The organism is Arthrobacter sp. AIWTK1 (assembly GCF_056680535.1).
In genome coordinates, this window is the sequence record NZ_CM155287.1 from 3,922,044 (window position 1) to 3,977,000 (window position 54,957).

At 65.8% G+C, this 54,957-nt stretch carries 56 protein-coding genes and 1 pseudogene (2 of these 57 running past the window's edge); 39 read left to right on the forward strand and 18 right to left on the reverse strand.

The annotated features are described in order from the left end of the window. The 3 genes in view from nagB to AC1MDG_RS18005 are tightly spaced (each overlapping or abutting the next) and all read right to left on the reverse strand, a layout consistent with a single transcriptional unit that may run on beyond the window. A protein-coding gene (gene nagB, locus AC1MDG_RS17995; RefSeq protein WP_479805703.1) for a glucosamine-6-phosphate deaminase crosses the window boundary here: on the reverse strand, window positions 1-568 show its 5' portion. The gene continues 260 nt to the left of window position 1, outside the view; the window shows 568 of its 828 coding nt (coding positions 1-568); its start codon is at window positions 566-568; its stop codon lies beyond the left edge, outside the window. After that, window positions 549-1,847, reverse strand: coding sequence for an N-acetylglucosamine-6-phosphate deacetylase (locus AC1MDG_RS18000; RefSeq protein WP_479805705.1), 1,299 nt, complete (start codon window positions 1,845-1,847; stop codon window positions 549-551). Before AC1MDG_RS18000 ends, nagB begins: the two co-directional genes overlap by 20 nt. After that, on the reverse strand, window positions 1,837-3,111 hold the full coding sequence (locus AC1MDG_RS18005; RefSeq protein ID WP_479805707.1) for a PTS transporter subunit EIIC: 1,275 nt from the start codon (window positions 3,109-3,111) through the stop codon (window positions 1,837-1,839). The genes AC1MDG_RS18000 and AC1MDG_RS18005 overlap by 11 nt, the downstream gene beginning before the upstream one ends. Before the next feature lie 112 nt (window positions 3,112-3,223). Here AC1MDG_RS18005 and AC1MDG_RS18010 point away from each other — a divergent pair, with 112 nt between their 5' ends. The 4 genes from AC1MDG_RS18010 (at window position 3,224) to AC1MDG_RS18025 (ending at window position 5,749) form a co-directional block, all read left to right on the forward strand. Beyond that, entirely contained in the window at window positions 3,224-3,526 is a 303-nt protein-coding gene (locus AC1MDG_RS18010) for a PTS sugar transporter subunit IIB (RefSeq protein WP_479805709.1), read from the forward strand. Then, the gene (locus tag AC1MDG_RS18015) at window positions 3,523-4,035 is read left to right on the forward strand and encodes a PTS sugar transporter subunit IIA (protein ID WP_479805711.1); all 513 of its coding nucleotides are present in this window, start codon (window positions 3,523-3,525) and stop codon (window positions 4,033-4,035) included. The genes AC1MDG_RS18010 and AC1MDG_RS18015 overlap by 4 nt, the downstream gene beginning before the upstream one ends. A gap of 4 nt (window positions 4,036-4,039) precedes the next feature. Beyond that, window positions 4,040-4,756 carry a GntR family transcriptional regulator gene (locus tag AC1MDG_RS18020; protein ID WP_479805713.1) on the forward strand — a complete coding sequence of 239 codons (717 nt, stop codon included), beginning with the start codon at window positions 4,040-4,042 and terminating at the stop codon, window positions 4,754-4,756. 123 nt (window positions 4,757-4,879) lie between these two features. Next, on the forward strand, window positions 4,880-5,749 hold the full coding sequence (locus AC1MDG_RS18025; RefSeq protein ID WP_479805715.1) for a prephenate dehydratase: 870 nt from the start codon (window positions 4,880-4,882) through the stop codon (window positions 5,747-5,749). Here the strand turns inward: AC1MDG_RS18025 and AC1MDG_RS18030 are convergent. Beyond that, window positions 5,746-7,662: an FAD-binding monooxygenase gene (locus AC1MDG_RS18030; protein WP_479805717.1), complete on the reverse strand. Its 1,917-nt coding sequence runs from the start codon at window positions 7,660-7,662 to the stop codon at window positions 5,746-5,748. The genes AC1MDG_RS18025 and AC1MDG_RS18030 overlap by 4 nt on opposite strands. Before the next feature lie 223 nt (window positions 7,663-7,885). Between AC1MDG_RS18030 and AC1MDG_RS18035 the strand changes: the two genes are divergently transcribed. From AC1MDG_RS18035 to AC1MDG_RS18065, 7 genes are all read left to right on the forward strand, one after another. Beyond that, the gene (locus tag AC1MDG_RS18035; protein ID WP_479805719.1) at window positions 7,886-9,397 is read left to right on the forward strand and encodes a fumarylacetoacetate hydrolase family protein; all 1,512 of its coding nucleotides are present in this window, start codon (window positions 7,886-7,888) and stop codon (window positions 9,395-9,397) included. After that, window positions 9,390-10,082: a GntR family transcriptional regulator gene (locus AC1MDG_RS18040; protein WP_479805721.1), complete on the forward strand. Its 693-nt coding sequence runs from the start codon at window positions 9,390-9,392 to the stop codon at window positions 10,080-10,082. The genes AC1MDG_RS18035 and AC1MDG_RS18040 overlap by 8 nt, the downstream gene beginning before the upstream one ends. A gap of 9 nt (window positions 10,083-10,091) precedes the next feature. After that, on the forward strand, window positions 10,092-11,603 hold the full coding sequence (gene hpaE, locus AC1MDG_RS18045) for a 5-carboxymethyl-2-hydroxymuconate semialdehyde dehydrogenase (protein WP_479805723.1): 1,512 nt from the start codon (window positions 10,092-10,094) through the stop codon (window positions 11,601-11,603). A gap of 51 nt (window positions 11,604-11,654) precedes the next feature. Beyond that, window positions 11,655-12,740, forward strand: a complete 1,086-nt coding sequence (gene hpaD / locus AC1MDG_RS18050) for a 3,4-dihydroxyphenylacetate 2,3-dioxygenase (RefSeq protein WP_479805725.1) — start codon at window positions 11,655-11,657, stop codon at window positions 12,738-12,740. 2 nt (window positions 12,741-12,742) lie between these two features. After that, window positions 12,743-13,528 carry a 2-oxo-hept-4-ene-1,7-dioate hydratase gene (gene hpaH / locus AC1MDG_RS18055; protein WP_479805726.1) on the forward strand — a complete coding sequence of 262 codons (786 nt, stop codon included), beginning with the start codon at window positions 12,743-12,745 and terminating at the stop codon, window positions 13,526-13,528. Next, window positions 13,513-14,334: an aldolase/citrate lyase family protein gene (locus AC1MDG_RS18060; RefSeq protein WP_479805728.1), complete on the forward strand. Its 822-nt coding sequence runs from the start codon at window positions 13,513-13,515 to the stop codon at window positions 14,332-14,334. The genes hpaH and AC1MDG_RS18060 overlap by 16 nt, the downstream gene beginning before the upstream one ends. Window positions 14,335-14,484: 150 nt before the next feature. After that, window positions 14,485-16,659 (forward strand): transglycosylase domain-containing protein, encoded by a 2,175-nt coding sequence (locus AC1MDG_RS18065; RefSeq protein ID WP_479805730.1) that lies wholly within the window; start codon window positions 14,485-14,487, stop codon window positions 16,657-16,659. A 59-nt stretch (window positions 16,660-16,718) separates the two neighbouring features. On the opposite strand, the gene AC1MDG_RS18070 is transcribed toward AC1MDG_RS18065, so the two are convergent. Continuing rightward, window positions 16,719-17,453: a FadR/GntR family transcriptional regulator gene (locus AC1MDG_RS18070; protein ID WP_479805732.1), complete on the reverse strand. Its 735-nt coding sequence runs from the start codon at window positions 17,451-17,453 to the stop codon at window positions 16,719-16,721. Window positions 17,454-17,644: 191 nt separating this feature from the next. Here AC1MDG_RS18070 and AC1MDG_RS18075 point away from each other — a divergent pair, with 191 nt between their 5' ends. From AC1MDG_RS18075 to AC1MDG_RS18090, 4 genes are all read left to right on the forward strand, one after another. Continuing rightward, window positions 17,645-18,190, forward strand: coding sequence for a gluconokinase (locus tag AC1MDG_RS18075; protein ID WP_479805734.1), 546 nt, complete (start codon window positions 17,645-17,647; stop codon window positions 18,188-18,190). 68 nt (window positions 18,191-18,258) lie between these two features. After that, window positions 18,259-19,662, forward strand: coding sequence for a GntP family permease (locus AC1MDG_RS18080; protein WP_479805736.1), 1,404 nt, complete (start codon window positions 18,259-18,261; stop codon window positions 19,660-19,662). A 362-nt stretch (window positions 19,663-20,024) separates the two neighbouring features. Beyond that, window positions 20,025-21,374: an ammonium transporter gene (locus AC1MDG_RS18085; protein WP_479805738.1), complete on the forward strand. Its 1,350-nt coding sequence runs from the start codon at window positions 20,025-20,027 to the stop codon at window positions 21,372-21,374. Between the two features lie 256 nt (window positions 21,375-21,630). After that, on the forward strand, window positions 21,631-21,915 hold the full coding sequence (locus tag AC1MDG_RS18090; RefSeq protein WP_043484181.1) for a DUF1540 domain-containing protein: 285 nt from the start codon (window positions 21,631-21,633) through the stop codon (window positions 21,913-21,915). Between the two features lie 81 nt (window positions 21,916-21,996). On the opposite strand, the gene AC1MDG_RS18095 is transcribed toward AC1MDG_RS18090, so the two are convergent. Next, window positions 21,997-22,374, reverse strand: a complete 378-nt coding sequence (locus AC1MDG_RS18095; protein WP_479805740.1) for a hypothetical protein — start codon at window positions 22,372-22,374, stop codon at window positions 21,997-21,999. Between the two features lie 165 nt (window positions 22,375-22,539). Here AC1MDG_RS18095 and AC1MDG_RS18100 point away from each other — a divergent pair, with 165 nt between their 5' ends. From AC1MDG_RS18100 to AC1MDG_RS18110, 3 genes are all read left to right on the forward strand, one after another. Next, entirely contained in the window at window positions 22,540-22,701 is a 162-nt protein-coding gene (locus tag AC1MDG_RS18100) for a hypothetical protein (protein ID WP_200891050.1), read from the forward strand. A gap of 6 nt (window positions 22,702-22,707) precedes the next feature. Further along, the gene (locus AC1MDG_RS18105) at window positions 22,708-23,022 is read left to right on the forward strand and encodes a DUF6221 family protein (RefSeq protein WP_043484186.1); all 315 of its coding nucleotides are present in this window, start codon (window positions 22,708-22,710) and stop codon (window positions 23,020-23,022) included. A gap of 69 nt (window positions 23,023-23,091) precedes the next feature. Continuing rightward, the gene (locus AC1MDG_RS18110) at window positions 23,092-23,733 is read left to right on the forward strand and encodes an NADPH-dependent F420 reductase (RefSeq protein ID WP_479805742.1); all 642 of its coding nucleotides are present in this window, start codon (window positions 23,092-23,094) and stop codon (window positions 23,731-23,733) included. A 20-nt stretch (window positions 23,734-23,753) separates the two neighbouring features. Here AC1MDG_RS18110 and AC1MDG_RS18115 read toward each other — a convergent pair whose 3' ends face one another. Then, a complete protein-coding gene (locus AC1MDG_RS18115) occupies window positions 23,754-24,368 on the reverse strand; it encodes a DnaJ family domain-containing protein (RefSeq protein WP_043484739.1) in 615 nt (204 codons plus the stop codon). A gap of 153 nt (window positions 24,369-24,521) precedes the next feature. Further along, a pseudogene (locus AC1MDG_RS18120) lies at window positions 24,522-24,677 on the reverse strand (ACP phosphodiesterase); the annotation flags it as partial. 304 nt (window positions 24,678-24,981) lie between these two features. Between AC1MDG_RS18120 and AC1MDG_RS18125 the strand changes: the two are divergent. Beyond that, the gene (locus AC1MDG_RS18125) at window positions 24,982-25,383 is read left to right on the forward strand and encodes a hypothetical protein (protein WP_479805745.1); all 402 of its coding nucleotides are present in this window, start codon (window positions 24,982-24,984) and stop codon (window positions 25,381-25,383) included. A 96-nt stretch (window positions 25,384-25,479) separates the two neighbouring features. On the opposite strand, the gene AC1MDG_RS18130 is transcribed toward AC1MDG_RS18125, so the two are convergent. Beyond that, window positions 25,480-26,166, reverse strand: a complete 687-nt coding sequence (locus AC1MDG_RS18130) for a DUF2848 domain-containing protein (RefSeq protein WP_479805747.1) — start codon at window positions 26,164-26,166, stop codon at window positions 25,480-25,482. A gap of 148 nt (window positions 26,167-26,314) precedes the next feature. On the opposite strand from AC1MDG_RS18130, the gene AC1MDG_RS18135 reads away from it, so the two are divergent. Beyond that, on the forward strand, window positions 26,315-27,706 hold the full coding sequence (locus AC1MDG_RS18135) for an MFS transporter (protein ID WP_479805749.1): 1,392 nt from the start codon (window positions 26,315-26,317) through the stop codon (window positions 27,704-27,706). Window positions 27,707-27,778: 72 nt separating this feature from the next. On the opposite strand, the gene AC1MDG_RS18140 is transcribed toward AC1MDG_RS18135, so the two are convergent. After that, window positions 27,779-28,435, reverse strand: coding sequence for a GntR family transcriptional regulator (locus AC1MDG_RS18140; RefSeq protein WP_479805751.1), 657 nt, complete (start codon window positions 28,433-28,435; stop codon window positions 27,779-27,781). A 32-nt stretch (window positions 28,436-28,467) separates the two neighbouring features. On the opposite strand from AC1MDG_RS18140, the gene AC1MDG_RS18145 reads away from it, so the two are divergent. From AC1MDG_RS18145 to AC1MDG_RS18190, 10 genes are all read left to right on the forward strand, one after another. Next, window positions 28,468-29,262: a carbon-nitrogen hydrolase family protein gene (locus AC1MDG_RS18145; protein ID WP_479805753.1), complete on the forward strand. Its 795-nt coding sequence runs from the start codon at window positions 28,468-28,470 to the stop codon at window positions 29,260-29,262. A 151-nt stretch (window positions 29,263-29,413) separates the two neighbouring features. Continuing rightward, window positions 29,414-29,665 carry a DUF2630 family protein gene (locus AC1MDG_RS18150; RefSeq protein ID WP_479805755.1) on the forward strand — a complete coding sequence of 84 codons (252 nt, stop codon included), beginning with the start codon at window positions 29,414-29,416 and terminating at the stop codon, window positions 29,663-29,665. 93 nt (window positions 29,666-29,758) lie between these two features. Next, a complete protein-coding gene (locus AC1MDG_RS18155) occupies window positions 29,759-30,487 on the forward strand; it encodes a FadR/GntR family transcriptional regulator (protein ID WP_043484202.1) in 729 nt (242 codons plus the stop codon). A 169-nt stretch (window positions 30,488-30,656) separates the two neighbouring features. Further along, a complete protein-coding gene (locus AC1MDG_RS18160; RefSeq protein ID WP_479805757.1) occupies window positions 30,657-32,072 on the forward strand; it encodes an aspartate ammonia-lyase in 1,416 nt (471 codons plus the stop codon). A gap of 129 nt (window positions 32,073-32,201) precedes the next feature. Then, entirely contained in the window at window positions 32,202-33,503 is a 1,302-nt protein-coding gene (locus tag AC1MDG_RS18165; RefSeq protein ID WP_479805759.1) for a dicarboxylate/amino acid:cation symporter, read from the forward strand. A 68-nt stretch (window positions 33,504-33,571) separates the two neighbouring features. Next, window positions 33,572-33,880 carry a helix-turn-helix domain-containing protein gene (locus tag AC1MDG_RS18170; protein WP_479805761.1) on the forward strand — a complete coding sequence of 103 codons (309 nt, stop codon included), beginning with the start codon at window positions 33,572-33,574 and terminating at the stop codon, window positions 33,878-33,880. A gap of 251 nt (window positions 33,881-34,131) precedes the next feature. Then, entirely contained in the window at window positions 34,132-35,730 is a 1,599-nt protein-coding gene (locus AC1MDG_RS18175) for a PucR family transcriptional regulator (RefSeq protein WP_479805763.1), read from the forward strand. Continuing rightward, window positions 35,727-36,671 carry a glutaminase gene (locus tag AC1MDG_RS18180; protein ID WP_479805765.1) on the forward strand — a complete coding sequence of 315 codons (945 nt, stop codon included), beginning with the start codon at window positions 35,727-35,729 and terminating at the stop codon, window positions 36,669-36,671. The genes AC1MDG_RS18175 and AC1MDG_RS18180 overlap by 4 nt, the downstream gene beginning before the upstream one ends. A 75-nt stretch (window positions 36,672-36,746) precedes the next feature. Beyond that, a complete protein-coding gene (locus AC1MDG_RS18185) occupies window positions 36,747-38,261 on the forward strand; it encodes an amino acid permease (RefSeq protein WP_479805767.1) in 1,515 nt (504 codons plus the stop codon). A 251-nt stretch (window positions 38,262-38,512) separates the two neighbouring features. Next, the gene (locus AC1MDG_RS18190) at window positions 38,513-40,288 is read left to right on the forward strand and encodes a thiamine pyrophosphate-dependent enzyme (RefSeq protein ID WP_479805769.1); all 1,776 of its coding nucleotides are present in this window, start codon (window positions 38,513-38,515) and stop codon (window positions 40,286-40,288) included. Here AC1MDG_RS18190 and AC1MDG_RS18195 read toward each other — a convergent pair. Then, window positions 40,257-40,964, reverse strand: coding sequence for a DUF2306 domain-containing protein (locus tag AC1MDG_RS18195; RefSeq protein ID WP_479805771.1), 708 nt, complete (start codon window positions 40,962-40,964; stop codon window positions 40,257-40,259). The two genes, AC1MDG_RS18190 and AC1MDG_RS18195, sit on opposite strands and share 32 nt — an antisense overlap. A gap of 404 nt (window positions 40,965-41,368) precedes the next feature. On the opposite strand from AC1MDG_RS18195, the gene AC1MDG_RS18200 reads away from it, so the two are divergent. Continuing rightward, a complete protein-coding gene (locus AC1MDG_RS18200) occupies window positions 41,369-41,566 on the forward strand; it encodes a hypothetical protein (RefSeq protein WP_011693996.1) in 198 nt (65 codons plus the stop codon). 118 nt (window positions 41,567-41,684) lie between these two features. On the opposite strand, the gene AC1MDG_RS18205 is transcribed toward AC1MDG_RS18200, so the two are convergent. From AC1MDG_RS18205 to AC1MDG_RS18215, 3 genes are read right to left on the reverse strand one after another with little or no spacing between them, the layout of a single operon-like run. After that, window positions 41,685-42,182, reverse strand: coding sequence for an SRPBCC family protein (locus tag AC1MDG_RS18205; RefSeq protein WP_479805773.1), 498 nt, complete (start codon window positions 42,180-42,182; stop codon window positions 41,685-41,687). Next, the gene (locus AC1MDG_RS18210) at window positions 42,179-42,529 is read right to left on the reverse strand and encodes an ArsR/SmtB family transcription factor (protein ID WP_479805774.1); all 351 of its coding nucleotides are present in this window, start codon (window positions 42,527-42,529) and stop codon (window positions 42,179-42,181) included. The genes AC1MDG_RS18205 and AC1MDG_RS18210 overlap by 4 nt, the downstream gene beginning before the upstream one ends. Window positions 42,530-42,570: 41 nt before the next feature. After that, complete coding sequence (locus tag AC1MDG_RS18215; RefSeq protein WP_479805776.1) at window positions 42,571-43,956, reverse strand: NtaA/DmoA family FMN-dependent monooxygenase; 1,386 nt, start codon at window positions 43,954-43,956, stop codon at window positions 42,571-42,573. Between the two features lie 153 nt (window positions 43,957-44,109). Between AC1MDG_RS18215 and AC1MDG_RS18220 the strand changes: the two genes are divergently transcribed. Genes AC1MDG_RS18220 through AC1MDG_RS18230 form a run of 3 tightly spaced genes read left to right on the forward strand, consistent with a single transcriptional unit; the run spans window position 44,110 to window position 46,095 of the window. After that, window positions 44,110-44,544, forward strand: a complete 435-nt coding sequence (locus tag AC1MDG_RS18220) for a hypothetical protein (protein ID WP_479805778.1) — start codon at window positions 44,110-44,112, stop codon at window positions 44,542-44,544. Beyond that, window positions 44,541-45,290, forward strand: coding sequence for a cyclase family protein (locus tag AC1MDG_RS18225; protein ID WP_479805780.1), 750 nt, complete (start codon window positions 44,541-44,543; stop codon window positions 45,288-45,290). The genes AC1MDG_RS18220 and AC1MDG_RS18225 overlap by 4 nt, the downstream gene beginning before the upstream one ends. 46 nt (window positions 45,291-45,336) lie before the next feature. After that, on the forward strand, window positions 45,337-46,095 hold the full coding sequence (locus tag AC1MDG_RS18230; protein WP_479805782.1) for an IclR family transcriptional regulator: 759 nt from the start codon (window positions 45,337-45,339) through the stop codon (window positions 46,093-46,095). On the opposite strand, the gene AC1MDG_RS18235 is transcribed toward AC1MDG_RS18230, so the two are convergent. Both AC1MDG_RS18235 and AC1MDG_RS18240 read right to left on the reverse strand, forming a co-directional pair. Continuing rightward, window positions 46,092-46,868 (reverse strand): IclR family transcriptional regulator, encoded by a 777-nt coding sequence (locus tag AC1MDG_RS18235; protein WP_479805784.1) that lies wholly within the window; start codon window positions 46,866-46,868, stop codon window positions 46,092-46,094. The two genes, AC1MDG_RS18230 and AC1MDG_RS18235, sit on opposite strands and share 4 nt — an antisense overlap. A 190-nt stretch (window positions 46,869-47,058) precedes the next feature. Continuing rightward, the gene (locus tag AC1MDG_RS18240; RefSeq protein ID WP_479805786.1) at window positions 47,059-48,516 is read right to left on the reverse strand and encodes an amino acid permease; all 1,458 of its coding nucleotides are present in this window, start codon (window positions 48,514-48,516) and stop codon (window positions 47,059-47,061) included. A 300-nt stretch (window positions 48,517-48,816) separates the two neighbouring features. Here AC1MDG_RS18240 and AC1MDG_RS18245 point away from each other — a divergent pair, with 300 nt between their 5' ends. Together AC1MDG_RS18245 and AC1MDG_RS18250 are read left to right on the forward strand one after the other, a co-directional pair. Continuing rightward, the gene (locus AC1MDG_RS18245) at window positions 48,817-49,866 is read left to right on the forward strand and encodes a homoserine dehydrogenase (RefSeq protein ID WP_479805788.1); all 1,050 of its coding nucleotides are present in this window, start codon (window positions 48,817-48,819) and stop codon (window positions 49,864-49,866) included. After that, on the forward strand, window positions 49,859-51,268 hold the full coding sequence (locus AC1MDG_RS18250; RefSeq protein ID WP_479805790.1) for an aldehyde dehydrogenase family protein: 1,410 nt from the start codon (window positions 49,859-49,861) through the stop codon (window positions 51,266-51,268). The genes AC1MDG_RS18245 and AC1MDG_RS18250 overlap by 8 nt, the downstream gene beginning before the upstream one ends. Window positions 51,269-51,281: 13 nt before the next feature. Here AC1MDG_RS18250 and AC1MDG_RS18255 read toward each other — a convergent pair whose 3' ends face one another. Then, window positions 51,282-51,755, reverse strand: a complete 474-nt coding sequence (locus tag AC1MDG_RS18255) for an Lrp/AsnC family transcriptional regulator (protein WP_479805791.1) — start codon at window positions 51,753-51,755, stop codon at window positions 51,282-51,284. 86 nt (window positions 51,756-51,841) lie between these two features. Here AC1MDG_RS18255 and AC1MDG_RS18260 point away from each other — a divergent pair, with 86 nt between their 5' ends. Together AC1MDG_RS18260 and AC1MDG_RS18265 are read left to right on the forward strand one after the other, a co-directional pair. Beyond that, window positions 51,842-52,540: an HAD hydrolase-like protein gene (locus tag AC1MDG_RS18260; protein ID WP_479805793.1), complete on the forward strand. Its 699-nt coding sequence runs from the start codon at window positions 51,842-51,844 to the stop codon at window positions 52,538-52,540. A 55-nt stretch (window positions 52,541-52,595) separates the two neighbouring features. After that, complete coding sequence (locus AC1MDG_RS18265; RefSeq protein ID WP_479805794.1) at window positions 52,596-53,843, forward strand: NYN domain-containing protein; 1,248 nt, start codon at window positions 52,596-52,598, stop codon at window positions 53,841-53,843. A gap of 97 nt (window positions 53,844-53,940) precedes the next feature. Here the strand turns inward: AC1MDG_RS18265 and AC1MDG_RS18270 are convergent, their stop codons facing one another. Next, on the reverse strand, window positions 53,941-54,204 hold the full coding sequence (locus AC1MDG_RS18270; RefSeq protein WP_479805795.1) for a GlsB/YeaQ/YmgE family stress response membrane protein: 264 nt from the start codon (window positions 54,202-54,204) through the stop codon (window positions 53,941-53,943). Between the two features lie 516 nt (window positions 54,205-54,720). Here AC1MDG_RS18270 and AC1MDG_RS18275 point away from each other — a divergent pair. Beyond that, window positions 54,721-54,957, forward strand: partial view of a hypothetical protein gene (locus tag AC1MDG_RS18275; protein WP_479805797.1) — the 5' portion only. The gene runs 81 nt beyond the window's last position; only the first 237 of its 318 coding nucleotides appear in the window; its start codon is at window positions 54,721-54,723; its stop codon lies beyond the right edge, outside the window.

Consider the following 54,957-nt stretch of genomic DNA (forward strand, 5'->3'; position numbering starts at 1 on the left):
GCCTGGCTTCGCGGATGGTTCCCAGCCCCTGCGTCAGGCACAGCCGCGGAACGTCGCCCGCCGGAAAAAACCGGGCGTTGTCGGCACGGGTGGCACCGGCCAGCGTCTTCACCCTGGTGCGCGAGGCAAGGGATGAGCTGGGCTCATTGAACCCGATGTGGCCGTTGGCTCCGATGCCGAGGATCTGGATGTCCACCCCGCCGGCGGCCGTGATGGCGGCGTCGTAGCGGTCGGCTTCGGCGATGAGGTCCGGCGCATTCCCCTGCGGGGTGATGAGATGCTCCGGTGGCAGGTCCACGTGGTCGGTGAATTCGCGCCGGATGGTGGAATGGTAGCTTTGTTCGTGCTCCGGCGGCAGCCCGGCGTATTCGTCCAGGGTGAACGCGGTGACCCGGCTGAAGCTGAGCTGTTCCTCGCGGTGCCGCCGGATGAGTTCCTGGTACGTCGATTTCGGCGAACCTCCGGTGGCAAGTCCCAGGACGGCGGGGCCCCGCCGGACCCGGGCGTCGATGATGTCGGCGGCCCGGGCCCCTACGTGTTCCGCGGACTCACACAGAATGATCTGCACTCGTTTTCCTTTCCTGCGTTAGTGGCGTGCCGGCCCGGTAGGCCTGCAACAGTTCAAGTTCGTCGGTGGTGACCAGCACGTCGGCGCGGTACCCGTTGGTGATGGATCCGACCTGCGCGGGTCCCGGCTGGTCCAGGCCCATGAGGCGGGCCGGCGTGGCGGAGGCCGCGGTGACGGAGTCGGCCAGGCCCACGCCCCATTCCACGCAGCGGCGGACGTTTTCCAGCAGCAGGCTGGTGGCCCCGGCGATCGCCCCGGGACGGGCATCATCCGCCGCGGGGACCAGCCTGGCCACCCTGTCCTGGACCAGCACGTCCAGGCTGCCCAGGGTGTAATGGCCGTCGGACATCCCGGCCGCCGCCATGGCATCCGTAATCAGCGCGATCGAGCCCGGTCCCACCAGGTTGAAGACCATGCGGACAATCTCCGGGTCCAGGTGGGTGCCGTCGGCCACCAGCTCCAGGACCATCCGGTCCGGAGACTGCCGGGCGGCCTGCAACAGGACCGGAATGGGCCCCGGCGCACGGTGGCCCAGCGCCGGCATCCGGTTGAACAGGTGGGTGGCGGACCAGGGGCCGGCGCCGGGCCCGCCGGCGCCCGCCCCTCTGCCCAGTGCTTCACGCGTCCGGGCCGCCGTGGCGCCGGTGTGCCCGAGTGACGGGACCACGCGGTACTCCCTGCACAGGGCCACCAGTTCGCCGAAGTGCGGCGTTTCCGGGGCAAGGGTCAGCGAACGCACCGTGCCCTGCCCCGCCTCGAGCCACTGTTTCAGGAGTGCCGGATCCCCGTCGATGATGGCCGTAGGGTCCTGCGCTCCGCACATGCTCCGGGCAATGAACGGTCCTTCCAGGTGCAGGCCGGCCAGCGTGCCGTCCCACACCAGCTCCCGCAGCACCGTGATCTGCTCAAGCAGTACACCGGACGGCGCCGAAACGAGCGAGGCGAGCACCGACGTCGTACCCTGCCCGGCGTGATAACCAGCGGCCCGGCGGGCGCCGTCCGCATCCGCGGAGAAGGTGTGCCCCACGGCGCCGTGGCAGTGCACGTCCACCAGCCCCGGCACGATGACCGGAACCTGTGTTGTTTCGACGTCGACGCCGGCGGGCAACTCCGCCGTCGGGCCGCACCACACGATGCGTCCCCCGGCGATCACCACCGTGCCGTCGTCGATCACTCCCTCCCCGGGCCGGCCGGTGACCAGGCGCCCCCGCAGCCCCAGGCGGCCCCCGGCGCCGGCTCCGGGTTGAGTTGGCCCCGGCACGCCGGGTTCAGCTCGCATCGGCTTTGGCCATCGAACCGTTCTCGTCGGTTTCATCTTCGCGGCCCATGGTGCGCAGGTTCCAGCGCCGGATCACGAAGCGGAACACCACGTAGTACACCGCTGCGTAGCCCAGCCCGATGGGCACCAGCCAGAGCGGATTCTGCGCGATACCGAAGTTGAGCAAGTAGTCGATGGCCCCTGCGGAGAACCCGAACCCGTGGTGGATGCCCAGGAAGTTGACCAGCATCATGGAGGTTCCGGTCAGGACGGCGTGGACAAGGTAGAGCGGCCAGGCCACGAACATGAAGGAGAATTCCAGCGGTTCGGTGATGCCGGTGAGGAACGCGGTGAGGCCGGTGGAGAGCATGACGCCGCCCACGATCTTCTTCTGCGAAGGCTTGGCTTCATGCCAGATGGCGAGGGCGGCCGCGGGCAGGGCGAACATCATGATGGGGAAGAACCCGGTCATGAACACACCCGCGGAGGGGTCGCCGGCGAAGAAGCGGTTCAGGTCGCCGTGGGCGCCGTTGTAGTCGCCGATGATGAACCAGACGATCGAGTTCAGGATGTGGTGCAGGCCCAGCGGGATGAGCAGCCGGTTGAGTGTGCCGTAGACGCCGCTGCCCACCACCGTATTGTCCGCGACGGCGTTGCCCACGGCGGTCAGGCCCGTGTTGAAGAAAGGGTAGAGCAGGGCCATGACCACGCCGATCACGATGGCCGCGAACGACGTCAGGATGGGCACCAGCCGCCGGCCGGCGAAGAATCCAAGCCAGTCCGGCAGGGTGGTCCGGTGGAACTTCTGCCACAGCCAGGCCGTGGTCAGGCCCATCACGATGCCGGCCAGCACCCCGTAATTGATGACGGGATCTTTGCCGCCCTCCGGGGCGGCGCCCAGCACCATGGGTGCCATGACCTTGAAGACATTGGTCAGGACCAGGAAGCCGACGACGGCGGCCAGCGCCGTGGAACCGTCGCCCTTCTTGGCAAAGCCGAAGGAAATGCCGACGGCGAAGAGCAGCGGAAGGTTCTCAAACAGGGCACCGCCGGCTGCGCCGATCACCTGGGCAACGGTGGTCAGGGATTCGAACCTGCCCAGCAGGTCGTCCTGGCCCAGGCGCAGGAGGAGTGCGGCTGCGGGAAGGGCGGCGATGGGGAGCATGAGGCTGCGGCCGAAGCGCTGCATGTTCTGCAACGCTTTTCCGCTGCCCTTGGCCTTGCCCGGGGCCGGTGCGGCCAGCGGGCCTGCCCCGGCGGAAGCGGACGGGTTTTCCGTGGACATGTGGTTCCTCGTTTCGAGAAGGGGTGCTTGTGCGGGGATGCGGGATTCAGTAGAGTTTTGCTAACTGGTTATAACCAGTGACAATCATCACTGTGAAGTGCACCGGGCTTAGTTGTCAACCTCAGGCAGGAAAAAAGCTTCAGGCCGGCCGGACTCACCGCGAAAACGACCAACAGGAGTGGACATGTCCAAAGCAGAAATCATCCTCGCCGCCCTGGGCGGCGCCGACAACGTTGAAGAGATCGAGGGGTGCATCACCCGCCTGCGCACCGAAGTGGTGGACGCCGGAAAGGTGGACGAGGCAGCCCTTAAGGCCGCGGGTGCCCATGGCGTCATGATGGCCGGCTCAGTGGTCCAGGTTGTGGTGGGCCCCGAAGCCGAGAGCTTGGCAGAAGACATCCAGGACCTGATGTGAGCACGGCTGACATCAGCACGGCGGGTGTGGAGACAGCGCCGGCTGGTGCCATCAGCGTGGCCTCCCCCCTGCCGGGCCGGCTCATCCCGCTGAGCGAAGTGCCGGACCCCGTATTCGCCAAAGGGCTCGTCGGCGGAGGCGCCGCGGTCATTCCGGACGACGACGCCGGTGTGCTCACCGCCGTCGCTCCCCTGGACGGCCGCGTCATCAAAGTCATGCCGCACGCCTACATCGTCCAGCACGCCTCAGGCCCCGCAGTGCTGGTCCACGTCGGCATCGACACAGTGGGCCTGAAAGGCGAGGGATTCAGCGTGCTGGCCCAGAAGGGAGACCAGGTCCGGGCCGGCGACCCCATGATCAGCGTTGATGTCACGTTTGTCCGCTCGAAAAACCTCAGCATGTGCAGCCCTGTGGTGATCCTGGACAGCAAACCGGACGCCGTTGCACTGCCGGCCTCCGGCGGCCGCGTGGAAGCGGGCGGACACCTGTTCAATCTGCCCGGACAATAGAGGTATGGATACGGCGGGGGAACTCAAACACGTCTGGGTGCGCAGGCAGCTCCAGGACCTCGTGGCCACCAGGCTGCGGCCGGGGGACGCACTGCTGGGCGAGCGCCAGCTGGAGGAGCAGTTCGGGGTTTCACGCATTACGGTGCGGCGGGCGATCTCGGACCTCGTCCAGGACGGGGCTCTGGTCCGGATCAAGGGCAAGGGGACCTTTGTGTCGCACGGGCTGGTTCGTTCAACCCTGCACCTGGCCTCGTTCAATGAGGACATGCGCGCTGCCGGTTTCGAACCCAGCACCCGGGTCATTACAGCCGCGACGGCGGAGCCGCCGGCAGCGGCGTCCGAGCACCTGGGGCTGCCCCCGGGGCAGGAGGCCTACCAGGTCCGCAGGCTGCGCCTGGCCAACGGGGCGCCCGTCAGCGTGGACGAGTCGTGGCTGCCGCCCGGGCTCCTGCCGGACCTGCTCTCCGAGGACCTGACGGGGTCGCTCTACCGGGTCCTCGCCGCCTCCGGGCATCCGGTGCAGCACGTGGAACAGACTGTCGAGGCCGCTGCCGCCCCGGAGGAGACCGCGGCCCTGCTGGACATCGAACCCGGCGCCCCCGTCCTACTCTTCAGGCGCCGCTCCTTCACCGGCCAGGAAGACCCGGGCACGCCCATCGAGTACTCCGTCTCGACGTACCGCTCGGACCGGTACCAGGTGTCCATGCGGCTTGCGCTCTGACGGAGGCCCGACTGTTCGAGCCTCACCCAACTGAGTAGCAGCAGGTGTCGTTTTGAGGGTCCAAAACGACACCTGCTGCTACTCAGTTGGGAGCGCGGCGCCCGGCGTGAAACCATACGGATCATGGCCCAGAAGATTGCGTACCAAGGTGAACCCGGCGCTAATTCCAATATTGCGTGCGCCCAGATGTTCCCGGAGCTGGAAAGCATCCCGTGCGCCAGCTTCGAGGACGCATTCGAGCTGGTGTCCGGCGGTGACGCCGACCTGGCCATGATTCCGATCGAAAACTCGATCGCCGGCCGGGTGGCGGACATCCACGTCCTGCTCCCCCAGTCCCGCCTCCAGATCGTGGGCGAGTTCTTCCTGCCGATTCATTTTGACCTGCTAGGCATCCCCGGCAGCACCATCGAAGGTGCCACCGAGGTCCACAGCCACATCCACGCCCTGGGCCAGTGCCGGCGCCTCATCCGCAGCGCCGGCCTGAAGCCCATTATTGCCGGGGACACCGCAGGCTCTGCCCGTGAAGTCCGGGAGTGGAACGATCCTGCCAAGCTGTCCCTCGCTCCCCCGCTCGCGGCCGAGATCTACGGCCTGGAGGTGCTCGCTTCGCGGGTGGAGGATGACCCCTCCAACACCACCCGGTTCGTGGTCCTGGCGCCGGAAAAGGAACTGCCCACCCGGGAGGCATTGCCGGGACCGGCCGTGACCAGCTTCCTGTTCCGGGTCCGCAACGTCCCCTCCGCGCTCTTCAAGGCTCTCGGCGGGTTCGCCACGAACGGCGTGAACATGACCCGGCTGGAAAGCTACATGGTGGGCAACGAGTTTGCTGCCACCATGTTCATGGCCGACGTCGAAGGACACCCCGAGGACCTGCCGGTCCGGCTCGCCCTTGAGGAACTGGACTTCTTCACCACCGAAGTGCGCATCCTCGGCGTCTATGCCGCCGCCGACTACCGAACCGGGCAGGCAGTCGGCGGCGAGGGCCGGGGCTAGACAGCTGCGGCCCGCCCGGTCGCGAGGAGGGGCGCGAAGAACGCGCCGAGTTCCGCCGTCGCGGCCAGGGGCAGGACGTTGGCCACGTACTGGTCCGGGCGAACCACCACGATCACGCCGCCGCGGTCCAGGCCGCGCACTTCGAAGATGTCCGCCTTCGGATCGGTGGCATACACCTTCTCGTAGTCCGTGAGCTGGAACGGGCCCACTTGCGGCTTGAACACTGCCGGGACGGCGTTGATGTCGATGTCCGTGTGGGGCTGCTGGTAGATCACCTTCACGTCGAACCATGCATCGAGGTCGGCGCCCGACGGCGTGGCGGCCAGCGGCGAGTCCGGCGCCTTCGCGATCCACTCGGCGAAGTCGGCCACCGCTGAGGGGGCACCCTCCTGTCCCGCTGCCGGCGCTGCCGCGTCGGCGAAGACGTAGATGCGCCACCGCCCATCCGCCGTGGCATGGTGTCCGAGCTGCAGGGGGTTGGTATCGCAGACCCGTACGACGGGCGCGGACTTGAAGCGCTTGCCGATGGGGAAGCCTGCTGCCAGGTCCTGGTGTTCGACGCCGCCGGTGAGCATCGACGGGGTGTACTGGGTCATGAACCCGGCAGGGAACTCTGCGGTGCTGACGTAGAAGTCCTCAAGCTCGGAGGGGCTCTCGAATTCCTCGGGCTTCTTGGCCATCATCGTGGACCACTCTTTGTCGAAGTCGATGAGGTTCTTGGCGATGACCTGCCGTTCGTCCGAGTAGGTGGTCAGCAGGCTTTCCGGGCTGCGGCCCTCCAGGACATGGCCGAGCTTCCACGCCAGGTTGAAACCGTCCTGCATGGAAACGTTCATGCCCTGGCCGGCCTTGGCGCTGTGCGTGTGGCAGGCGTCCCCGGTGATGAACACGCGGGGTGTCCGGGTGCCCCGCTGGTCCGGGAGGACGTCGTCGAACCGGTCGGTGAGGCGGTGGCCCACCTCATACACGCTGTGCCAGGCGACGTCCCGGACGTCGAGTGTGTAGGGGTGGAGGATCCCGTTCGCCTTGCGGATGATCTCCTCGATCGAGGTGTTGCGCACGGCGCCCTTATCGTTCGGGTCCACCTCACCGAGGTCAACATACATGCGGAAGAGGAAGCCGCCCTCGCGGGGAATGTGCAGGATGCTGCCGCCCGATCCGGACTGGATTGCGCATTTCGTGCGGATGTCGGGGAAGTCCGTCACGGCAAGAACGTCCATCACGCCCCAGGCGTGGTTGGCGGCGTCGCCGGCGAGGGTGCAGCCAATCGCATCCCGTACCTTGCTGCGCGCGCCGTCCGCGCCAATCACGTATTTGGCCCGGACAACCTTCTCCTGGCCTTCGTTGGGACCGGCGGTGTGCAGCAGGGTCACGGTGACCGGGTACTCCCCCTCGTCGGTGACTTCCAGGCTCCGGAACTCAAAGCCGTAGTCAGGCGTCATGCGGGTGGGCGCGTTCGCCATGAATTCGGCGAAGTAGTCCAGGACGCGGGCCTGGTTGACGATGAGGTGCGGGAACTCACTGATCCCCATCTCGTCGTCCACCGCGCGGGCTCCCCGAATGATGCGCGAGTGGTCGGCCGGGTCCGGTTTCCAGAACGCCATCTCGGTGATGTGGTACGCCTCGGCAATGATCCGCTCGGCGAAGCCGAAGGCCTGGAAGGTCTCGACGCTCCTCGCCTGGATGCCGTCCGCCTGGCCAATCGGCAGCCTGCCGGCACGGCGTTCAACGATGCGGGTGGTGATGTCCGGGAACTGGGACAGCTGGGCGGCGGCCAGCATGCCTGCAGGGCCTGTGCCGACAATCAGGACGTCCACCTCTTCAGGAAGCTCAGTGGGCCGATTGATGCCTACGCCTGCTGCCGGCTGGACTCGCGGGTCACCGGATACGTAACCGTGATGGTGGAATTGCACGGGGGTCCTCACTTCATTGTGTGGCGGCGTATCGCCGTCGAATGTATTCGATATCAGAACTAAGTGTTCGATAATAGAAATTTGATGCTCATTCAAAACTGTACGCAGATATGACCTGCGTTACAAGCAGCCCCGAAAACTCCCTAAAACATAAGGGTTGACGTTCCACGCTTCCTGGGCAATAGTTATCGTATACGATTTCGTACTCGATGAGGAGTAACTCTTGGAACAGGTCACCGACCACCTCCTGGCCGCGGCCCGCAAAGTCATCGCGGTGCATATCAACTACCCCAGCCGGGCAGCCCAGCGCGGCCGTACACCGGAGCAGCCCTCCTACTTCCTGAAGCCATCCTCTTCCCTGGCAACCGGCTCAGCGGAAGCCCCTTCAACGGTGGAACGCCCGGCCGGCTGCGAACTCCTCGGCTACGAGGGCGAGATCGCCCTGGTCATCGGCAAGGCTGCCCGCCGCGTGGGCATCGAGGACGCCTGGAGCCACATCGAGTGGCTTACCGCCAGCAACGACCTCGGCGTCTACGACCTCCGCTATGCGGACAAGGGCTCCAACCTCCGGTCCAAGGGCGGCGACGGCTTCACTCCCGTGGGCCCGGGACTGATCGCCGCGGACGCCGTGGACCCCGCCAAACTCCGCGTCCGCACCTGGCATAACGGCGAGCTTGTCCAGGACGACACCACTGAAGACCTCCTCTTCCCGTTCGCCCGGCTCGTGGCGGACCTCTCCCAGCTGCTCACCCTCGAAGAGGGCGACATCATCCTGACCGGCACGCCGGCCGGCGCTTCCGTTGCCAAACCGGGCGACGTCGTCGAGGTCGAAGTCAGCGCCGTCGAAAGTGGCGGCGAGGCGGTGAGCACCGGCCGCCTGGCCACCCGGGTGGCGGAAGGCACGACGCCGTTCGCGGACTTCGGTGCCCGGCCCCGGAGCGATGATCTCCAGCGGGAGGAAGCGTACGGCTCCCGCGAAGCCGCCGGGCTCCCGGCCCAGGCACCGGAGTCGCCGGCCCCGGTGCTGACCGCCGAGCTCAAGGCGAAGCTGGAAAGCGTCTGCACCGCCACCCTCTCCTCCCAACTGCGCAAGCGCGGCCTGAACAACGTCAGCATCGACGGCCTCACCTCCACCCACCCGCAAAAGCGGATTGTGGGCCTGGCCCGGACTCTGCGCTACGTGCCCAACCGCGAGGACCTCTTCAAGACCCACGGCGGCGGCTTCAACGCCCAGAAGAAGGCCATCGATTCCGTGAACGAGGGCGAGATCCTGGTGATGGAGGCGCGCGGCGAGAAGGGAACCGGCACCATCGGCGACATCCTGGCCCTCCGCGCCCAGGTGCGCGGCGCCGCGGCCGTGATCACCGACGGCGGGGTGCGTGACTTCTCCGCCGTGGCCGCCATGGACATGCCCACCTACTACTCCAACCCGCACCCGGCGGTGCTGGGCCGCCGGCACATCCCCTGGGACACGGACATCACCATCGCCTGCGGCGGTACCACCGTGCAGCCCGGGGACATCATCGTTGCCGACTCGGACGGCATCCTGGTGATCCCGCCGGCCCTCGCGGAAGAGCTTGCGGATGATTCCATCGCCCAGGAACGTGAGGAAGTCTTCATCGCCGAAATGGTCCAGCAGGGCCACAGCGTGGACGGCCTGTACCCGCTGAACGCGGAATGGCGCCTTAGGTATGAGGAATGGGAAGCAACGGGAAACGGACAAACCAATGACTGAGATGGCCACCGCCGCAGGCCCCCGAAGCAAGTCCGAGCAGGCCTATGCCGCCGTCAAGGCCCGGATCGTTGACGGCACCTACTCCCCCGGCTACCGGCTGGTGCTGGCGAAAATCGCCGAGGACCTGGGCGTCAGCGTGGTGCCGGTCCGCGAAGCCATCCGCCGGCTCGAAGCCGAAGGGCTGGTCAAGTTCGAGCGGAACGTCGGCGCCACCGTGTCCGGCATCGACCCCACCGAGTACCTCTACACCATGCAGACCCTGAGCATCGTCGAAGGTGCCGCCACGGCACTCTCGGCTCCGCTGATCGGTGCGGCGGACGTGGCCAGGGCCCGGGCGGTGAACGAGGAAATGCGGGAATGCCTGGAACACTTCGACCCCGTCCGCTTCACCCGGCTGAACCAGGACTTCCACAGCGTCCTGTTCGAGCACTGCCCCAATCCGCACATCCTGGACCTCGTCCACCGCGGCTGGAACCGGCTCGCATCGCTGCGGTCCTCCACGTTCCGCTTCGTCCCGGGCCGCGCCCGCGACTCCGTGGACGAACATGAGGCCCTGCTCCGGCTCATTGAAACCGGTGCCGCCGCCGACGAGATAGAAAGGGCGGCCCGCCTGCACCGCAGCGCCACCCTGGACGCCTACCTGGCGCAAGCCACCTCCACCGAACAACAGACCGCACAGCAGTAAGGAAAAACAATGACGTTCACTGCCGCAGAAGCCACCCACTATGTTCCGCAGGACCTTCCCTCCCACATCCAGCACTACATCAACGGCCAGTTCGTTGATTCAGTGGGCGGCAAGACCTTCGACGTCCTGGACCCGGTTTCCAACACCAACTACGCCACTGCCGCGGCCGGCCAGAAGGAAGACATCGACCTGGCCGTCGCCGCAGCCCGCGAAGCGTTCGTCAACGGCCCCTGGCCGAAGATGAAGCCCCGCGAACGCGCCCGCATCCTGAACAGGATCGCCGACGCCGTCGAAGCCCAGGAGGAGCGCCTCGCTGAACTCGAGACCTTCGACACCGGCCTGCCCATCACCCAGGCCAAAGGCCAGGCATTGCGTGCAGCCGAGAACTTCCGCTTCTTCGCGGACCTGATCGTGGCCCAGTTCGACGACGCCATGAAGGTCCCGGGCTCGCAGATCAACTACGTGAACCGCAAGCCGATCGGCGTCGCCGGCCTCATCACCCCGTGGAACACCCCGTTCATGCTGGAGTCCTGGAAGCTCGCCCCCGCTTTGGCCACCGGCAACACCGTGGTCCTCAAACCGGCCGAATTCACTCCGCTCTCGGCATCGCTGTGGGCCACGATCTTCAAGGACGCGGGCCTCCCCGACGGTGTCTTCAACCTGGTCAACGGCCTCGGCGAGGAAGCCGGCGACGCCCTCGTCAAACACCCGGACGTCCCGCTGATCTCCTTCACCGGCGAAACCACCACCGGGCAGACGATCTTCCGTAACGCCGCCGCCAACCTCAAGGGCCTCTCCATGGAGCTCGGCGGCAAGTCCCCCTGCGTCGTGTTCGCCGACGCAGACCTCGACGCCGCGATCGACTCCGCCCTGTTCGGCGTCTTCTCCCTCAACGGCGAGCGCTGCACCGCCGGCTCCCGCATCCTCGTGGAGCGGGCCATCTACGACGAGTTCTGCGAAAAGTATGCCGCCCGCGCGAAGAACATCGTGGTCGGCGACCCCCACGACCCCAAGACCCAGGTGGGCGCCCTGGTCCACCCGGAGCACTTCGCCAAGGTGGCCTCCTACGTGGAGATCGGCAAGTCAGAAGGCCGGCTGCTGGCCGGCGGCGGACGTCCCGAGGGCCTGCCGGAGGGCAACTACATCGCCCCCACGGTGTTCGCCGACGTCGCCCCCGACGCGCGGATCTTCCAGGAGGAGATCTTCGGCCCCGTCGTCGCGATCACCCCGTTCGAGAACGACGACGAAGCCCTCGCCCTGGCGAACAACACCAGGTACGGCCTGGCCGCCTACATCTGGACGCAGAACCTCACCCGCGCCCACAACTTCTCGCAGAACGTGGAGGCCGGCATGGTCTGGCTGAACAGCCACAACGTCCGCGACCTCCGCACCCCGTTCGGCGGCGTCAAGGCCTCCGGACTGGGCCACGAGGGCGGCTACCGCTCCATCGACTTCTACACCGACCAGCAGGCCGTCCACATCACCCTCGGAACGGTCCACACGCCCAAATTCGGCGCCTAGTTCCGGCGCTCCACAGACCCTCCAGACCCCTTTCAAAGAAGAGAGAACACCATGAACAACGTCATCCCGAAGCCCTCCGTCCCGGCCCCGGACATCGTGCGCTGCGCCTACATGGAGATCGTGGTCACGGACCTTGCCAAGTCCCGCGAGTTCTACGTTGACCTCCTGGGCCTCCACGTCACCGAGGAAGACGAGAACAACATCTACCTGCGCTCCCTCGAGGAGTTCATCCACCACAACCTGGTCCTCCGCAAGGGACCCATCGCCGCCGTCGCCGCTTTTGCCTACCGGGTGAAGTCCCCCGCCGAGGTGGACGCCGCCGAGGCCTACTATAAGGAGCTCGGCTGCCGCACCGAACGCCGCAAGGACGGTTTCACCAAGGGCATCGGCGATTCCGTCCGCGTGGAGGACCCGCTGGGCTTCCCGTACGAATTCTTCTACGACGTGGAGCACGTGGAGCGCCTCACCCAGCGCTACGACCTCTACTCCGCCGGCGAACTGGTCCGGCTGGACCACTTCAACCAGGTCACCCCGGACGTTCCCCGCGGCCGCAAGTACCTCGAGGACCTCGGCTTCCGCGTTTCCGAGGACATCCAGGATTCCGACGGTGTCTCCTACGCCGTCTGGATGCACCGCAAGCAGACCGTCCACGACACCGCGCTGACCGGCGGCAACGGCCCGCGCATGCACCATGTCGCGTTCGCCACACACGAGAAGCACAACATCATCCAGATCTGCGACAAGATGGGCGCCCTGCGCATCAGCGACCGGATCGAACGCGGCCCCGGCCGGCACGGCGTGTCCAACGCGTTCTACCTCTACATCCTGGACCCGGACGGCCACCGCATCGAGATCTACACCCAGGACTACTACACCGGCGACCCGGACAACCCCACCATCACCTGGGACGTCCACGACAACCAGCGCCGCGACTGGTGGGGCAACCCCGTTGTCCCGTCCTGGTACACCGAGGCCTCCCTGGTCCTGGACCTCGACGGCAACCCGCAGCCCGTCATCGAACGCAAGGACAAGAGCGAGATGGCCGTCACCGTCGGCGCCGACGGCTTCAGCTACACCCGCAAGGACGGATCCCCCGAAGGGGACCGGACGGGCTTCAAGCTCGGAGCGCAGCTGTAGCCATGCTGGATGCCAAGACGATCGAGGTAATCGCGGACGAGCTGCTCGAAGCCGGCCGCAACCGGAAGCCGGTGCCGCGCCTGACATCGCGCTACCCGGACATGACGGTGGAGGACTCCTACGCCGTCCAGCAGCTCTGGCGGAACCGCAACGAGGACGCCGGCCGGAAGCTCGTGGGCCGCAAGATCGGCCTCACCTCCAAGGCGATGCAGGCAGCCACGGGGATCACCGAACCGGATTACGGCGCCATCTTCGATGACATGGTCCTGGAAACCGGGTGCTCGGTGCAGTGGGACCGGTACACGCATCCGCGGGTGGAGGTGGAACTGGCGTTTGTGCTGAAAGACGCGCTCAAAGGCCCCGGCTGCACCATCTTCGACGTCCTCAACGCCACCGACTACGTGGTTCCGGCCCTCGAGATCCTGGACTCCAGGATCGAAATGGAGGGCCGGACCATCGTGGACACCATCGCGGACAACGCCGCGATGGGCGCCATGGTGGTGGGCGGCCGCCCGGTGAAGCCCGACGCCGTCGACCTCCGCTGGGTGTCGGCCATCCTCTACAAGAACCAGACCGTTGAAGAAACGGGCGTGGCTGCGGGGGTCCTGGACCACCCCGCCAACGGAGTGCATTGGCTGGCCAACAAAATCGCCGCCCACGGTGACGGGATGAAGGCCGGGGACATCATCCTGGCCGGCTCCTTCACCCGCCCGCTCTGGGTGTACAAGGGCGACACCGTCCATGCCGACTACGGACCCCTGGGGAGTGTCACATGCCGCTTCGAGTAGAACCGGACGCCACGTTCCGCGACGCCTTGGCCGGCTCGGACCGTCCCTTCACCGGCATGTGGGTCTGCTCCGGCAGCCCGCTGGTGGCAGAGCTCTGCGCGGGGGCAGGCCTGGACTGGCTGCTGATCGACGCCGAGCACAGCCCCAACGGGCTCGAATCCGTCCTCGCCCAGCTGCAGGCGGTCCGCGGCTACCCGGTCCAGGCCATGGTCCGGCCGCCGGTCAACGACACCGTGCTCATCAAGCAGTACCTGGACCTCGGCGTCCAGAACCTGCTGGTACCCATGGTGAACTCCGCCGCCGAAGCCGAAGCCGCGGTGGCTGCCACCCGGTACCCGCCGCACGGCGTCCGCGGCGTGGGCTCGGCCCTGGCCCGGGCCTCGCGCTGGAACCGGATTCCGGACTACCTCGCCCGCGCCAGCGACACCATCAGCCTCACCGTCCAGATTGAATCCGAGGCCGCCGTCGCAGCGGTGGAAAACATCCTGGCAGTCGACGGCGTGGACGGCATCTTCCTGGGGCCCTCGGACCTCGCCGCCTCCATGGGCGTGCTGGGGCAGCAGGAACACCCCGAGGTGCGTGCCGCCGTCGAACACTGCATCGCTGCCGCCAAAGCGGCCGGCAAACCGGCCGGTGTGAACGCTTTCAACCCCGCCACCGCGCGCAGCTACTTGGCGGCCGGCGCCGCGTTTGTGCTGGTGGGCGCCGACGTCGCCATCCTGGCTCGCGGCTCCGAGGCCCTCGCCGCCGAATACATCCCTGCGGCCCCGATGGCTGAGCCGCCCGAAACCCCCGCCAGCTACTGACCCCAAGCCGGTGGTTGGGTCCGGCGAAACCTTGGATCTCGACAAGCTCGATCACCGGGAAACACCCGGTGTGCGGGCATTAGGACTCTGGCCTGCGGGCGGCGGCCCGGCGTAGCCTTGAGGCACTGGCACGCGTGATAGCTGGAAGAAATGGCGCCGAAGAAGCGATGGGGTTCCCGTCTGGCCGCAGCCTTGGCAAGGCTGATCGGATTTATTGCCGTGAGCGCCGTCTGCGGGGTCCTGGCAGCCAGCCTTGTGGCCCCCAGCGTGGCAGCCGCCGGTGTGACAGTCAGCAGCTCGATCACGTTCTTCAACAACCTGCCGGGCGACCTCACGGTCAATCCTCCGTCGCAGGCCACCAAAATGGTGACCTCAGACGGCCAGCCCATCGCCACCTTCTACGCGGAGAACCGGGTCCGGGTCACCCTCGACCAGATGTCGCCGTTCATCAAGGACGCCATCGTCGCAATCGAGGACAGCCGCTTCTACGAACATGGCGGCGTGGACCCGCAGGGCATCCTCCGGGCGCTGACGTTCAACGTCACCCAGGGCGGCCGTCAGGGCGCATCCACGCTGACCCAGCAGTACGTCACCAACGTCATCAATGAGTCGCATCTTTCCGCTGATCAAGGCGAGCAGGTGATCCTCAGCGGCCAGAAGAGCGTGGGCGACAAGATTCGGGAAATGAAGCTGGCCATCGAGCTGGAGAAGAAATACACCAAGAACCAAATCCTCGAAGGCTACCTGAACATCGTGTTCTTCAACCGGGACGCCTACGGAATCGAGGCCGCCGCCCGGCACTTCTTCAGCGCTTCCGCCAAGGACCTCACCTTGCCGCAGGCGGCGCTGCTGGCCGGGCTGGTGAACAGCCCCAGCTTTTACGACCCTGCCGTGCATCCGGAGAACTCGCTGCAACGCCGCAACCAGGTCCTGGGCAACATGCTGGAGCAGAAGAAAATCACCCAGGCCGAGCACGACGCCGCTGCGGCCACCGGCGTGGAGCTGAAGGTCACCCCGGGCCGGCAGGGCTGCGCCGCCGCCGTGATCGCACCGTACTTCTGCGACTACGTGTCCCACCTGATCCTCAACAACCCGGCCTACGGAGCGGACCCCAACGACAGGGAGAGGCTGCTATACCGCGGCGGCCTGATCATCGTCACCACGCTGGACAGCCGGCTGCAGGCCGCTGCCCAGGCCCAGGTGGACGCCACCGCGGGCGCGAATCCGGACAAATGGGGCGCCGCCCTGGTCACCATCCAGCCAGGGTCCGGCCGGATCCTGGCCATGGCGCAGAACACCGTCTTCCTGCCGGCCGAAGGGAAATTCGACACCCAGCTGAACTTCAACGTCGACTCCAAGGACGCCAACGGCAATGACCTCAACGGCGCCGGCGGCTTCCAGCCCGGCTCCACCATGAAGCCGTTCACGTTTGCGGAATGGCTGAACGAGGGCAAGCCCATCAACGCCATGATCGACGCTTCCCGGCGCACCTATCCCCTCGACTTTCCGTGGCGGTCCAGCTGCGGGAAGGTGCTGGGCGCCTACAACACCGCCCAGAGGAACGAGGGCGCTGCGGATGATCTCCAGAACAACGATCCGGGCTACTACCGGCCCATGTCCGTCAACTACGGCCTGTACAACTCCATCAACACGGCCACCTTCGCTGAAGCCGCGCAGCTGGACTTCTGCGGTATCCAGAAGATGGTGGATGCCGTGGGCCTCCACAGCGGCCTGGACGGAGCCCAAGTCAACATGCACCAGCTCGGCAACCTGCTGGGCGCCATCGGCGTGGCCCCGCTGCACCTCGCCAACGCCTTTGCCACCTTCGCCAACGACGGGCGCTACTGCACCCCGGTCGCCGTCGCGGACGTGAGCGACCCGGCAGGCCGGCACCTGCCAGCCGAATCCTCCCAGTGCCGCCCTGCCGTCAAGCCCGAGGTGGCCCGCGGCGTCAACGCGGTGCTCCAGGACGTGCTGAAAATGGGCTCCGGTATCTACATCAACCCGAAGGTCCAGAGCAAGGTGCCGGTGGCGGCCAAGACGGGAACGTCCAACAACAACGGCGCCACCTGGGTGGCGGGCTACACCTCCGGCCTGGCCACGGCGTCGTTTTTTGGAGACACCCTGGAAGGCCAGCAACGGGCTGGCCAGAACGTCACCATCAACGGCAACTTCTACAAGTCGGTGGACGGCTACATGCTTGCCGGTCCGCAGTGGGCCAATTACATGATGCAGGTGGCGGGGTTGTACCCGGCTGAGCCGTTCCCGGCGCCGCCGCCGTCCATGTACACGCCCCAGGGCCCGACGCCGGCGCCCTCGCGGTAGGGCGGCGCCCTCCCGCGAGCCGGAACCTTCCCGCTAAGCCGGCGCCCTCCCGCGAATCCCTACGGCAGCCCCATCGCCGTGCGGACCTCGTCGAGGATCTGGTGCATGGCGACCTCCGCGGTACCTGCATCACCCCCGGCAACCGCCGCCGCCACGGCCTCGTGTGCCGCCAGAGCGTCAGGACGCGGCTTGAACGGCATCAGTCCCTGTTTGGTCCTGCTGGACAGAACTTCGGCCACCATGCCGTCCAGGGCCTTGAACATTTCGTTTCCGCTGCTGTGCAGGAGCAGGCTGTGGAAGGCGATGTCCGCCTGGAGGAATGCTTCCAGCTCGCCGGCTTCGCCGAGCCTCCTCAGTTCTGCAGCCAGCGCCGTGAGCTGACGGCGTTCCGCTGCACCCGCACGGCGCGCAGCACCCGCCGCGGCGATGGGTTCGACGGCGATCCGGAGTTCCGTGAGGCTGCTGTACTGCTCGGCCCGGCGGCTGGACGCAAGCCGCCACCGCACCAGCTTGGGATCAAAGACGTTCCAGAGTTCGGGGTCCTGCACCACGATGCCCACCCGGCGGCGGGAATACACCAGGTTCATCGATTCCAGGACGCGCATGGTGTCCCGGGCCAAGGTGCGGGACACGTTGTAGTGCTGCTGGAGATCGTCCAGGGTCAGCCGTCGGCCCGGGGCCAACTCGCCGGAAACGATGGCTTCGCCGAGGGCATCCAGTACCCGCAGATGCAGTGCCGGAACCGCCGCCTCACCGTCGGTTGCGTCCGCGTTGTCCTCTGTCGCCGTCGACATGTTTGAAGCCTCCCTCTGCGCCGTGGCGCCTGACCTCCAGTTTAGGCCACAAATAACTAAAGGTATGACCTGTGTTACAAAAAGATGCTACTAATGCATCCAAATGGTGCTATCTTATTTTCCTATCCAGCGTCCGCTGCTGGCCTGAGCTTCATTCCGAAGCCAACGATGTCTTCTACGGAGGTAGAACAATGAAGTTTCCTGCCATGCACTTGGTAGTCATGGGTGTCGCCGGAGCCGGCAAGTCCACTATCGCCGGGGCACTCTCCCGGGATCTCGGCTGGGACATGGCCGAGGCGGACCAGTTCCATCCCGAGTCCAACATCGCCAAGATGAATGCCGGCACCCCGCTCCAGGACGAGGACCGCTGGCCCTGGCTGCAGTCCATCCGGGACTGGATGACCGCCCAGGCCGCGGAAGGCAAAAGCACCGTCCTGACCTGCTCCGCCCTCAAGCACAGCTACCGGCAGCTGCTGTCCGAGGCGGAAGGCACGGTGGTTTTTATCCACCTCGACGGCGATCCTGCCCTGCTCGGCGAGCGCATGCGCGGACGCGAAGGCCATTTCATGCCGGTGACGCTCCTGCCCAGCCAGCTGGCCACCTTGGAACCGCTGACGCCGGAGGAACTCGCCGCCGGAAGCCTTCGCCTGGACATCACCCGCACGCCCGAGGACCTGGTTCAGGCCGTCAAGGCCGCCCTCCACCTGCCGGCGGGCCAGGCCCCCTGCACCTCCTGATCCCCCCATCCCCCTAGGCTCCACAGCCCCCCCCCCCCCCCCCAACACATCTGTTTCAAAGGAGAACCATGACCATCGAAGGATGGACTCAAACCCTCGGCGCAGGTCCCCTGCTGCTGATTGCCGGCGCCGCCATCTTGGTGCTGCTGTTCCTCATCATCAAGCTGCGCATGCATGCGTTGCTGGCCCTGATCCTCATCAGCCTGGCAACCGCCTTCGCCACCGGCATCCCGGCGGACAAGGTGGTTCCGGTGCTCGTCAACGGGTTCGGCAGCACGCTGGGTACCGTGGCCCTGCTGGTGGGCCTGGGCGCAATGCTCGGCCGCATCGTTGAAACCAGCGGCGGCGCCAAGGCCCTGGCCGATTACCTCATCAACCTCTTCGGTGAGAAGCGCGCCCCGTTCGCACTGGGCCTCGCCTCGCTGATCTTCGGCTTCCCCATCTTCTTCGACGCCGGCCTGGTAGTCATGCTGCCCGTGGTCTTCGCAGTGGCGCACCGCCTTGGCGGCGGTGTGCTGCGCTACGGCCTGCCGGCTGCAGGCGCATTCTCCGTGATGCACATCTTCCTGCCGCCGCACCCGGGCCCGGTCTCCGCGGCAACCTTCTTCGACGCCAACATCGGCCTCGTGCTGATCGCCGGCCTCATCACCGCCATCCCCACCTGGTACGTCACCGCCTACCTGTTCGGCCTGTGGACCGGCAAGAAGCTGGTCCTCCCCGTTCCGGAACTGCTGGGCCACGCCGACACCGCCGCCGAACAGAACCCGCCGCGCTTCCGCACGGTGGTGGGCGTCCTGCTCCTTCCGCTGGTCCTCATCTTCCTCAACACCGGCCTCAGCACCCTGGCGTCCGCCGGCGTCCTTCCTGCCTCGGCAAAGACCGAGGCCTGGTTCCAGATCCTGCGCACCCTCGGTGAAACGCCGGTGGCCCTGCTGATCGCCGTGCTGGTGGCCATGTTCGTCCTGGGCAGGCTCCGCGGCTCCCACGGCGCCACCCTGGAGAAGCTGCTCGAATCCTCCCTCGGCCCGGTCTGCTCGGTCATCCTGATCACCGGCGCCGGCGGCATGTTCGGCGGCGTGCTGCGCACCTCCGGCATCGGCACCGCCCTGGCCGGCGTCCTGGGCGACGTCGGTATTCCCCTGCTGCTGGCCGGCTTCCTGATCTCGGCCATCCTGCGCATCGCGCAGGGTTCCGCCACCGTGGCGCTGACCACCACTGCCGGGCTGATCGCCCCGGCCGTGGCCCTCGCGGGCATGAACGGCATGCAGGTGGCCTCTTTGGTCATCGCCGTGGCCGCCGGTTCCGTAGTGGTCTCGCACGTCAACGACTCCGGCTTCTGGCTGGTGGGCCGCTTCTTCGGCATGGACGTCAAGACCACCCTGAAGACCTGGACCGTGATGGAAACACTCATCGGCGTCATGGGCTTCGCGATCGCTGCGGCCATCTTCGGCGTAGCCGGCCTGGCCGGTTAGCGGGCCGATCCACCCGTCCGGGTCAACCGGGTAAGGCAACAGAGAACGACGGCGGGACATCCCGCCGTCGTTCTCTCGCTTTAACGCAAGCCCGTCCCGGCCTGTCCCGTTGATCTACCGCCGATCCGCGTCTGGTGAGCAGCCGGTCATCTCGCCGAAACGTGCACCGCCAAGAGCATCCCGACACCGCGTCCACGGGCCGTCGTTAACATGCCCGAAACACGGCGGTCATGTGATCTTCACGCAAGGGCCGTTCCTGTAACTTTCCTGCAACGTAGCGCCCGATTATCGGAAACACGCACCGTGAAACATTGAGCGGGGGCGTGGCCCGGAATCACTCGAGGTCCCGTACGGAAGACTTGATGAGAAGGGACACGCAGGTGCAAATCACTGCGGAAAACGTCTGGGTGCTGGTGTCAACAGCCCTGGTGCTGATCATGACCCCCGGCCTCGGCCTCTTTTACGGCGGCATGACCCGGGCCAAGGCTGCGCTCAACATGATCATGATGAGCTTCATCTCGGCCGGTATCGTCGGCGTCATCTGGGTGCTGTGGGGCTACTCCATGAGCAGCGGCGAAGGCGTGCTGGGAATCTTCGGCAACCCCTTCGCGAGCTTCGGGCTCACCAACCTCATCGGTTCCCCCGACCTCATCAAGGCAGCCTACGCGGGCACGTTCGCCATGGTCACGGTCGCCCTCATCAGCGGCGCCATCGCCGACCGCGCCAAGTTCAGCTCGTGGGCGCTCTTTGTTCCCATCTGGATCACCCTGGTGTACTGCCCGCTCGCCTACATGGTCTGGGGCGGCGGCCTGCTGGGCGCGAACGGAGCCATCACGTCAGTATTCGGGCAGGTCATCGACTTCGCCGGCGGCACGGTAGTGGAGATCAGCTCCGGCGTCGCAGCGCTGGTCCTCGCCGTCATCGTGGGCAAACGCCAGGGCTTCGGCAAAGACCCCAACCACCGCCCGCACAACATCCCCTTCATCATGCTGGGAGCAGCCATCCTCTGGTTCGGCTGGTTCGGTTTCAACGGCGGCGCCGCCACCACGGCGGAGCAGGCCGGCCTGATCTGGATCAACACCCTGGTGACTCCGGCTGCGGCCATGCTGAGCTGGCTGGTCACCGAAAAGATCCGCCACGGACACCCCACCTCCCTGGGGGCCGCCTCCGGCGTAGTGGCCGGCCTGGTGGCCATCACCCCGTCCTGCGCCAACATCAGCCCGGTGGCCGCCATCGGCCTGGGCCTCGCGGCGGGCGCCCTGTGCGCCATCTTCGTGGACCTGAAGTACCGGTTCGACCTTGATGATTCCCTCGATGTAGTGGGCGTCCACCTCGGCGGCGGCCTGATCGGCACACTGGCACTTGGCTTCATTGCGCTTCCGGTGGACGGCGAGGGCGGCGGACTCTTCTACGGCGGCGGACTCCACCAACTGGCGGCTCAGACCGTTGCCGTGCTGGTAACCGTCCTGCTCTCCGGACTGGTGACCACCGTCCTGGGCCTCGCCATCCACAAGACGCTCGGTTTCCGGGTCAGCGAGGAAGCCGAAAACGTGGGCGTGGACCTGTCCGAGCACGCCGAGACCGCCTACGCATTCGGCGAGCTGTCCCGCAGCCGGTTCAACCCCTTCCACCACTACGCCACCGTGCCGGCTCCGGCAACAGCCCCGGCAGAGGGAGCCCAGGCGCACGAAAAGGAAGACAGCCTGGTGTAGCTGCCTTCACATGGTGCGGGTTTAGGGGCCGGCGGCTGCTTTGGGAAGGCCCCCCGGACGTGCCGGGAGTCGTGCCGTCGGCCCTACCTCCATTGTAGGAGCCGCGGCGTTGCCCGGCCATAGGCCGTAATGCCCTAACCGCCCGCGGGCGCGGCAATTAGGTCATGCGTTTGGGTCTTTTTGATTGGGCAGGACAGGCCTACCGTGGACCCAGGGAGCGGCCCGCCCGGGCAGCCGAACCACGGAGGATCTTCCTATGACAACGCACGTCGCAGACTGCAGTGTTTCCAACTGTTCCTTCAACGACCATTCGCACTGCAACGCCGCCGCCATCACGGTGGGCGGGACCGAAGACCACGCATCCTGCGCCACGTTCATCGACACCGGCACCCATGGCGGCCTGCCCAAGGTCCTGGCCGACGTCGGAGCCTGCCAGCGCTCCGAATGCGCCCACAACGACCACCTGATGTGCAAGGCGCCCGAGGTCCATGTGGGTCCCGGCGCGGACAACGCCGACTGCCTCACCTACGCGCACGCATAGCGGCACGCCCGGCGGCCACTCAGCACCGAAAGCAGCGGACGACGGCGGGACTTCCCGCCGTCGTCCGCTTGCGTTGGCGCTTTAGTCGTCGCCGGCCGGCGTCTCAGGTTCGGGTTCTTCCAGCCAATCCACCACGCTGCTGCCGCCGTGGGCCCGGTTGAGGGTTTCCTGCAGCGCATCGGCTTCCTGCGCCGCGATGTCCAGTTCGGCCACCGCGGTCATCACGCCGCGGGCGCTTTCGTTGTGGGGGCGGGAATAGTGCGTGCCTGCCGCCGCCGCCCGGTGCCATGCGGCCAGTTCGCGGATGGCCTGCGCGATGGAGCCCTGGGTTTCGGTCAGGCTGCGGAGGATTTCGTGGCTATCCGAGGGAGCGTCCAGGTTCCTGGTAGCGCGGGCCAGGTACCGGGCCGCTTCCTGCATCTGCTGCGCTGCGCGCCGTGGTCCGTTCGTCTCTGACACTGTCCTGCTCCTTCGCTGGGCCGTCTTCCGATGGGACTTATTGTCCTCCACTGCAGTGGAAGGGGCAGGGTGGAAAGGTCCTTGACAGCCTTGTGGCTACGGGAGCTAGATGATCAGTAACGGGGATTCCTGAACCACAGCACAAAGCACAGCAAAGGAGCGGACATGAGCGAAAACCCACGCGCTTCGGAGCGTGTCCACAGTGAAGCTCCGGCCGAGGGCGACGAGAGCGCTGATCCCAGGGACATCCGGGTGCACTCCCAGGACCCTGCCGAAGGCGCCGACCTCACGGGCGTCGACCTCACTGACGGGGCTGCCGGCGGCTGAAAAGTTGTGGACATTGTCGAATTCCTGACCGAGCGCGTCAGGGAAGATGAAGCTGCGGCCCTCAAGATCCTCAGTGACCGCACAGTCTCCGAGTCGGCGAAATGGTACGAGCACCGGCTCCTGCTGGAGTGCGAGGCGAAGAAGAGGGTTATCCGGATCGTTGAGTCGGCGCGGCAGACGGCGCTGGCCACCATGGTCAGCGACCCCTTCGAGGAGGAATCCCGCTGGATTCCGGAAGCCATCGAATGGACCACGCGGTCGCTGAAGGCCTTGGCGCTGCCCTACGCAGATCACCCGGACTTCGAAGAGGACTGGCGGTGATTCCGTGCCGGGCGCTACACATCGTGGCGCGCCCGAAATATCCACGGCCCGGGCGGTGTTGGCCCGGACATGACAACAATCGGAATCATCGGTGCAGGACACATTGGCAGCCAGATCGCCCGCAAGGCCGTGGAGCTGGGCTACGACGTGGTCGTCAGCAATTCGCGCGGGCCGGAAACGCTGACGGAGCTCGTGGCGGAACTGGGACCGCGGGCCCGGGCCGCAACAGCGGCGGAGGCGGCAGCGGCGGGCGATTTCGCCGTTGTCACCGTGCCGCTCAAGAGCATCGGGGACGTTCCGGCGCAACCGCTGGAAGGAAAGATCGTGATCGACACGAACAACTACTACTGGGAGCGGGACGGCCGCTTCCCTGAACTGGATAGCGGCCAGGAAACGACGTCCGGGCTGTTGCAGAAGCACCTTCCCACCTCGAAGGTGGCCAAGGGCTTCAACCACATCATGGCGAAGGAGATCACCAGTGACGGGACGCCGGCCGGCACCGAAGGCCGCCGGGCACTTGCCACGGCCAGCAACTACCCCGAGGCTGCGGAACTCGTGACCCGGATCTACGACGAGTTTGGCTTCGACACCGTCAACGTCGGTCCCCTGTCCGAAAGCTGGCGGGTTGAACGCGACCGCCCGGCGTACGTGATTCGCCAGAATGCCGCCGAGCTCACCGAGAACCTGTCCCGGGCCCACCGCACCGTCTGACGTCCGGGAGCGGCGTGCCTTTACGTTCCGCCGTTCCAGATCCGCCGCCACCACGAGTGCTTACCTTCAGGCTCCGGTGGCGGCGCCGCTGCCGCAGCGGCGGCAGCGGCGGTGGCGCGCCGTTCGCGCCAGCGCTCCACTTCGGCATCAACCTCACGGGTCCTGGTGACGACGGGCGGCCCGCCCTGGAGCTGGCGGCGGGCATCGATCACGCGCTTATTGAAATCCTGCAGGATCTCGCGGACCTGCTTCTCCGAATACTGCGAGTCGAGCCTGGCGTCCAGCCCGGCGTCCTCGGTCCGCAGGAGAATGGCTTTCGGGCCCATGCCGGTGATGTTCTCGCGCTGGATGAGGCCCTTGACCCACCAGTCGGGATCGTAGCCCTCGCCCAGCCCCGGAATGGGTTTGCCGGCGTACTTCAGGTTGTCGAACTTCCCCTGGGCCATGGCGTCCCGGATCAGGTATTCGGCCCTCTTGGCGTCATCCACCTTCCGCCGCTTTTCCCGCTCCTTTTCCTCAGCGGCGGTGAGCTCGGCTTCCTCGTGGGCCGTCATGCCGGTGGCCCGGACGGCACGCAGTTCGGCAGCCCGTTCCACCCGCCGCCTGAACGCGCTGCCGGATCCCTCGCTGGTCATGTCCACACCGTCCCGGGCCGATCCTGAATAACCTGCCTTCCAGTATTCAGAGGCCCTGCGCGGGTTTCAATAACGTAGGTCACCGCGATGTCCCAAACCACAGCGGACGACGGCGGGAGGTTCCGCCGTCGTCCGCTTTCGCTTGCCTGGGACTCAGCGCGAGAGCTTGGCCTCGTCCGGTGTGGGGTCGCCGATGTGGCCGGGAGCGTTGGCGGCAAGCACCCGCTGCACGAACGCGCCGTATTCCTCCATGTAGTGGCGCAGGAAGTCCGCGGTGCCCTGGTTGGTGACCGTTCCGTCGTCGGCGAAGTCGGCGGGCCAGGCTTCCGACGAAGTAGCCGATCTGGAACGTTGCCATGCGACAGATCCCTTCTTTGGGCCAGTCTGAGCAGCTGGCCGACTGATGGGCGGTGCCCGTGGCGGGCGCAGCCAACCAGCCAGTCCAGCACAGAACCCGGGCGGCGGCCAGAGGCGCGAGGTACCCGGGGACATAGGATTCAGAGAGCACCACGACTATGCCGGACACGGCATTTCACTAAGACTTATGTATCCGGGAGGCCAGATGGAACCGCCGAGGCTCGCGATGAGTGCCAGGCGGCGAGGCGCCAGATCCGTGCGCACCGCGCCGCTGCCCGTGTCGAAGGGCATGCTGCGTGGCCGCTTGATTCTTCGGCTTCTCCTTGCGTTTCCGGCAGGACTGATCTTCGCAGCCATGGTTATCGCCGCGTTCGGGCTGGAGTTCTCTGCCGCACGGACGGCCACTTACTTGGGACTGGCGCTCTCGTATGCCTTGGTCCTCTGGACCACCTGGCGCACCGGCGTGAAACGGAGGGCCGTCTTTGCGGCCTCCGGGGGCGACCCCCAGGCGGGCGGCGTGCTGCTGTTCGGGGTCATAAAGCCACGCAGCCGTGCCACTGGTTCCCGATCAGGCGGTTCCGGCTTCAACGGCTATTTCGGCGATGGCGACAGCTCCGACGGCGGCGGTGGTGACGGCGGTGGGGGCGGCGGCGACTGACGAGGCGCGAACCGGCTGCTAGCCATAACAGCCGGAAGCGGACGACGGCGGGATCTCCCGCCGTCGTCCGCTTCTGTTTGTTCCGGGCAAGCCGGATCAGCCGATCGGTGCGGCCATCTGCTCCACCACATACTGGGCGTCCACGGAGGCCCCGGTCACCGGATCGGCCATCTCCACCCTCCAGCTGCGGGCGAACTGGTCCACCCCGTGGGTCATGGCCACCGTGCCCGAAATGAGGACGGTGCCGGGTTCGTTGAGGCCGCGCTCGGAGAGGACGTCCAGCCAGTAGTCGGGGCTCAGCAACGCGCCCAGTGAGCTGTCCTGGATGAGGGTATCCGGCGTATCGCCTTCCCCCACCCAGCCCTTAAGCGTGATCTGGTCCAGGTGCTCCCGCACGTCGTCGAGCCGCCAGGCCTTGCGCCCCAGGACATCAGGGCTGGCATTCTTGCTCCACGCAACACCGTGGACTTCAAGCTCGCGGTCCGTGTGGTCGCAGGCCACCGTCAGCAGCACGCCGTCCTCGGTGATCACGAGCGCCCATTCTGCCTCTCCTGAGGTCCGGCCGTGCTGCACGCGAACTTCAGAAACCTGCTGGGCCAAATACGGCGAGACCGGATACAGCGCCGGCGTGGTTGTGGGTCCGGGGACGCCCAGCTCGGCCAGCTCGGCGATGTGGGCCTGCACCTCCTCCTGTTCCCGCCCGGCGTAGCCGGCGTTCAGGAGGTGCTTGACCTGGACTTTCGTGGTGGTGCCGTCGGGAAGTTCGAAGCTCAGGGCCGTCATGTTCTGTCCATCCTTTGCGTGTCCTGCTGGAGAAATTTACAAACCGGAAACCGGAAACGGTCGCCAATGTACATCCAGTATGCGTAATGTATACATTTAACGCCAGCGTGACAGGCGTCACCGTAAACATCTCGTGGAGGACAACACCATGGCCAACGTCCCAGTCCCGGCTTCCGGCGCAGCGCCGCGTCCGGACAAGCCGATGCACCCGAAGGGCCTGTACAAGGCCTTTGCCGCAAGCCTCACCGGCACCGCACTCGAGTGGTACGACTTCGCCGTCTACTCGGCCGCAGCCGCCGTCGTATTCCCCATCGTCTTCTTCCCGTCATCCGATCCCCTGACCGGCACCATCCTGGCGTTTTCCACCTACGCTGTGGGCTACGTTTCCCGTCCCGTGGGCGGCATCATCTTCGGCCGGCTCGGCGACCGGATCGGCCGCAAGAAGGTCCTGGTCACCACCCTGATGATCATCGGCGTGGCCACCGTGCTGATCGGCGTGCTCCCCGGGTACGGCAGCATCGGCATCACCGCCCCGATCATCCTGGTGCTGCTGCGCTTCGCCCAGGGTGTGGGCGTGGGCGGCGAATGGGGCGGCGCCGTGCTCCTCTCCAGCGAATACGGGGATCCCCACCGGCGCGGTTTCTGGGCCTCAGCAGCCCAGGTGGGCCCGCCCGCAGGCAACCTCATGGCGAACGGCGCGCTCGCCGTCCTCACGCTCACCCTGACCGAAGAACAGTTCATCAGCTTTGGCTGGCGCATCGCCTTCCTGGTCTCGGCCCTGCTGGTCGGATTCGGCCTCTGGATCCGGCTCAAGCTGGAAGACACCCCGATCTTCAAGGCCATCGAGGCCCACGGTGAACAGCCCAACGCCCCGGTCCGGGAGGTCTTCAGCAAGGAACTCCGCCCGCTCATCGCCGCCACCCTGTGCCGGGTTGGTCCTGACGTGCTCTACGCCCTGTTCACTGTTTTCACCCTGACCTACGGCATCCAGGCCCTCGGCTACGAACGCAGCCAGGTCCTCACCGCGGTGCTGATCGGCTCCGCGTTCCAGCTGTTCATGATCCCGCTGGCCGGCGCTGTGTCCGACCGTTTCAACCGCCGCCTTGTCTACGGAACGGCCGCAGTGCTGGGCGCCGTCTGGACGTTCGTCTTCTTCGGTGTCCTCGGCGGAGACAACGAGCCGATGCTGATCGCGGGAATCGTCCTGGGCCTCATGGCCCACTCCTTCATGTACGGCCCGCAGGCCGCCTTCATTGTGGAGCAGTTCTCCCCCAGGCTCCGGTCCACCGGAAGTTCACTGGCCTACACCTTCGCCGGCGTGATCGGCGGCGCCATTGCACCGCTGATGTTCACGCTGCTGCTGTCCCAGTTCGGCACCTGGATTCCGGTAGCCATCTACGTTGCCGTTGCCGCCGCCGTCACTGCAGTGGGCCTGGCGCTCGGCCGGGATTCCAACACCGTGGAGGACGAGGACTACCGCCTGCTGCTCGAAGGATCCGCAGCGGCGCGCAGGGAGTCCGCCGTCGCAGAATCCCGCTGACGGTCCGGAGTTTTTGTCCACATCATGGGTTCAAATAGCCTTGCAAGTCGCGTTATGTGGACAAAAACTCCCTCAGGTGCGGAGCAGGATGTCCCGGGTCACGGCCAGGTGATGGTCAATTGCCTGCTGCGCTTTCGCCGAGTCGCCGGACACCAGGGCATCGAGGATGTCCTGGTGTTCGGCGCACACCTGCTCGCGCCGGCCTCCGGTACGGAACAGCGCGGAGACGCCCACCAGAATCTGCCGGACGTGGAGCTTGCTGTACGTCCGGGAGATGAGCTCGTTTCCGGCGGCGTCAATGAGCTGCTGGTGGAACAGGGTGTCCAAACGGATGAACTCCCGGGCAGCCTCCGGGTTCAGGTCCTCGGGAAGGCGGGCCTGCTGGTCCAGGGTGTCCTGCATCGTCCGGGCGGGCACCCGCTTCTGTTCGATGACCAGGCGGGCGGCGTGGCTTTCCAGGACTCCGCGCAATTCCATCAATTCGGACATTTCCCGGCCGGTCACCGGCGGAACGTACGCTCCGCGCTGCGGGATCAGTTCCACCAGGCCGTCCGAGACGAGCAGCAGGAGCGCCTCCCGCACCGGAGTGCGCGAGACCCCGATCTCGGCCGCAAGCTCCTGCTCATTCAGGAACTTCCCCTGCACTTCGGGATCGATGAGGATATTTTCACGCAGGTACGCGTACGCCTTCTCGCGGCCGGATGCCGCTGTCCCCGAACTTTTTCGCATACATCATGTATACAACAGACTGGAGTAATTTCATGCGTTTAGCAGTGGCCCAAATCATCACAGGAGCCGATCCGGCCGCCAACCTGGAGTTGATTCGAGAATACGCCACCCGGGCCAGGGCTGCCGGAGCCGAGCTGGTGGTGTTTCCCGAAGCGGCGATGCGCGCCTTCGGCAACAGCCTGGCTGACACCGCCGAACCGCTGGACGGACCGTGGGCCAATGCCGTCCGGGCCATTGCGAGGGACCTGGATATCACCGTCGTGGCGGGCATGTTTACGCCCGGCGACGGCGGCCGGGTCCGGAACACCCTGATCGTCACCGGACCGGGGACCGATACGTCCTACGACAAGATCCACCTCTTCGACGCGTTTGGTTTCGCGGAGTCCGATTCGGTGGACGCCGGCACCTCACCGGTGACGTTCGAACTCAACGGCACGGTGATCGGCCTCGCGACCTGTTACGACGTGCGCTTCCCCGCGCTCTTTGCGGCCAACGCGCGGGCCGGCGCCCAGGTCAACATCGTCTGCGCCTCGTGGGGTGCCGGCGAAGGCAAGGCGGAGCAGTGGGACCTGCTGGTGCGGGCCCGCGCCGTTGACAGCACCACGTTCGTGGTGGCCTGCGGCCAGGGCAATCCCGCCAGCATCGGGCTGCCCGCCGCGGGCACAGCGCCCACCGGGATCGGACACAGTGCCGTGGTTTCGCCGCTCGGCTCTCCCCTGGTCACCCTGGGCGAGGAGCCTGAGCTGGCCGTGGTGGACATCGACCCCGCCGTCATCACCGACGTCCGCGCAAAACTGCCGGTCCTCGCCAACGCCCGCAGCCTTTAGCCACCGGTACTCGAGCGGACGACGGCGGGACCTCCCGCCGTCGTCCGCTTCTGTTGTTCCGCCTGCCGGGCCGGCACGGCCCCCGAAGATCTGGTCAGGCACCGCGGGCGACACTACGCTGGCTGGTACCCCCTCCAGGAAGAAGGACACCGTGGACGAACAGGACATCCTGCACCGCATCCAAAGCCTCGTTGACGAGGAACGCGAGCTTCGTGACAAAGCGGAGTCCGCCGCGCCCGGCGCCGATCACGCCCCGGACCGCACACGGCTGCAGCGCATCGAAGAGGACCTGGACCAGTGCTGGGATCTGCTGCGCCAGCGGCGGGCCAAGATGCAGTACGGCGAGAATCCGGACGAGGCCGAGGTGCGGCCGGTCAAGCAGGTGGAGGACTATCGCGGCTGATTCGGCGTTCTTTGTGGGCGGCGAAAGCACCCCGGGCCACGCAATATTCAGGACCCCTTTGACAGGTTCTGTGACAAGTGCCATAGTCGTCGTATGAACCTGTTGGACAGCTGGACAGCTGCGCAAGACCGAGTGGTGCGCGTTGGGGCGGCCGAGGCGGTGTTCGCATCCCTTCGCAGCGCCATCGAGGGCGGCAGGATTCCGGTCGGCACCCGTCTCGACTCGGAGGCCTCGCTCGCCAAGCAATACGGTGTGAGCCGGACGATGGTCAGGGAAGCACTGCGTTCGTGCACCGCATTGGGACTGACCGCCACCCATACAGGCAAGGGCACCTTCGTCATCGCTGACAAGGTGGCCCAGGACCTCAAGCTCGGCAAGTATTCCGCCAGCGCCCTCGTGGAAGCCCGCCCCCACGTCGAAGTGCCTGCCGCTGGCCTGGCAGCCCAGCGCCGCAGCGCCGAAGATGTGGAGGCCCTTCGGGAAATCCTTCGGGAAATGTCCGAAGAGGACGATCTGCAGCAGTGGGTGCTGTTGAACACCGAGTTCCACGTGACCATCGCCCGGTGCAGCGGGAACGGCGTGTTCGAATCATTCCTGTCGGACATCTGCGACGCCATGGCCAACCAGTCCAACACCCTCAACCTCGTGGCTGACCGGCGCAAGGAATCCGGCGAAGAGCACGCGCGCATTTTCGCTGCCATTGAGAGCGGATCAGCCGAGGAAGCATCCCAGGCCATGAGGATGCATCTGCACGGGGTGGAATGCGCCCTGGGCACCATCGTCCCCGGAAGCGAGAACTCCACGTCCGGCCATACGCGCTAAACCCTAAGCCCCGAATTTCACCCACCGTGCCCTGACCCGCCCAACCGCCGCATGCCCGCGCGGCCTCCCTGCCGCGGCACACCCATGCCTCCGTGCTGCCTGCGGCGTCCCTGAAGCGCGCCCAAATTTCACCGTCCAAACCCGTCAACGAAGCCCTGCGAGGACCCAAATGACCATTTCCCTTACCGCCCCGGACACACGTTCCGAGCATGATCTCCTGGGTGACCGGGACGTTCCCGCCGCCGCGTACTGGGGCGTGCACACGCTCCGGGCCGTGGAGAACTTCCCCATCACCGGCCAGCCGCTCTCCACCAACATGTACCTGGTCCGCGGGCTCGCCGCCGTGAAACTCGCAGCCGCCCGCACCAACCACGAACTCGGCCTCCTCGACGCCGAACGCGCCCACGCCATCGAAGCCGCCTGCACCGACGTCATGAACGGCAAACTCAACGACCAGTTCGTCGTCGACGTCATCCAGGGCGGCGCCGGGACCTCCTCGAACATGAACGCCAACGAGGTCATCGCCAACCGCGCCCTGGAAATCCTCGGACACCCCAAAGGCCACTACACCCGCCTGCACCCCAACGACCACGTCAACCTCTCCCAGTCCACCAACGACGTCTACCCCACCGCGGTGAAACTCGGCACCATCTTCGCCGCCCGCGAACTCCTCGCCGCCCTGGCCGAACTCCAGGACGCGTTCGCCGCCAAAGCCACCGAATTCCGCACGATCGTCAAAATGGGCCGCACCCAGCTCCAGGACGCCGTGCCCATGACCCTCGGCCAGGAATTCGGCTCCTACGCCGTCACCATCGGCGAGGACCGGCTCCGCCTGGCCGAAGCGGACCTGCTGATCCACGAAATCAACCTCGGCGCCACCGCCATCGGCACCGGCCTGAACGCCCCGGCCGGCTACACCGAAGCAGCCTGCCGGCACCTGGCCGAGATCACCGGCCTGCCCCTGGTCACCGCGCCGGACCTCATCGAAGCCACCGCGGACGTCGGCGCCTTCGTCCACCTCTCCGGCGTCCTCAAACGCGTCGCCGTGAAACTCTCCAAAATCTGCAACGACCTCCGGCTGCTCTCCTCCGGCCCCCGCGCCGGCCTCGGCGAGATCAACCTCCCCGCCGTGCAGTCCGGATCCTCCATCATGCCCGGCAAAATCAACCCGGTCATCCCCGAAGTCGTCTCCCAGGTCGCCTACGAAGTCATCGGCAACGACGTCACCATCACCATGGCCGCCGAAGCCGGGCAACTCCAGCTCAACGCCTTCGAACCCGTCATCGTCCACAGCCTCCACAAGAGCATCTCCCACCTCGAAGCCGCCTGCCGCACCCTCACCGCACGCTGCATCCGGGGCATCACCGCCAACACCGAACACCTCCGCCTCACCGTGGAACAATCCATCGGCCTCGTCACCGCCCTGAACCCCCACCTCGGCTACACCACCGCAACCGCCATCGCCCAGGAAGCCCTCGCCACCGGCAAAGGCGTCGCCGAACTCGTCCTCGAACACAACCTGCTCACCGCCGAGCAACTCGAAGACCTCCTCAGCCCCCAACGCCTGGCCAACCTGAGCAAATAGCGCCGCCGGTTGAGCCCGTCGAAACCAGGTCTCGACAAGCTCGACCAGCGACAACCACCCCGCCCGACCACGGGAGCAGGGGCACACCGCCGTGCCCAAATATCCCCGGTCTCTACCCAAGGACTGACTATGAAAAACAAATCAACAATGTGGATTCTGGCCGCACTCGTCTTCGGAATCCTCAGCGGGCTGCTGTTCCACTGGCTGCTGCCGCTGGAAACGCGCGAATCCGTCGTGGCGGTCCTCGACACCGTGACGCACATGTTCCTGAACCTCATCAAAATGATCATCGCCCCGCTGATCTTTGCCACCCTCGTCTCCGGCATCGCTGGAGCGGCGAAGTCCGCCGGCGTGGGCAAGCTTTTTGGGCGCTCCATGGTCTGGTTCCTGTCCGCCTCCGTCCTGGTAGGGGCCTTCGGATTCATCACCGCCCATGTGCTCAACGTCGGTGACGGGCTCAACCTGATGCCAGGCGGCGACGCGGGGATGGAAACGAAGCCCCTCGATTACCAGGAGTTCATCACCCACATCATCCCCACGAGCGTCTTCGCTGCCCTGACTGCCAACAACCCCCTTCAGATCCTTGTTTTCGGCGCCTTGTTCGGCATTGCCTTGCTGAATCTGCGAAAGAAGGGCCGCTCCTCCATCGCGGATGCCATCGATGAACTGATGGGCGTCATGCTGAAGGTCACCGGATATGTGATGAAGGCGGCCCCGGTGGGCGTTTTCGCCGGCATCGCGGCAGCCTTCACCTCCAAGGGCCTGGATGCGTTTGCCACTTATGCATCGTTCATCGGCGGCTTCTACGTCTCCCTCTCCGCACTCTGGGCGATCATGATCGCCGTCGCGGTCGCTTTCCTCGGACGGGCGGCCTTCCGGCTGGTCCGGATTGTGCGTGAACCCATGGTTATCGCATTCGCCACCTCCAGCAGTGAAGCCGCCCTGCCCAAGCTCATCGAAGGCCTGACCAAATTCGGCATCGAGAAGCGCACCACCGGCTTCGTGCTGCCCCTGGGTTACTCGTTCAACGTGGACGGTTCCATGATGTACATGACCTTTGCGTCGGTCTTCCTGATCAACGCCTACGGCATCGACATGGACCTCGGCCAGCAGATCGCGATGACCGCAATGCTCCTGCTCAGCAGCAAAGGCATGGCCGGCGTGCCCCGCGGGTCACTCGTCGTCGTGGCTGCCGTGGTTCCCGGTTTCGGTATCCCCGCCGCCGGCATTGGCGTCCTGCTGGTGATCGACCAGCTCCTGGACATGGGACGCACCGCCACCAACATCCTGGGAAATGCCATCGCCACCGCCGTCATCGGCCAGAAGCACGACAGGTCCGCCTCCCGCCTCGAAGCGGAGCCTTCCGGAGCGCCCCACTGCGCGCAGGACGCTGAATTCAGCAGGGAGCTTGAGCCCGCTTCGATGCGCTGACCAGGCCCCGCCCGGCCACCCTCGTTTCAACCAAAATCCCCCACACACCGAATGAAAGGACATGGACAATGACCGCTGATTCTGAACTCCAGAGCCCGACGGACGTGCAAACCCTTGAGCGGACGGCAAGGACGCGGAGAACACCGATCAGGGCCCAAATCATCGACTACCTGGCAAGCAACGGTGCAAGCAAGGTAGCCGACATCAGCAACGGCATCGCCTCCTGCCGGGATTCGGTCAGGCACCATCTGGCCGCCCTTGAGAGCGCTTCGATCGTCCGTTCCAACATTGCTCCCGGAGAAAGGGGCCGGTTCACGCCCTTCTACGCGCTCACTCCTGGAAGATTCGCCCCTGGAAAAACAGAGACGGACTCCTGACCGGGCGGCGCCGGCCACCAGGGAAACGGACGACGGCGGGACCGCCCGCCGTCGTCCGTTGCGCCTTAAGCCGCGTGCCGCAAAAGCCGGCGCCCCGTGCCCGCCTTCCCCGGCCGGCCGCGCCTTGGTTCAGGGACCTAAAACGCAGCACTGGATTTAGTCCGGCACCCATATTTTCCGGGAAATGCTCTGGATAGCATGGTGTGACCGGACAGAGCCGTCCGGACGGGTATCAATGCAGAAGGAAGCCCATGGCCGCAGCGACAATGGATGACATCCTGTCGGATCTCCCCCTTGGTTTCGCCAGCCTCATCCTCCGGCCGTCCAACGCGGATTCCCCGATTGAACGCTTCCTGATCGTTGACTCCGACGACGAAACGTCCGACGGCGGCGCCGCGTTCGTCCTGCTGATCGGGGTTCGCGGGCGGTCCGCTTTGCCGGCGCTGCGGCGCCTCCTGAAGAATCCTCCCCTGGTGCTTGCCGTCAAGGGCAGGACCGGCGAACTCGAGGAAGCCGAAGAGCTGCTCCGCGCAGCAGGAACGGGCCTTCTCCTGGTGGACCCGGCCGCCGACTGGGACCGGCTCCTGTCCATCGCCAAGGACAGGATCATGCCCCGCAGCTACCAGAGCGAAGTGCTGACGCTGCTGGAAGAAGACCTGTTCGCCATCGCGCAGACCACTGCACGCCTGACGTCGAGCCACGTGGTCATCGAGGACGCCGCGAACAAAGTCCTCGCGTACTCCACAGTGACCAATGACATCGATGAGCTCCGCAAGGCATCAATCCTTGCCCGCCGGGGTCCGCGAAAATACGAACTCCTCCTGAAGGACCTCGGCGCCTACCGCGAACTGCACCGGACCCGACTGCCTGTCAGGGTTCCGGCCCGGCCGCAGGACGGACTCCGGGAGCGCATCGCCATCACCCTGTTCGCCGGGGACCGCATCATGGGGTACATCTGGCTGCAGGAAACCGGAGACGGCTTCGGGGCCGACGTCGACTATGTCCTCACCGGATCCGCGGCGCGCGCGTCTGCCGAACTGATCCGCTACCGGAACCAGCAGTCGGTGCACATGCGGCAGGACCGGATCGCGCGGATCCTCTCCGGTCCGGCAGAAGCCGCGGCGAGCGCCCACAGCGAGAAGATCCCGGCGGACCGCCCCGCAGCGCTCATCCTGTTGGGAATGTCGGCAACTGACGCGCAGGCAGACGATGCAGCACTCAAACACGGGGAACTCGCCAACCTCGCGTCCATCCACGCGGCTGCGTACAAACAGTCGGCAGTCGTGGGGCAGTTCAACGGCGACACCGCGGTGATCATCCCGGCACTCCAGTCCGCCAATGCCGAAGCCGGGCTTCGGAGCCTCGCCGAAGCCATCGTGCGGGACGCCGGAAAGCACCTGGGCATCAGTCCCTTTGCCGCAGTAGGACCCGTCGCCCCCGATCTGCTGTCGATTCACTCGGTGACCGCCAAGACGGAGGCACTGCTCGGGTCCATGCGGCGGGACGGGACCGCTGCTGTGGCCACCGTGGATGACTTCGAAGTGGACATCCTCTTCCACGAAACCCTTGAGAATTTCGCAGCCTCGGCTTTCCGCCATCGCAGCCTCTGGTCCCTCCTCCGTGACGACGGGGAACTGGCGGAGACCCTTCGGGTGTATTTCGAGTCGTCACTGGACGTCAGCGAATGCTCAAAGCGAATGAAGCTGCACAAGAACACCGTCTATTACCGGATCAGCAAGGCCAGCCGCGTGACCGGCCTGAACTTCACCGATCCCCGCCATTCATTGGTCGCCCTGCTCCACATCCAGGAGTGGGCCGGCAAGCACAAGGAGCACCCGGGCAACCCATGAAGACAGTACTCGACTCGCCCCCTCTCGACCTGGTCCTGGACGACATCGTTCGGAACCACCGGCCCCGGGCTGAAGCAGGATCAGTTCCCGCAGGCATCCCCCACCTCTCATCCCCGCCGTTCAGCCGCTTCGGCATTGCGGTGGCCACATCGTCCGGGAAAGTGTTCAGCGCCGGAGACGCCGACGTTCCCTTTTCCATCCAGAGCATCTCCAAGGTCTTCACGCTGGCCCTGGCCCTCAGCTCAGGCGACCCCGGCGGGCTCTGGTCCAGGGTCCTTCGCGAACCATCCGGCACGTCCTTCAACTCCCTGGTGCAGCTCGAAGTGGAGCACGGGATTCCCCGGAATCCGTTTATCAACTCGGGCGCCCTGGTGGTCACCGACCACCTCATGGAACGATTTCCCGACGCCGCCGAACAACTCCTGCGCTTCCTCTCCCGGGAGGCGGGCCACCGCATCGGCGGGCAGGGCCCGTTCATCGACGAGGACGCCGCGAAGAGCGAGCTCGCCAACAGCAGCCGCAATCTTGCCCTGGCCCACTTCCTGAGGGACTTCGGCAACCTGCGCTACCCCGCGCAGGCGGTAGTGGAGAACTATGTCAGGCAGTGCTCCATCATGATGACCTGCGTGGAAACGGCGAAGGCCGCGCTCTTCCTGGCCCAGGACGGCCGGGGCGCACAGGGCACCGTGGTCTCCCGGAGTGAGGCCAAACGCATCAGTTCCATCATGCTCACGTGCGGCATGTATGACGCGGCCGGCGAATTTGCCTACCGCGTGGGGCTCCCGGGGAAGAGCGGCGTGGGCGGCGGAATCCTGGCGATCGTGCCCGGCGAAGGGGCCATCTGCGTCTGGAGCCCCCGCCTCGACTCCAAAGGCAATTCCCTGGCCGGGACTGCGGCTCTCGCCGATCTGGCCGAGCGCACCGGCTGGTCCGTCTTCTAACTTTCCCCTCAGCTGCTTCAAATAATTTCCGCTAGAACCCCCATTTAGATCTTTGACAGGTCGAAAGGAACACCCATGTCCAACAACCCCAATGGCGAGGTTGCTTTGTACGAGGCCGACGGCGGCCACGCCCACGCACCGGATTCACTGATCCACGCCGAAGACGCCGGCTATCACAAGGGCCTCAAGGCGCGGCAGATCCAGATGATCGCGATCGGCGGAGCAATCGGCACCGGCCTGTTCCTCGGCGCCGGCGGCCGCCTCAACGCGGCCGGCCCCTCCCTGGTGATCGCCTACGCCGTCTGCGGCTTCTTCGCGTTCCTGATCCTCCGGGCGCTGGGCGAACTGGTGCTGCACCGGCCATCATCAGGCTCGTTCGTTTCCTACGCCCGGGAGTTCTTCGGTGAGAAGGCTGCCTTCATCTCGGGGTGGTTCTACTGGATCAACTGGGCCACCACCACCATCGTGGACATCACTGCCGTGGCGCTCTACATGAACTTCTTCGGCAAGTACGTCCCGTGGATGGGCGCGGTGCCGCAGTGGATGTGGGCGCTGATCGCACTGGTAGTGGTTCTCTGCCTCAACCTCGTTTCGGTGAAGGTCTTCGGTGAGCTGGAGTTCTGGTTCGCCCTGGTCAAGGTGGCGGCCTTGGGCGCCTTCCTCATCATCGGCACGTACTTTGTCATCTTCGGCACCCCGGTGGACGGGCAGGACGTCGGGCTGAGCCTGATCTCGGACAACGGCGGCATCTTCCCCAACGGCCTGCTGCCGATGATCATCCTGATGCAGGGCGTCCTGTTTGCCTACGCCTCCATCGAACTCGTGGGCACCGCTGCCGGTGAAACCGAGAACCCGGAGAAGATCATGCCCAAGGCCATCAACTCCGTGGTGTTCCGCATCGCGGTGTTCTACGTCGGTTCCGTCCTGCTGCTGGCGCTCCTGCTGCCCTACACGTCCTACGAGAAGGGCGTCAGCCCGTTCGTGACATTCTTCGGTTCGCTGGGCATCGAGGGCGTGGACGTCATCATGAACCTGGTGGTCCTCACGGCCGCCCTGTCCTCCCTGAACGCCGGCCTCTACTCCACCGGCCGGATCCTGCGCTCCATGTCCATGGCGGGTTCCGCCCCCAGGTTCGCCGCCCGCATGAACAGGGCGGGCGTTCCGTATGGCGGCATCGCCCTCACGGCGGTGGTTTCGCTCCTGGGCGTGCCGCTGAACTACCTCGTCCCCGCGCAGGCCTTCGAAATCGTGCTGAACGTGGCCTCGGTGGGCATCGTCGTCACGTGGGCCACCATCGTGGTGTGCCAGATCCAGCTCAAACGCTGGGCGGACAAGGGCTGGGTGGAGCGCCCCTCCTTCCGGATGTTGGGTGCTCCCTACACCGGCTACCTGAGCCTGCTGTTCCTGCTGGGCGTGCTGGTCATGGTGTTCATCGATTCCCCGCTCACCTTGTTGGTGACGCTCGTGGCCTGTGCGCTGATGGTGGCAGGCTGGTACTCCTGCCGCAAGCGGATCCATGAGATCGCCGAGGTCCGGAGCGGATACACGGGCGCCGCGCCCGTGGTGGCCAACCGGACTCCCATCCGGTAGCCGACACACCCGCCCGCCGCATTCCCTCCGGCCCCGCAGCCCCGGATCCCACCAACAACCGAAGAAAGCCCGCCATGAACCGACACGACGTGCTAAGCACCCAGCCCCGCGGGGCGTCCACGGAAAACCAGACGACAGACAGTTGCGAGGACGGCTGCTTCTTCTGTACCGGACCGGAAACCGACTAGGCACCACCGGCGCCTCCACCCAACACACGTAAACCAACACCCAACACAAGAAGACAAGCAGAGATGACAACGGAATCCGCATCCACCATGACAGCAACCGACATCAGGCCCATCCACGGCGGCACAATCAATCACCTCGCCGTACAGCCGGCCTCCGCGGCTGACCCCGGAACACTGAACTCCGGCGGCATTAAGGAAGGCTCCGGGACCCTGAAATCCGCCGGGCACGTGATTGTGGATTCCCTCGTGGCCCACGGAGTGGAGCGCACCTACGTTGTTCCCGGCGAAAGCTTCCTGGACGTACTGGACGGGCTGCACGGTTCCGACATCGACACCGTGGTCTGCCGGCATGAAGGAGGCGCCGCGTACATGGCCGAAGCCGACGGCAAGATGAACCAGCGCCCGGGGGTGGCCATGGTCACCCGCGGGCCCGGCGCGGCCAACGCCCACGTGGGCCTGCACACGGCCTGGCAGGACTCCACGCCCATGCTGCTCTTCGTGGGGCTCATTCCGTTTGCGCACCGTGACCGCGAAGCGTTCCAGGAATTCGACATCAAGGCGTGGTTCGACACCGGGGCGAAGCGTGTCATGGTGCTGGACCACGCCGAGCGGGCCTCCGAGATCGTTGCGGAAGCCATGTTCGCGGCCATGAGCGGACGCCCGGGCCCCGTCGTGGTGGGCCTGCCGGAAGACATCATCCGGCAGCAGGTCGATCCGGCGCTGCACCCGGCCATTCCGGTGGCCGCGGGCGGCATGAGCACCACGGACGCTGAAGCACTCGCCAGCGCCCTTGCACTTTCCAAGAAGCCGCTGTTTGTCACCGGCGGCAATGACTGGACCCAGGAAGCGGCCGGCCAGCTCACCGGCTGGCTCGAAAAACACCACATCCCGGCCGCCGCGGAATGGCGCACGCAGGGTACGGTCTCCTGTGATTCGCCGTCCTACGTGGGCCCGATCGGCTACGGCCGCCCCCGCCCCACGTATGACCTCCTGGAGGAAACCGACCTGCTCGTGTTCGTGGGAACGGTCCCCGGCGACGTGATCACTGACGGCTTTGTCTGCCGGCAGGACTGGAACAAGCAGAATTTCCTGGTGACCATCGACCCCTCGCTGCGCGGCCGGTCGGGCCCCGTCTCTCGGCAGATCGTCGCGAAGCCGGATGCCTTTGTCCGCGACCTGCTGGGCATCGACCTGCCCGTCAAAGACGAGTGGAAAGCGTGGACGGCCAGGATGCGCGCCGAACAGGCGTCCTTTGCGGCCCTGCCGCCGGCAGCGCCGGGTGACGGGCCCGCCAGGATGGACACGCTGATGGCCAACCTCGTGCCGCGGCTGCCTGAGGATGCCATGGTGACGTTCGGGGCGGGCGAGCACACCAACTGGGCGCACCGGTACTTCCCCACCCGCCGTTACGCATCCATGATCAGCGCCAGGAACGGCTCCATGGGCTACTCCGTCCCGTCGGCCATCGCCGCTTCGCTGGCCAGTCCGGAGCGCCGGGTGGTAACCATCGCGGGCGACGGCGAGTTCTTGATGAACGGACAGGAGCTGGCCACCGCTGCCCAGTACGGGGCCACGCCGCTCATCATCGTGATGGACAACCAGGAGTACGGCACCATCCGCACCCACCAGGAACGGCACTACCCGTCCCGGGTCTCGGGGACGCAGCTGAAGAACCCCGACTTCGGCCTCATGGCCACAGCATTTGGCGGGTTCGGCGTCACGGTCACCCGCGATGAGGACATGCCGGCCGCCCTCGACGCCGCATTCCGGGCCATCGACCGGGACGGGACGTTTGCGCTCATTCACCTCATCGTGGAACAGCGTGTGAAGGCGTACTGATCGGACGGCGGACCCCACCCGCCGCCCGCCGGGCGCGGCGGCGGATGACGTACTCGGCAACCGCCACGTTGATCATCCACCCCGCTCCCAGCAGCGCTGCGCGCGTGGGCACATCCGTGGGGCCGACCAGAAGGAGCCACGGGATGCTCACCAGGGCTTGGGTTCCCGCGCCCATGGCGATAGCGTAAGCGCGCGTCATCCAGGCACTGTGCCCGGCGAAGTCCCGTCGCCGGATCGCTGCGAGGCCCAGGACGATGCTCGCCACCATGGCCGAGCCGAAGAAGAGCCGGAGCGGGACGTCTGTGTAGCCGTCCGGGAGCGGGTAGAAGACGGACATCCACAGCCCGGAGAGCGCTGCGAGCAGCCCGGCCGGGATGAGAATACGGCCGGCGATGCGGTGCCAGCCGCGCCTGCCGCGAAGCGAGGGAACGAACTGGAACGCTCCGAGCAGGGAGTAAACGGTAACGCTGACAATGTGCGTTACCACCGGGACGGGAGAGGCGAAGAACCGCGCGTTCTGCGGCGTGACCGTTGCACCGGACGTCAGTTCGGTCAGCCGGAGCGCGCCGAAAACTACCGGAATCAGGCTCAGTAGGATCAAGGCTGCGGGCACGGGCCACTCGGGCCCGGAACGCCGGACAGGTAAGGCTGCGGGGCTGGTGGTTTTGATTGACATGGCCGGTCCTTTGCAAGGCTGGTGTACGGCGTACACCTCTTCCCGTTGACGATAGGTGTACGCCGTACACTTGTCAAGGGATGGGTGGTCCGGCCGCCCCGCGGCGAGGGCTGTGATGATTCTCACGCGCAATCAACGGATCCTGGCTTGAGCCGCCGCCGCCCCTCCATGCATCATGGAAAGGACGGTTGAGAATGCGATTTCACAGCCTCACCAGCCCTTGTTCCGCGCTGAGGCGCAGTGAACGCAGAGGCTTAGAACGACCCAACCTGGTGGACGCAACGAGGCCAAACCAGTGAGCTCGCCGAGCTGCGCAAGGCCTCTGAGCGTTCATGAATAGACCCGTCCCGGGCTCCGCGCCGATGCGAAGCCCATGACCAAATTTATGAATGAGGCACCGAATAATGACGTTCGAAACGAATCACTCCGTGACCCTTAAGATCTGGGACCGCTCCGCGATCGACCACACGCTGGACGCCCTGGTGCACGACATTTCCACGAAGGCCAACGCCCACCGGAACGATGTTGCCGTCACCCTCAGCGGGCCGAACACCTTCACGGTGAGCCTGAACCGCAGCGCCGCCCAGGGCGCCGCTGTCTAGTAAAGCCGCAGTCTAGTAAGTCAGACTCAACACAACGCAAGCGGACGACGGCGGGAATTCCCGCCATCGTCCGCTTGCGTTGTCAGCTCTAACAGTTAGCCACGGTCCGGCCCACCCGTCAGGCGTGGGAGTGCTCGGCGAGGAGGGCATCGATCTGCCCGACCGCCTCCTTCATGCCTTCCTCCATGCCCATCTCCACCATCTGCTGCATCTGTTCTTCGGACTCGAAGGTGGAGTGGACGGTCATCCGGGTGCGGTCGCCAATGTCCTCGAGGAGCACCACCATACGGGTGATGCCCATGGCCTCAACGTGCTCGCCGTTTTCGTCGGCAAAACCGTCGTCGAGCTCCAGGCGGTTCGGAGCCTGGATCGAGGCGATGCGCCACCAGCCACGGGCCTTGGTGCCGTCCGGTCCGGTCATGTAATACGCGGCGTTACCTCCGGACTGAAAGTCAAGCTGTTCGAACGTGGCCGGCCAGGTGGGCGGACCCCACCAGCGCTCGAGCTGCCGAGGGTCTTCCCAGAGCTGCCAGACGCGCTTGACGTCTGCATCAAACTCGGTGACAAGGGTGAAGCTCAGTGCTTCAAGATTCTTGGTGGAACTGATAACAGTCATTGCGGAACCCCTTTTTGTTCTTCAGCGAGAATGTCTGCGATCCGCTCGGCACGCTGCCGCCAGATCGCCTCGTACTCATCGAGCAGCCGGCGGGCTTTCTGCAGGCCTTCATGGTTGCCCCGCACGATCTGCTCCCTTCCGCGCTTCTGCTTCGCGACCAGGGAAGCGCGCTCCAACACCGCTACATGCTTCTGAACGGCGGCGAAACTCATGGCGTAGAGCGAGGCCAGGCCGGAGACCGAATACTCCCCCACCGTCACCCGCCGCACTATGTCGCGGCGGGTGGCGTCGGCGAGCGCCTGGAAGAGGCGGTCGAGTTCGGCTTCACCCATCTGATCTACAACCATTTGGTTGTAGAATACGACCGACGGGTCCGCGTGTCAATGGGTTAGCGCTGGCGGAATCCGGCCCCGTAAGCCGTGGCGGCCATCAGGTCCGCACCGTCGGCACGAAGCCTGGAGCGCAAGGTGCCCTTCTTCGGTTCCGTGTCGTAGAGCCCTCTCTTGGCGAGCTCCGGCACCACCATTTCGGCGAAATCGTTGAGCGAGCCCGGGCTGACCAGCGGGTTGATCATGTAGCCATCCAGCCCCGATACCGCCGCGTGTTCCTCGATCTGCGACGCGACGTCCTCCGGCGTGCCGATGAACAACAGGTCCGTTCCGCGCGTGACCTCGGAGAATTTGCGCCGCACGTCGCCGGCCGTGAGCGGCCGGTCCTGCGGGGCCCCCTTGACCACATAGGAGGTCAATCCGTTGGATGCCGTGGCCAGCGGTTCGTCGTCGGCGTACTGGCTGAGGTCGATCCCGGTGTCGCCGGCATAGCTGACCAGCTGTGCCTCCAGATGGTAGTTGCGCTGCAGTTCCTGGTACTTTTCCTGTGCTTCGATCGCGGTCGGAGCGGTGATGATCCGGGCGAGCGCCATGGAGCGGACCTCGCCGGCGGGACGGCCGCCCTCCTGCGCCCGGCGGTCGATGTCCGCCAGGCCTTCGGCAATTTCCTGCGGATCCTTCTTGGGCAGCAGGATCACTTCAGCATGCTTGGCGGCAAATTCGCGGCCCCGCGGAGACCACCCCGCCTGGAACAAGGTGGGCGTCCGCTGCGGCGACGGGGACGTCAGCGACGGTCCGTCCACCCGGAAATGCTCGCCGTCGTGGTTGATCGACCTGACAGAACCGGGACGCGCGTACACCTTTTCGCTCTTGCTGCCGACGACGGCGTCGCCCGCCCAGCTGCCTTCCAGCAGTTTGTAGAACACATCCATGAACTCATCCGCGCGGCCGTACCGGTCCGCATGCTTGAGCATCTCGTCCATACCGAAGTTCCTGGCCGCACTGGAAAGGTATGACGTGACGATGTTCCAGCCGATCCGGCCGTTGCTGAGGTGGTCCAGGGTGCCAAAGCGACGGGCAAGGGAGAACGGGTGCTCGTAGGTGGTGGACGCCGTGATGACGAAGGACAGCCGCTCCGTCAGCGCCGCCAGCGCAGGGACGTAGACGAACGGGTCGTTCGCCGGCGCCTCGACGGCCCAGCCCAGGGCGGCGTCGGCAGATCCGCCGTAGACGTCATAGAGGCCCAGCACGTCAGCGAAGAACAGTGCATCAAGGTTGGCCTGTTCCGCAGTCACGGCCACATCCCGCCAGCGGTCCAGGGAGTTGACCGCCAGGCGGTCATCCAGTGGGTGGGTCCAGAGGCTCGGGGCGCCGCCGCAACCGACGCTTGCCTGTTCATAGAGGGCGAAAAGCAGCGGGGTGGCGGTGGCGCTCAAGGGAATCACTTCGCTTTCGTGGACGGGACCAAGTCAATCTATGTGCATCATATACAAGTAAATATGCTTGTGCTGCTCATCACAGTCTGTCAGGATGAATCACAAGCCGCACGGACGGCTCCGGACGATCGAGGGAAGAGGCATCAAGGCATGGATATTGGAATGAAAAGCGTGCGCAAACTCCGCGTCCACTGGCCCATCGGCGCAGGTTCCTTAAGGCGGCTGGTGGAGGGTGACCTGGAGGTCCTGAAGGCGGACCCGGGCCTCTCGTCACTTTTCGACACACTGGAGTCCTGCCCCGATCTCGGGGACTTTGGAAACTACCGGCATGTGTTCGAATCGAGTCTCGGCTTCGAGGGCTTCACGGCATCGGCCGGGGCAAATCCCACCTTCGGCCGCGCAGATGAGAGAACGTTTTCGCCCACCTTTGTCCTGACCACGTATCTGGACGCGGATCTGTCCGAAGAGGCCGTCAGCCGGCTCGTCAGGCGCATGATCGAAATTCACCCGTGGGAGGTGCCGGTCATCGAACTTTCCGAGCCGGTCCGGGTTTCCACGGCAGCGTCTGTTCGTCCGGCACTGGGACGGGCGTCATGACAGTCCAGGCCGCCGGGCTCTGGGAAGGATTCCAGTCGTTGCTGTCCGGCCGGTCGTTCACCGATCTGACGCACGCCTTCCACCCCGGCCAACCGCACTTCCCTGCGTTTCCGGACGAACGCAGGACGGCTCTTTTCGACCTGGAAAACGGCGACGGTTTCACGGCACACGTCTACTCCATCGTCGGCCAGTGGGGCACCCACGTCGACCCGCCGTCGCACTTTATCCGTGGCGGGCGAACGCTGGACAACATCCCGGTGGACGAGATGGTGCTGCCTCTGGTGGTACTGGACATCAGCACCAGGGCCGCGGGTGACGCCGACGCGACGCCCACGCTGGATGACGTCAGCGCATGGGAGGAGCGCAACGGAAGGATTCCGGCGGGCGCGTTCGTGGCGCTTCGGACCGGCTGGAGCAACCGCTGGCCCGACCCGGAAGCCATGGCGAACCGGGATTCCGACGGCGTCAGCCACACACCGGGCTGGTCCCAAGAGGTGCTGTCCTTCCTGGTCGGCGAGCGGAACATCACGGCGATCGGCCACGAGCAAACCGACACGGACCCGGGCAAGGCGACGTCGAACCAGGATTTCAGCCTGGAAACCTACATCCTTGCCCAGGACCGCTGGCAGATAGAGTTGCTCGCCAATCTGGATGGCCTGCCTGAATCAGGCGCTGTGCTGGTGGCAACCTGGCCGAAGCCGCACGGCGGAAGCGGGTTCCCGGCACGGGTCTTCGCGATCCACTAGGGACAAGCTCCCTGCCCCTCGGACGCCAGGAACTAAGATCGGATCCATGTCGAAGATCTCCAGCATGGGCCGCGGAATGCAAGTCGTCTTCGCCGTCGGGTCCCGTCACAAGGGCGGGGCGCGGGGCGCGACTGTCGGGGACATCGCCGCGGATCTCGGCAAGGACCGCAGCCAGATCTCCCGCGGACTGAAAGCCGCCCAGCAGGAGAACTTCCTGCTCCGGGGCGGGCACCGGGAGTATTCGCTGGACTGGAGCCTCTATACGGATGCCCAGTTGCTCACTGAGCAAAGGCTCCGAACCGAGGGATTGACGGCGCTGGAGGGGCTCGTCGAGGATACCGGCGAGGGCTGCTTCCTGGGTGTCCTCAACGGGGACAGCACCGTGACCATTGGTGAGCATGTCCCGCCGAACAGCACGATGGTGGGCTCGTGGATCGGCCGGCCCTACCCCGCTTACTGCAGCGATGCCGGCCAGGCGCTGCTGTGGGACGCCAGCGACGCCGAGGTCCGGGCCGTCTTCAGCCATACCGAATTCGTGCGCCATGGCCCCAACACTCCCGCCGACATCGAGGACTTCATTGTTCGCCTGGCCGGGGCGCGGGAGCGCGGATATTCCGTGGTGGATGAAGAGGCGGAGCCTCACCTGTACTCCGTGGCCGTTCCCGTGCGCGACTTCCGCGGCGAGACCATCGCCGCGTTGCAGGTGGTCGGATCAAAGGCGCGGCTTGAGCCGAAGTGCGAAGAGATTGCCGCCGCGGCCCTGAAGTGGGGCGGCCGGCTTGAAGCGGCCCTGGGGGCGTCCTAGCTGACTCCGGCGCCGTCCGCACCCACCGCTGCGAGGCGCTTTGCTGCCGAATGCAGCGCATCGGCTATTTCCCCGGTCCGGAGCTCAACGGCGGCCCGGCTGCCCAGGACAGAGAGGGCTGCGCTGACGCGTCCGTCCGGATCCCGCACGGGAACGGCCAGCTCATGGACATCGTGTTCAAACTCCTCGGCCGCCCCGATGAAGCCCTGCGGACGGTCATGCTCCATCAAGTCGCACACTTCCGACACAGAGTGGGCCGCCCGGGGGCCGCCCACGCCGATGAAGTCCATGCCCTGGAGAAGCTTCTCCACCTCTGCTGCCGTGTGGTCCCAGAGGAGGGCACGGCCTGATCCCGTGCACCAGACGGGTGTGACCATGCCCGGTTTCACAAAGCTTCCCAGCACGCCGTCATTGCTCGACGTCCTGAGGAGGATCACGCGCACACCGTCACGGGCTGACAGCCGGGCCCGGAGCCCGAACTCCGCCACGAAGAGTTCCAGTTCGCTCTTCGCCTGGCCGATCCAGCCGACATTAAGGCTGGCCGCAAGCTGGAAGAAGGCCGGACCGGCACGGAACGGTCCGCGTTCCACCCGCTCCAGAATGGCCAGCTCGCACAGCTCCTGGGTAAGCCGGGACACGCGGCTTTGGTCCATCTCCAGTTCGGCGGCGAGCTGGGATACCCCCAGCAGTCCCCTGCCCCGCTTCTCGCGGTCGACGATGAGCCGCACAATGCGAAGACCCTGGCCCAGCGATGACGCTTCCGACAATTCCAAGCTGAACCGCTCCCTCTGGTGGACTTCAACGCCCATTCTCACACAGCGCAGGCAGTGGTGACCGGCGGCTTTCGTCGTCCCGGAACGGCCGGCCTTCGGAGGAACACGCCAGAGGCCCGGCGGCCGAACACTGGTTCGGACGCCGGGCCGGCGGGTTGGCTCAGCACTGCCGCAGCACTGCCGCAACCAGCTACTTGGCGAGCTGCTGCCGCCGTCCGTACTTGAAGTAGAAGAAGGCGTAACAGGCGCCCACGAACGGAATGCCGAAGTACAGGGCTGCGACCTGGTTCGGGTCGAAGGCGATGCCGATCAGCGAGATGAGGCACAGCGCGAACGCAAGGATCGGAACCACCGGGAACAGCGGGGCCTTGTAGGCGAGGTCGTCGATGTTTCCACCGTTCCGGACGAAGGCCCGCCTGTGGAAGAAGTGCGATGCCGTGATGGACATCCAGACGCCCACAACAGCGAACCCGGCGACTGACACCAGTGCGAGATACACCGATTCCGGCGCGACGACGCTGCTGATGAGCGAGGCCAGCCCGCCCACCATGCTGACGCAAAGGGCGATGAGGGGAATCCCGCGTTTGGTCAGCTTCCGGAATGCCTTCGGCGCGTGCCCCTCCTCGGACAGGGAAAAGAGCATCCTTGCGCAGGAGAACAGGCCGCTGTTACCGGCGGAGAGCAGTGCGGTGATGATGACGAAGTTCATGATGTCCGCGGCATAGGGGATGCCGATGGAGGAAAAGACGGTGACGAAGGGACTCTCATCCAGGCCCACCTGGTCAAAGGGGATGGTGGCGGCGATGACAGCGATGGCGCCCACGAAGAAGATCAGCAGGCGGAACACCGTGGTCCGCATTGCCTTGGGAATGCTGGTCTCGGGGTTGGCGGTTTCGCCCGCTGCGACGCCGATGAGTTCCGAACCGGAGAACGCGTAGAAAACCGCCAGGGCAGTCACCAGGACGCCGGAGAAGCCGTTGGGGAACAGTCCGCCCGACGTGTTGAAGTTTTCGAACAGGAACGGGTGGGAGCCGCCGGCCAGCGGGTGGAACCCGACCAGCGCGGCGCCGCCGAAGGCAATCAGGACGACGATGGCACCCACCTTGATGATGGAAAACCAGAACTCGGATTCGCCGAAGAAGCGCGAGGAGACGGCGTTCAGGGCAAACAGTATGGACGCGAAGACGACGCACCAGACCCACACCTCGATTCCCGGGAACCAGCGCTGCATGAGCAGGCCGGCCGCGGTGAATTCAGATCCCAGGGCCACCGCCCAGCACAGCCAGTACAGCCAGGCCGTGGTGAAGCCGGTGGCGGGGCCGATGGACCTTGCGGCGTAGATGTGGAACGCGCCCGAGACCGGATAGGCGATGGCCAGCTCGCCGAGGCAGGCCATGACGAGGTAGACGACGAAGGCGCCCACGAGATACGCGAGGACCGCGCCCAGCGGGCCGGCCTGGGAGATCGTGTAGCCCGAACTGAGGAAAAGGCCCGACCCGATGACGCCGCCCATGGCGATCATCACCAGGTGCCGCGGGCCCATGGATCGCTGGAGCCCCGGCGCCGGTCCGCGCTCTGATTCAGCGGGTCCCGATTCAGTTAATAAAGAAGCCTGCGGATCCAAGCGGGTTGTGGAAGAAAGTTCCATGAATTGCTCCCGGGAGAGTAGTCGAGGTGCGAACGGGATTGATGCACCGGAAAGCCTCGGAGGGCGCTGGGGACCAGACCGGTAAACCCAACCACCGTGATGAAAGTAACACCAAAACGCCTTTTTGATCTTTAAAAACATTCTTAGATGCATATATTGCACGAATATTAAGGGCTGGCCGTACGTATGGCGTCATCCTTGGTCACTTTGCGCAGTCCTTTGGGCGGAATCACATGGCGGGACGGACACGGAGCGCCCTGAGCATGGAAGCACCAAGCAATTCCGAGAGAAGGACACGGCATGACCACCTACGACCTTGCACTGATTGGCTTCGGCGGAGTGAACCGCAGCCTCGCTGAGCTGATCGCCGCCCGCGGTGAAGCACTCCGCGCCGAGGTGGGCTTCGGCCTGCGTGTAGTTGCCATCACGGATCTGCGCCTCGGGTCCCTCGTGGACGCCGGCGGCATCGACCTGTCCATGGCCCTGGCGCTGGGCGGCGACGGCGAAACCTTTGCCCGGCACGGCGGTTCCGCGGAGCCGGATAACGAAGGCATGATCCGCAACTGCCCGGCGGACATCATCTGCGAGGCCACCTTCACCAATCCCGAGGACGGCGAGCCGGCGGTGTCGCACGTCCGCTGGGCACTGGAGTCCGGCAAGAGCGTCTGCACCACCAACAAGGGACCCGTGGCGCTACGCGGCCGGGAGCTGGCAGCCCTGGCGGAACGGCACGGTGTCCGCTTCGAGTTTGAAGGTGCCGTCATGAGCGGCACCCCGGTGATCCGGCTTGCCAAGCAGATGTTCGGCGGGCTGCAGCTCAACGGCTTCGAAGGGATCATGAACGGCACCAGCAACTACGTCCTGGGGCGCATGGAAGCGGGTCTTGAACTTGGCGAGGCTGTCCGGGAGGCCCAGGAACTGGGTTACGCCGAGGCGAATCCCGCCGCTGACCTCGAAGGATTCGACGTGCAACTGAAGGTGCTGATCCTCGCCAACGAACTGCTTGGCGGGAACCTTCAGCTGAAGGACGTCCACCGGGAGGGAATCTCCGCCCTGACGCCGGAGGATATCCGGGCAGCCGCTTCGGCCGGCCGGCGCTGGAAGCTGATCGGATCCGCCAGGCGGACTCCCGACGGCGGCATCGTGGCGGGCGTTGCTCCGCGCGCCGTTGAAGTGGGGCACAGCCTTGCCGGCATCTCGGGCGCCACGAACGCGGTTTCGTTCGACACCGACCTGCTGGGCCCCGTGACGGTTTCCGGTCCCGGCGCCGGACGCATCGAGACGGCCTACGCGCTGCTCTCCGACATCGTGGCCATCCACAAGATGGCGGAAGGACTGGCACATGTCTGAAGCCACCGTTATGCAGGTTGTCCGCGCTCCACGGCTCCACGAGGTGACCAGTCCCTACGACGGCAGGATGGTCGGATGCGTCGCCGTCACCGACGTCAGCGCCGTTGAAGAACTGATGGCCGCGGCACGCTCGGGCGCCGTGGCGGCAAAGTCCCTGTCCCGCCATGCACGCGCTGCCATCCTGTCCACGGCCGCTTCCGACATCGAGCGCAGGAGCGAGGTCTTCGCGCAGACCATCGTGGCGGAGGCGGGGAAGACCATCCGCCAGGCGCGCAAGGAGGTGCACCGGGCCGTCAACACCCTCCGGCTATCCGCGGAGGAGGCTACGCGCGGTGCCGGCGAGGTCATACCCTTCGACGCCTATGCCGGATCAGAGGACCGGACCGGCTGGTTCACGCGCGAGCCGCTAGGGATCATTGCGGCCATCACGCCGTTCAACGATCCCCTCAACCTCGTGGCCCACAAGGTGGGCCCGGCGATCGCAGGGGGCAACGCCGTCGTGCTCAAGCCGTCAGCCCTCACGCCGTTGTCCGCACAACTGCTGGCCGACGCCCTGTACGACGCCGGCCTGCCGCCGGAGGCCCTGACGGTGGTCCACGGCGGGAGGGATGTTGCGGCTGCCATCATCCGGACCCGGGACGTGCGGATGGTTTCCTTTACCGGCGGCTTCGCCACCGGTGAGGCAATCGCCCGCACGGCAGGGCTGAAGAAGCTCGCCATGGACCTGGGCGGCAACGCACCGGTGATCGTCCTGGACGATGCGGACGTGGACCATGCGGTGGATTCCTGTGTATCCGGCGCGTTCTGGGCTGCGGGGCAGAACTGCGTGGGAGTGCAGAGGATCCTGGTCCACCACTCCGTCTACAGCGAATTCCGTGGGAAGTTCCTGGCTGCCACCCATGCGCTGGTGACCGGTGACCCCGCCGAGGAACGGACCGACGTTGGCCCCATGATTACCCCCGGTGCGGTGCGGGAGGTCCAACTCAAGATCAGCGGGGCCGTTGATGCCGGCGCAGCGGTCCTGGCAGGCAACCGGGCGGAGGGAAATGTGCTGCTGCCGACGGTCCTGGAGTCCGTTCCGGAGGAATGCCGCCTCTGGCAGGAGGAAGTCTTCGGACCGGTGGTCATGCTCAAGGTGTTCAGCACCTACGACGAAGCCATCGAACTGGCGAACTCCATCGAGTTCAGCCTGCACGCAGGCATCTTCACCAGGTCGCTCGCGTCGGCCATGGGTGCGGCACGTGATCTGGACGCGGGCGGCGTCATGGTCAATGACTCCTCAGATTACAGGTTCGACGGCATGCCGTTCGGCGGGTCCAAGTACGGCAGCATGGGCCGCGAAGGAGTCCGGTTCGCCCACGAGGAAATGACGCAGCCCAAGGTGGTCTGCATCAGGAGCTAGCGAGGCAGCAGGCCTACGGTTCGGCTGTCCCGTGCCCGTCGGTTCCCCGCCGGCGGATGACGTTGGACAGGGTCAGCGCGGTCACGGTGTCGCCCACGCCGGGGAGGGCCGCGATCTGCTCCCAGATCTCCTGGACCCTGTCCAGCGAGCGCGCTTCAAGCCTCACCAGCAGGTCAAAGTCACCGCTCAGGACATCGCAGAGGACCACTTCGGGAATGGTCCGCAATGCTGCCAGGACGTCGGCACCGCGCATGCGGTCCTTGCGGTAAATCATGAGGAAAGCGGAAACCATGCTCTGGCCCACGCTGCCCGCCACAATCGTGTAGCCCTGGATGTAGCCCTGCCGCTCCAGGCGGTCAACACGTTGCCGCACGGCGTTCCGGGACAAAAGCACCCTGCCGGCCAGTTCGGCATGGGACACCCGGGCGTTCTTTGTGAGTTCCGCAAGGATCTTCTGGTCGATGTGATCCAAACCCGCCCCGTCCATCCCTACCCTCCGCCGCAACCATCGGTTCGCCCTTGTCCCCTGGACTGGGCGTGCGCCGATGCCGTAGCCAGAAAGGCTCCGCAGAAATGATACGTCCACGCCGGGACAATCAGGCACCCGCCGCCATCACCTGCATTCTGTTCGACATGGACGGGACGCTTCTGGACTCCGCGCCGGGGGTGATGGACAGCGCTGCCCGGGCGCTCAAGGCGGTCAATGCCCCTGTCCCTCCACCCGGGGAACTGCTCAAGTATGTTGGACCGCCCATGTACGAGTCGTTGAGGCACAGCGCAGGCCTGGACGAAGCAACAGCCCGGGACGCGCTCCGGCACTACCGCGCAGCCTACGCCGAAACAGGGGCCCGGCAATCCAGCCTTTTTGGCGGCATCGACAACCTGTTGGCTCAGCTGGATTCGTTGCAGTGTCCGATGGCGGTGGCAACGTCCAAAGTGGAGGATCAGGCGGTCCGGATGGCCCGCGCTTTTGCGATCGACCGCCACTTCGCCGACGTCTGCGGTGCCTCCGACGCAGCCGGAAGGGCCTCCAAGGAGGATGTGATTGCCGAATCGCTGGCGCGGCTTAAGGCGCAGGGCGTGGACATCTCCAGTCCGGTTATGGTGGGCGACCGAAGCTACGACGTTGCCGGCGCGGCGGCACACCGGATTCCTACGATTTTTGTCTCATGGGGCTACGGGGAGCCGTCGGAAGCCCGTGAAGCCGCAGCTGTGGCACAGACACCCGAGATTCTTGGGCGTCTGCTATGCGCCGGCCGGCCGCCTGCCTGAGCGTGTCGTGAAAAGGGCGGCTGCAGCTACCCCGGCGTGCTGGCACACTGGGCAGATGAAAGAGTCGCACTCCCCCGCCCGACGACCCGGAATCCGGGCGGCCATGTTTGTCGACTTCGACAACGTGTACACCGGCTTGCTGGCCCTCGATCCCCTGGCCGCGAAGCGGTTCGCCGAGGATCCAAAACACTGGGCGGATGCCCTATCGGCCGGCGGCTCAGCCGAAAACTCCCGCCGCTTCCTGATCCGAAACTGCTACCTGAACCCCGTGGTGTATTCGAAGTACCGGACGTACTGGACCCGCGCAGGTTTCCGTGTGATCGACTGCCCCTCGCTGACCCAGCGCGGGAAATCCAGCACCGACATCAACCTGGTGCTGGATGCGATGGACGCGCTGTCCGGCAGCGCAGGCATTGACGAGTTCTTCATCGCCTCGGCGGATGCTGACTTCACGTCCCTCATCCAGCGCTTTCGGGCGGCTGACAAGATGACCACGGTCATCGCCGCCGGCGCCGTGGCCTTTGCCTACCGCGAGATGGCGGACAGCGTGGTGGAGTCCCACGACTTCGTTGCCATCCTCAACGGCACCACCGCCGAGCCCATCCACGCCGTGGCCTCTGTTCAGCCGCCGCAGGCACAGCAGGCTGCCAAGGTGAAACCCAAGGCAAAGTCGAAGACGGCTTCGGCCGCGGTCCGCGAGGTCTGCGACTTCGTTCGGGCCGCCCCGGGTCCGGTTGTCGGTGCGATGGTGGCCCACAGGGCCCTCACGGCGGACCCTTCCCTGAAAACAGACTGGGGCGGGTACGGAAAATTCGGGACCTGGGTGGCGCAGATCGGCAACGGCATTGAATACTCGCCCTCACGGGGCGGCTGGGTCTGGGACGCGCAGAGGTTTTCCAGCGATGACCTGCCCGCCGACGCGGACGTCGAGCCCGGCATCGACGAACGGGTCACCAGGGTGACGGACGTGCCCGCCCTCTCCGAGGCGCAGTTCCGGCAGCTTTTCCAGGCATTGGCAGCCCGGCTTCGCGAACAGCCGGTCAACCGCAACGAGCTCTCCCGGCTCGTCCGGGACGACTGCGTTACCGCAGGCCAGCCGGTGTCCCGCGGTGCAGTGAACTTTGTGATCCAGGGCCTGGGCTACGTCAATTACCAGCTGAATGAAAACGCCACGGCGGAGGGGCTGGCGGCGGCCTGGACCGAGAACGTGGAGGAGCTCTGCCGCGTGGCGCTGATGGAGTTCGACGACGCCGAGAAGGCGGCCCTGCGCCGCTGGGCCAGCGGCGGCTACCTGGAGGCGTAGTTCCCCTGCGGCAGGCGTCAGTGAGGGGACGACGGCGGGGAGGAGCCGCCGTCGTCTGTCTCGGTCTGCTTCGGTGTGCGGCCTCAGGACCGCGCGGTCAGGCCCTGCTTCGACGCGTCACGGCGCCGAAAATGCCCAGGACAATCACGGCGCCCAGGATAGCCAGGAGCCAGGTCCTGAGATCGAAGAATTCAGCGAGGCCGCCGCCGAAGATCAGAGAGCCGATCCATCCGCCAAGGATGGCGCCGACCACACCCAGAACCATCGTGACTACCCAGCCGCCGCCCTGCCTGCCTGGAAGTATGGCCTTTGCGATAGCTCCCGCGATCAAGCCGAGCAGGAGAAAACCGAGAATTCCCATGACGAGCTTCCTTCCGAATGAGAGAACCGCTTAGCTGCGGCAGGAGCAGGAAGTCCTGCTGGTCGGGTCATGCCCGTTGCCTGCTGCCCTCCACGGTCCGGGTTGCCGGCACCTGCCGGTGACAGGATTCTAGGGATCCTCGTACGGCCCGTCACGAGTGGCTGCCACCCGAATTTGCAGCCGCACACGCGCACCGGCAGCACGGACTACGCGCATCAGAGTGGCGGCGTGCCGTGCCACGTGCTTCCGGCGGCCCGTCCCGAAGCGGCGGTGCGCTCAGGTCGGTCGGTCGCCGGATCGCCTGCGCCGCGGTGACCGTGCTCGCTCTAGCGGGGTGCTCATCCGGAGGCGGGACGCCCGGTGCTACGCCCCCTGCGTCGCCATCAGGCAGCCCTGCGGCAACCGGCTTTCCAGACACAGTCTTCACGGACCAGGAGCTCGCGGCAATCATCAACGGAGTCGCGCAGAACCGGAACCTGCCGTTCCCCCCGGCCCAGGACTCCGCACGCCAGCGAAGTGGAGCCTCCCTACCCGTTTGACACCCGCGCCGCCGCACTCCGGGATTGCGCGACGATCCAGGAGAGTACTTTTGGCGGCAGCCCGCGCGAATGGTCTTCGCTCACGCATCTGAACACAACCCTTGCTGCCGACTCCAGCTATGCCGTCGTCTACCAGCTATCCGACGGAACAGGCGAGTGGCATGTCCGGGCCGGCGCCCGCAGGGGGAGCCTTTCGGTGGAGGCCAGCAGGGCA

Excerpts from the sequence above, each read along its gene's own strand:
- AC1MDG_RS18000 (WP_479805705.1), bottom strand. The coding sequence starts at position 1,847 with ATGCGAGCTGAACCCGGCGTGCCGGGGCCAACTCAACCCGGAGCCGGC.
- AC1MDG_RS18005 (WP_479805707.1), bottom strand. The coding sequence starts at position 3,111 with ATGTCCACGGAAAACCCGTCCGCTTCCGCCGGGGCAGGCCCGCTGGCC.
- AC1MDG_RS18020 (WP_479805713.1), top strand. The coding sequence starts at position 4,040 with ATGGATACGGCGGGGGAACTCAAACACGTCTGGGTGCGCAGGCAGCTC.
- AC1MDG_RS18025 (WP_479805715.1), top strand. The coding sequence starts at position 4,880 with ATGGCCCAGAAGATTGCGTACCAAGGTGAACCCGGCGCTAATTCCAAT.
- AC1MDG_RS18040 (WP_479805721.1), top strand. The coding sequence starts at position 9,390 with ATGACTGAGATGGCCACCGCCGCAGGCCCCCGAAGCAAGTCCGAGCAG.
- hpaE (WP_479805723.1), top strand. The coding sequence starts at position 10,092 with ATGACGTTCACTGCCGCAGAAGCCACCCACTATGTTCCGCAGGACCTT.
- hpaD (WP_479805725.1), top strand. The coding sequence starts at position 11,655 with ATGAACAACGTCATCCCGAAGCCCTCCGTCCCGGCCCCGGACATCGTG.
- hpaH (WP_479805726.1), top strand. The coding sequence starts at position 12,743 with ATGCTGGATGCCAAGACGATCGAGGTAATCGCGGACGAGCTGCTCGAA.
- AC1MDG_RS18060 (WP_479805728.1), top strand. The coding sequence starts at position 13,513 with ATGCCGCTTCGAGTAGAACCGGACGCCACGTTCCGCGACGCCTTGGCC.
- AC1MDG_RS18065 (WP_479805730.1), top strand. The coding sequence starts at position 14,485 with ATGGCGCCGAAGAAGCGATGGGGTTCCCGTCTGGCCGCAGCCTTGGCA.
- AC1MDG_RS18070 (WP_479805732.1), bottom strand. The coding sequence starts at position 17,453 with ATGTCGACGGCGACAGAGGACAACGCGGACGCAACCGACGGTGAGGCG.
- AC1MDG_RS18075 (WP_479805734.1), top strand. The coding sequence starts at position 17,645 with ATGAAGTTTCCTGCCATGCACTTGGTAGTCATGGGTGTCGCCGGAGCC.
- AC1MDG_RS18080 (WP_479805736.1), top strand. The coding sequence starts at position 18,259 with ATGACCATCGAAGGATGGACTCAAACCCTCGGCGCAGGTCCCCTGCTG.
- AC1MDG_RS18085 (WP_479805738.1), top strand. The coding sequence starts at position 20,025 with ATGAGAAGGGACACGCAGGTGCAAATCACTGCGGAAAACGTCTGGGTG.
- AC1MDG_RS18090 (WP_043484181.1), top strand. The coding sequence starts at position 21,631 with ATGACAACGCACGTCGCAGACTGCAGTGTTTCCAACTGTTCCTTCAAC.
- AC1MDG_RS18100 (WP_200891050.1), top strand. The coding sequence starts at position 22,540 with ATGAGCGAAAACCCACGCGCTTCGGAGCGTGTCCACAGTGAAGCTCCG.
- AC1MDG_RS18110 (WP_479805742.1), top strand. The coding sequence starts at position 23,092 with ATGACAACAATCGGAATCATCGGTGCAGGACACATTGGCAGCCAGATC.
- AC1MDG_RS18115 (WP_043484739.1), bottom strand. The coding sequence starts at position 24,368 with ATGACCAGCGAGGGATCCGGCAGCGCGTTCAGGCGGCGGGTGGAACGG.
- AC1MDG_RS18130 (WP_479805747.1), bottom strand. The coding sequence starts at position 26,166 with ATGACGGCCCTGAGCTTCGAACTTCCCGACGGCACCACCACGAAAGTC.
- AC1MDG_RS18135 (WP_479805749.1), top strand. The coding sequence starts at position 26,315 with ATGGCCAACGTCCCAGTCCCGGCTTCCGGCGCAGCGCCGCGTCCGGAC.
- AC1MDG_RS18140 (WP_479805751.1), bottom strand. The coding sequence starts at position 28,435 with ATGCGAAAAAGTTCGGGGACAGCGGCATCCGGCCGCGAGAAGGCGTAC.
- AC1MDG_RS18145 (WP_479805753.1), top strand. The coding sequence starts at position 28,468 with ATGCGTTTAGCAGTGGCCCAAATCATCACAGGAGCCGATCCGGCCGCC.
- AC1MDG_RS18155 (WP_043484202.1), top strand. The coding sequence starts at position 29,759 with ATGAACCTGTTGGACAGCTGGACAGCTGCGCAAGACCGAGTGGTGCGC.
- AC1MDG_RS18160 (WP_479805757.1), top strand. The coding sequence starts at position 30,657 with ATGACCATTTCCCTTACCGCCCCGGACACACGTTCCGAGCATGATCTC.
- AC1MDG_RS18165 (WP_479805759.1), top strand. The coding sequence starts at position 32,202 with ATGAAAAACAAATCAACAATGTGGATTCTGGCCGCACTCGTCTTCGGA.
- AC1MDG_RS18170 (WP_479805761.1), top strand. The coding sequence starts at position 33,572 with ATGACCGCTGATTCTGAACTCCAGAGCCCGACGGACGTGCAAACCCTT.
- AC1MDG_RS18175 (WP_479805763.1), top strand. The coding sequence starts at position 34,132 with ATGGCCGCAGCGACAATGGATGACATCCTGTCGGATCTCCCCCTTGGT.
- AC1MDG_RS18180 (WP_479805765.1), top strand. The coding sequence starts at position 35,727 with ATGAAGACAGTACTCGACTCGCCCCCTCTCGACCTGGTCCTGGACGAC.
- AC1MDG_RS18185 (WP_479805767.1), top strand. The coding sequence starts at position 36,747 with ATGTCCAACAACCCCAATGGCGAGGTTGCTTTGTACGAGGCCGACGGC.
- AC1MDG_RS18190 (WP_479805769.1), top strand. The coding sequence starts at position 38,513 with ATGACAACGGAATCCGCATCCACCATGACAGCAACCGACATCAGGCCC.
- AC1MDG_RS18195 (WP_479805771.1), bottom strand. The coding sequence starts at position 40,964 with ATGTCAATCAAAACCACCAGCCCCGCAGCCTTACCTGTCCGGCGTTCC.
- AC1MDG_RS18200 (WP_011693996.1), top strand. The coding sequence starts at position 41,369 with ATGACGTTCGAAACGAATCACTCCGTGACCCTTAAGATCTGGGACCGC.
- AC1MDG_RS18205 (WP_479805773.1), bottom strand. The coding sequence starts at position 42,182 with ATGACTGTTATCAGTTCCACCAAGAATCTTGAAGCACTGAGCTTCACC.
- AC1MDG_RS18210 (WP_479805774.1), bottom strand. The coding sequence starts at position 42,529 with ATGGTTGTAGATCAGATGGGTGAAGCCGAACTCGACCGCCTCTTCCAG.
- AC1MDG_RS18220 (WP_479805778.1), top strand. The coding sequence starts at position 44,110 with ATGAAAAGCGTGCGCAAACTCCGCGTCCACTGGCCCATCGGCGCAGGT.
- AC1MDG_RS18225 (WP_479805780.1), top strand. The coding sequence starts at position 44,541 with ATGACAGTCCAGGCCGCCGGGCTCTGGGAAGGATTCCAGTCGTTGCTG.
- AC1MDG_RS18230 (WP_479805782.1), top strand. The coding sequence starts at position 45,337 with ATGTCGAAGATCTCCAGCATGGGCCGCGGAATGCAAGTCGTCTTCGCC.
- AC1MDG_RS18240 (WP_479805786.1), bottom strand. The coding sequence starts at position 48,516 with ATGGAACTTTCTTCCACAACCCGCTTGGATCCGCAGGCTTCTTTATTA.
- AC1MDG_RS18245 (WP_479805788.1), top strand. The coding sequence starts at position 48,817 with ATGACCACCTACGACCTTGCACTGATTGGCTTCGGCGGAGTGAACCGC.
- AC1MDG_RS18250 (WP_479805790.1), top strand. The coding sequence starts at position 49,859 with ATGTCTGAAGCCACCGTTATGCAGGTTGTCCGCGCTCCACGGCTCCAC.
- AC1MDG_RS18255 (WP_479805791.1), bottom strand. The coding sequence starts at position 51,755 with ATGGACGGGGCGGGTTTGGATCACATCGACCAGAAGATCCTTGCGGAA.
- AC1MDG_RS18260 (WP_479805793.1), top strand. The coding sequence starts at position 51,842 with ATGATACGTCCACGCCGGGACAATCAGGCACCCGCCGCCATCACCTGC.
- AC1MDG_RS18265 (WP_479805794.1), top strand. The coding sequence starts at position 52,596 with ATGAAAGAGTCGCACTCCCCCGCCCGACGACCCGGAATCCGGGCGGCC.
- AC1MDG_RS18270 (WP_479805795.1), bottom strand. The coding sequence starts at position 54,204 with ATGGGAATTCTCGGTTTTCTCCTGCTCGGCTTGATCGCGGGAGCTATC.